Source organism: Amycolatopsis sp. NPDC043885 (assembly GCF_056435685.1).
On the sequence record NZ_JBWKEA010000012.1, the window covers coordinates 57,672 to 115,089 of the forward strand.

Genomic DNA, 57,418 nt, shown 5'->3' on the forward strand with positions numbered 1-57,418 from the left:
GTCGTCGAGGCGGGGAAGCCGGGACTCCAGCGGGTGTAGCGGCCTCGTGAGTGGTAAGGACGGTTCTAACCGTCCTTACCACTCACGAGTCAGGAAAGCAGGTCCACCAGCGCGTCACCGCGCGGCGTCCGGACCACGAGCACCACCTGACCCTCGCGATGCCGCTGGATCAACCCAGCCGAGACGAGCTGTTCGCAGTGGTAGGTCGCGGTGCTCGCGGCACAGGACAGCAGATTCGCGATCTCGCCCATCCGGGCGGGCTTTCCCAAGTGCCGCAACAGTTTCGCGCGGTGGGCGCCGACGACAAGGTCGAGTCCGTCGACACCGGGGGCCGGTTCGGGCTTGTCGCCGTCGAGCAGGCCGTCGAGTCCCGGCAGCGGGTAGCCGATCCAGATGGCGTCCTCTTCGTCGAGGTTGGACACCACCGAGCGGCTGCCCGCGAGCATCGGGACGAGGATCAGTTTGCGGCCACGGACGGTGTACTTCGCCGGCTCGGCGTCGGGCAGCAGCAGACAGCCGTTGCTGAACCGGAAATGGGGCCGCAGCAGGCCGAGCACCGCGTCGGTCCCGCCGCGGACCGAGGCGACGCCGATCCGTTCGATTTCGCGGTCGAGCAGGGGACGGGCCCTGCTCCAGAGGCTTTCGGTCGCCAGCCTGGTCGCGGTGAAGGCGTCCGCGAGCGAGGCGGCCCAGCGTCTCGGATGGTCGGCGGCCTGCCGCCACTGCGCGGGCACCCGATCGCCGAAGACCTCTTCCAGGCCTTTCAGGACGTCGGATTCCGTCAGCTCGCGCAGCATTTCCGCCTGGGCCGCGGCGGAACAGTCCTCGCCGGGACTGATCGGGACGATGAAGTCCGGCTGCACCGAGGTGCCGCGGCGGGCGAGTGAGCTCGCCGCACGGTATCCCTGCTCGGGGATCGCCGAACCCACCTGGCGGCGCCAGGCGGCGGGCAGGCCGCGGTCGTACCCGCCGACGACCTCGACGAGCATCGAAACCAGCGAGATGTGCGGGGAAACCGTCACACCGACCGGGATCGTGCTGGTGTCACCGAGTTCGAGCCGGGTATAAGAAGCCGGGGGCGGCGTCTCGCGCATCCGGTCGTCCCTCCTGGGAGTGGGCGTCGCAGCACGCGATGTTAGCGCCTCCGGTCAATACCCGGAATCCGGCCGGAAAACGACCGAAGGGCGCTTTCCCCAGGTCGGAAGCGGGGAAAGCGCCCTTCGGCCGGTGCGGCGACTCAGCGGGCGAGTTGCTCATTCATGATGAGGAACGCGCCGAGACCGTGGAAATCGTTGGTGTTGCGTTTACGCGCGTAGTAATACGCCGTGTCGCCGACGTTGGTGCCTTCGGAGATGTTCGAGATATCGGTCAATCCGTCGGATCCGGTCGAAACCTGGGACAAAACCCCGCGGTAGCCCTTCGCGGCCACGGGCCGGTACTCGGCGCCGATGTAGCCGCGTTCCACCGCGCGGGAGAGCAGGAAGGTGTACATCGCCGAAGCCGAGGTCTCCAGCCAGTTGTCCTTGTCGCCGCCCCGGTCGACGACCTGGAACCAGCGGCCCGAAGCCCGGTCCTGCCAGCGGGTGTACCCCGCGGCGAGGAATTTCACGACGTCGACGAGACGACGGCGCCGCGGATGGTCGCGGGGGAGGATTTCGAGGAGGTCGATCGCCGTCATGCCGAGCCAGCCGATCGCGCGGCCCCAGTGGAATTTCGAATGCCGTCCGGGGCCCGAAGACCACGGTTCCGAGCCGTCTTCGTCGTAGGCGTGGTACAGCAGGCCCTTCGCGGGCTCCTTGAGCCGGTCGAAGTAGACGCTGACGTTCTTGGCGGCTTCTTCGTAGCAGTAGGCGGCATCGCCGAAGGTCTTGCCGTACAGGGCGAGGAACGGCTGCGCCATGTACACGCCGTCCGCCCACAGCTGCCCGACCCTGCTCGTGGCGTGGAACATCCCGCCGTCGGAAGTCCGGGGATAGGACGGGAACCGGGCGCGCAACTGATCCGCCGCGGTCTTGTACTTCGCCTGCCCGGTTTCGGTGTACAGCAAGGGGAACATCTGCCCGGAGCGCATCGCGTCCAGATTGGTGAAAGTATTGGAGATCCCGCTCTCGGTGACGAACCGGTCGTACCAGGCGAGGATGTAGCCGAGGTAGGACCTCTCGCCGGTGCGCCGGTACACCATGTACTGGCCGTAGAGGTAGAGGCCGCGGGTGTAGCCCCAGCCGCCGAGGGTGGCCGGGGTGTGACGCTTCATGGTCGAGTCGACGACGGCGCGCGACCAATCCACCGGAGCCGCGGAGGCCACGCCAGGCAGGGCGAGCGCGCCGAGGGCGCCCGCGGTTCCCGCCAGCACCGTGCGCCGGGAAAGCCGTGCCACGCGAAGAGGATCTGGGGACATTCGAAGCCCTTCCTGCGCCGGGGCAACCGGGGGAGTGAGCGGCCGGGATGCCGATCCGCCGTCCGCCGGCATCCCGACCAGCCTTGGGGCGGAACTTCCTTGTGGGACAACGTGTACCCGGGTGTTCGATGGCGAGTCAAGAGAGATCCGATCTCTTACGTCATATATCAGATATGCCACTCGAATGGGCGCTCCCGGTCGCCGGGACGGTCCCGGTGGGCGGTACTCACCGGGCGGGCGTCCGCTCGCCTACGATCGGTGCGTGAACGAGCTGACCTTCCGCGGGCGCCGCGTCGCCCGGGACCGCGCCCTGGTCATGGCGATCGTCAACCGTACCCCCGACTCCTTCTACGACAAGGGGGCGACCTTCTCGGATCCGGACGCGCTCGCCGCCGTCGCCAGGGCGGTGGCCGACGGCGCGGACATCGTCGACATCGGCGGAGTCAAGGCCGGCCCCGGCGCGGAGGTCGGCGTCGAGGAAGAGATCCGACGGGTGGTCCCGTTCGTCGAGCGGATCCGCGAACTGCACCCCGGCCTGGTGATCAGCGTCGACACCTGGCGCCACGAAGTGGGCAGGCGCGCCGCCGAGGCGGGCGCGGACCTGATCAACGACACCTGGGCGGGAGCCGATCCGAAACTGGCCGAGGTCGCCGCCGAGTTCGGCACCGGCTACGTCTGCTCGCACACCGGGAACGCCGTCCCGCGGACCCGTCCGTTCCGGGTGCACTACCCGGACATCGTCGCGGACGTCGTCGCGGAGACCACGGCGCACGCCGAAGCCGTGGTCGCGCTCGGTGTCCCGCGTGAAGGGGTGCTGATCGATCCGACGCACGACTTCGGCAAGAACACGTGGCACAGCCTGGCGCTGCTGCGGCACGCGCGGGAACTGGCGGACACCGGCTGGCCGGTGCTGATGGCACTGTCCAATAAGGACTTCGTCGGCGAGACGCTCGGCGTGGAACTCGCGGAGCGGGTCGACGGCACGCTCGCCGCGACGGCCTGGGCGGTGGCTGAGGGAGCCAAGGTGTTCCGGGTCCATGAGGTACGGCGCACTCGTCAGGTGCTGGAGATGGTCGCGTCGATCCAGGGGACGCGCCCGCCCGCGCGCGCTATCCGAGGGCTGGCCTAGCCGTCCAAGGGGATGACGGCCGAAACCGTGGTGCCCGTGCCGGGTTCGCTCGCGACGGTCAGTTCGCCGCCGAGCGCGCGGACCCGGTCACGGAGGCCGTGCAGCCCGGAGCCGCCGCCGATGTCGGCCGTGCCGGTGCCGTCGTCGTGGACGTCCACCCGCAGGCCGTCGTCCTCGACGCGGATGCACACGCGGACTTTCCCCGCTCGCGCGTGTTTCAAGGCATTGGTGACGGCCTCCGAGACGACGAAATACGCCGTCGCCTCGACGGCACCGCTGAGCCGTGGCACGTCCGCGTCCGCGAGGTCGACGGCGAGCGGGACGCGGTCCAGCAGTGACCGGACCGCGGGGATCAGCCCGGCCTCGGTGAGGATCGCGGGGCGGAGCCCGCGCGCGAGTTCGCGCAGTTCGGTGACCGTGGCCTGCAGTTCGTCGATGGTGCTTCGCAGCAGTGTCGCGACGGCGGGGGTGAGCTCACTCCCGAGCCGGCGCTCCGCCATCCGCAGCAGCAGGACGACGCTGACCAGGCGTTGCTGCGCGCCGTCGTGCAGATCCCGCTCGACCCGTCTCCGCTCGTCGTCGGCGGCGGCCACGATGCGGGCACGGGAGGCCTGGACCTCGACGAGGCGTTCCTCCAGTTCCGCGGCGAGCCGCTGGTTGTCCAGCACCAGCCCGGCGGCCGCGTTGAGCGCGTCGATCGACCGGCTGTCCTTCCACACTTCGTCGTCCTGCACGAGCGCGGCCAGCCCGGTGCCGTCGCGTTCCAGCAGGAGCCGGATCATCTCCGCGTTGCCGACCCGCGCCCGCAGCACCCCGATCAGGAACGTCAGCGGCCACAGGCAGAACGAGATCCGGTAGACGTCCAGCAGCGGTTCGGAGAACGGGTGCCCGGAGCCGAGCGCGCTGCCGACCGTGGTGCTCAACGCGCCGACCACGGCGATCGCGAGGACAGGGGAGAGCAGTCGCCGCTGCGGAAGCCGTCCGGTGAGCCAGCGGTAGAGCAGCACCACCACGACCCCGCCGCCGATCAGCGCACCGACGAGCTCCAGCAGCCGTTTGACCAGCTGTTCGGCCTCCGGCGAAGCGGCGACCGCGGCGAGGTTCTTCGGATCGTCGTTGACCAGCAGACCGAGGACGGCCGACCCGAAGACCACGGCGTACGCGGAGAAGGCGAGCACTCGTTCGGAGTGTGACCGGAGCTTCCCGTGCGGGAAGGCGAGCACGAGATGCGCGATCACCGGGCTGGACGCCGCGGACAGCGCCAAACCCACCGTGTGCACCAGCGGTTGGTCGGCGAATTGCAGGTCCTCGGCGAACAACGCGAGCCCGGCCAGCGCGATGAGCAGGCCGATGGGGTTCGAGGCGCGGCGTACGTGCGCGATGGCGCCGGCGAGGAGGAAGAGGAACCCCGTCGTCGTGGACAGGGTGGTGTCGAGCACGGTGTGCGTACCGTCGGCGATCTTGAGCGTCGACGCGACGACTCCCATCCCGATCCCGGCGGTCAGTACGCCCGCCATCGCGACGGTACGAGGGTGCGTCACCACTAAGCGTGATTCGTCCGTTCGGCTCGAACCGTTACACCGTTCCTGAAACGTGGAACAGGAGTTCCGTCTGGTGTCAAGGATTCTCGGCATCTTTCCCGTCATTCGGATGGCGATGCAGGCACGTGGGTGAACATGCGACTCTCGCGCCACCACCCGAGCCAAGTCGTACCCTCCGAAAGGCGACCCTTCCGTGCGCACCCACCACAGAACCCGTTTGCTGGCCGCGGCCTTCGCCGCCTTGACCTTGGCCAGTGGGATCGCCGGGTGTTCGCGTGCCGATCGGGGCACCGAAGTGGAGCAGAAGAGCCAGGGGGCCGCGGCCGAGGTGCGCGTCGGGTACTTCCCGAACGTGACGCACGCGCCCGCGCTGATCGGGACCAAGAACGGCTTCTTCGCCAAGGAACTCGGCTCGACGAAACTCACCACCCAGACGTTCAACGCCGGCCCCGAAGAGGTCAACGCGCTGCTCGGCGACTCGCTCGACATCGCGTTCATCGGCTCCGGCCCGGCCATCAACGCCTTCACCAAGTCCAAGGGCGCCATCCAGCTGGTCTCCGGCGCGGTCACCGGCGGCGCCCAGTTGGTGGTGAAGCCGGAGATCACCGCGCCGGAGCAGCTCGCCGGAAAGAACATCGCGACGCCGTCGCTGGCGAACACCCAGGACGTCGCGCTCAAGAAGTTCGTCGCCGAGAAGAAGCTGCCCGACGTCAAGGTCACGAACCTCGACAACCCGAAGACGTTCGACGCCTTCAAGAAGGGCGAGCTCGACGGCGGCTGGCTGCCGGAGCCGTGGTCCTCGCGGCTCGTGCTCGACGCGGGCGCGAAGGTCCTGCTGGACGAGAAGACGCTGTGGCCGGAAGGCAAGTTCCCGACCACTGTCGTGATCGTCCGCAGGGAGTTCCTTCAGCAGCACCCGGAGACCGTCACCGCCATCCTCAAGGGTGAACTCGCCGCCATCGAGTGGGCGAAGACCAACCCCGCCGAGGCGAAGAAGGTCGTCAACGGCGAGCTCAAGGCGCTCGCGGGCAGCACCCTGAGCGAGACCGTTCTCGATCGCGCGTTCTCCGGCATCGAACTCGGGATCGATCCGGTGGCGTCGACCTTCAGCCAGCTCGCGCAGGACTCGGTGACCGCGGGTGTGGTGAAGTCCGCGGTGGACCTCAAGGGGTTCGCCGATTTCGGCCCGCTCAACGCCGTGCTCTCCGAGCAGGGCGAGCCCGGCGTGAACGCGCCCGGGCTGACGAAGTGACCGGAGGGGATCAGCGATGACGACCACCTTGGAGCCCGGCCTGTCCACCGGTGTCGCCGTGCGCCTCGACGGGGTGCGGAAGGCTTTCGGGCCGACCGGCCGCGCCGTCGTGGCCCTCGACGGGATGGACCTGACGGTCGCCCCCGGCGAGTTCGTCTGCCTCCTCGGCGCCTCCGGCTGCGGCAAGAGCACCCTGCTGAACCTGGTCGCCGGTCTCGACCGGCCGACGTCGGGCTCGATCACCCTGGAGACCTCCCGGCCCGCGGTCATGTTCCAGGAGGCCGCGCTGATGCCGTGGCTGACCGCGGCCCGCAACGTCGAACTGCCGCTGCGGCTCGCCGGTTTCGGCCGGGCCGAGCGCCGGGAAAAGGCGGCCGAACTGCTCGAACTCGTCCGCCTCGGTGGCGCGGGTGACAAGCGGCCGCACGAGCTGTCCGGCGGGATGCGGCAGCGCGTCGCGCTCGCCAGGGCGCTGGCCGCCACCCTGCGTGTCGGCGGTGACCCGGAGCAGTCGCTGCTGCTGATGGACGAGCCGTTCGCCGCGCTCGACGCCATCACCCGCGACGTCCTGCAGGGTGAACTGCTGCGCGTCTATCGCAGCACCGGCACCTCGGTGCTGTTCGTGACCCACGACGTCCGCGAGGCCGTCCGGCTCGGCCAGCGGGTCGTGCTGCTTTCGTCGCGGCCCGGCCGGGTCGTGCGGGAATGGCGCGACGTCCAGGCCTCCGACGCCGAGGAGCTGACGCTGGAGATCACCGGTCACCTCCGGGAGGTGATCAGTACCCATGCCGCGGCTTGACCGCCCCGAAACCGCGGCGGAAGACGCCGACGAGGCCGTCGGCGCGGGGCTCGACTCGCTCGACACCCCCACCGGGGAGCGCCGGGAAAGCCGGGGAAAGCGATTCCTGCGCGGTTTCGTGCCGCCGGTGGTCTTCCTGATCCTGGTGATCGCGCTGTGGCAGGCGCTGTGGGCCGCCGCGTTCTGGCCGGAGGCCATGCTGCCCGCGCCGCTCGCGGTGTGGGACGAACTCGTCGGCATCACCGTCGACGGAGAGATCTTCGAGTTCGTCTGGACGTCGGTGCACCGCGCCGCGCTGGGCTTCCTGATCGGCGTGGTCATCGGGACACCGCTCGGGCTGCTGGTGGCGAAGGTCCGGGTCGTCCGGGCCGCGGTCGGGCCGTTCCTGACCGGGCTGCAGAGCCTTCCGTCGGTGGCCTGGGTGCCCGCGGCGATCCTGTGGTTCGGGCTGAACGACGCGTCGATCTACTTCGTGGTCCTGCTGGGTTCGGTTCCTTCGATCGCCAACGGGCTGGTCGCAGGCATCGACCAGATCCCGCCGATCCTGCCGCGGGTGGGCCAGGTGATGGGCGCGAGCAGGCTGTCGTCCGCGCGGCACATCCTGCTGCCCGCCGCGCTGCCCGGATTCCTCGCCGGGCTCAAGCAGGGCTGGGCGTTCTCGTGGCGTTCGCTGATGGCCGCCGAGCTGATCGCGCTGTCCCCGGCGCTCGGCAAGGGACTCGGCGCGTACCTGCACGAAGGCTCGTCGTTCAACAGCATGGAGGCCGTGATGTCGGCCATCTTCCTGATCCTGCTGGTCGGGGTCGGTATCGAGCTGGTGGTGTTCCGTCCGCTGGAACGCTCGGTCCTGCGTGCGCGTGGTCTCACCGCGTCCCTTTAGGACTTTGGGCAGGCTAGCCTTACCCGCATGTCCGTTACCGGGGTGCGGGTCAAGGCGACCTTGACCGCGCTGATGATGTCGTTGCTGGTAGCCGGTTGTGGTTCTTCGCAATCGGTCGACGAGACCCTGGTGCCGCCGGAGGCCAGCGGCACCTTTCCGGTGACCGTCGAACACAAATACGGGTCGGCGACGGTCGGGAAACAGCCGTCGCGGATCGTCACGCTCGGCCTTTCCGACCACGACGCCGTGCTGGCGCTCGGGATCCGGCCGGTCGGCGCCGTCGACTGGTTCAAGGAGCGGCCGTACGGGAAGTGGCCGTGGACCCAGGCCCGCTGGGGCGACAAGCAGCCGGAGATCGTCGGAGAACGGGACGACTACAACTTCGAGAAGATCGCCGCGCTGAAGCCGGACCTGATCCTCGCCCAGTACAGCGGGATGAAGAAGGAGCAGTACGAGAAGCTCTCGCGGCTCGCTCCGGTCGTCGCGCAGCCGCCGAAGTTCGAGGACTACGCGGCGCCCTGGCAGGAGACGACCCGGATGGTGGGCCGCGCACTGGGCCTTGAGCGAAAGGCCGAGGACCTGATCGCCGGGATCGACCGGCGGTTCGCGCAGGCGCGGGCCCAGCATCCCGGGTTCGCGAAGCTGTCGATGGTCGTCGCCGACACCTTCGAGGCGGGCAAGTTCTCCGCGTTCACCACGACCGACCCGAAGATGATCTTCATGACCGAGCTGGGCTTCCGGCCCTTCGAACCGGTCAAGGCGCTGAGCAAGCCGGAGAACAACGTCGTCGAGGTCTCGTCGGAACGGTTCGATCTGTTCGACGCGGATCGCCTGGTGTGGCTGAACTCCGACGTCGGCGCGGAGGCCAGGATCCGGGCCGATCCGGTGTACCGGAAGCTGAAGGTGTCGGCGGACAAGCGGGATCTGTTCATCACCTACGAGAACCCGCCGGTCGGGGCCGCGATCTCGTTCAACACCGTGCTGAGCATCCCGTACGCGATCGAGCAGCTGGTGCCGAAGCTGGCAGCCGTCGCCGGCTCCTGACAGTTCAAGGTCGACCTCGCGTCTATGAAGGAATTGGGACATTCAACGTCCCAGTTCCTTCATGGACGGCCCCGGTGTGGCGCCTGGCCCGGCCACTCGCCAGACGTTGCGAAGGCCACAGTGATGCCTGACGTCCTGTGGCTTTCGCGACACCCCGTCGCCGGCTCCTGAGCGTTCACCTTCCGGAGGTGGCAAACCTACGACACCGTAAGTTACGGTGTCGTAGGTAGGCGTTTTCCGTACCCTGGAAGGACGAAACGCATGGCGGTCCCCGAAACCACCCGGCTGATGCTCGAACTCGAAGGGACGGTCGAGGAGAACCTCAACCGGCATCTCTCGGTCGCCAAGGAATGGATGCCGCACGAGTTCGTGCCGTGGGACGAGGGCCGCAACTTCGCCGACCTCGGCGGCGAAGCGTGGGATCCCGAGCAGTCGCGGGTGTCGCCGATCGCGCGGACGTCGTTGGAGGTCAACCTCCTCACCGAGGACAACCTGCCGAGCTATCACCGCGAGATCGAGCGCGCCTTCGGCCGCGACGGCGCGTGGGGTACGTGGGTGCATCGCTGGACCGCCGAAGAGGGCCGCCACGGGATCTGCATCCGCGACTACCTGCTGGTGACGCGCGCGGTGGACCCGGTCGAGCTGGAGCGGTCGCGGATGCAGACCATGCAGGCCGGGTACGACAGCGGCGACAAAGAGCTGCTGAACGTCTTCGCGTACGTATCCTTCCAGGAGCTCGCGACGCGGATTTCGCACCGCAATACCGGGAAGTACACGCAGGATCCCTTGTGCGAGAAGCTGCTCGCGCGGGTCGCGATGGACGAGAACCTGCACATGCTCTTCTACCGGAACCTGGTGCAGGCGTCGCTGGAGCTTTCACCCGACGCGATGATGCGCGCCATCACCGACGAGGTCGTCCAGTTCCAGATGCCGGGCGCGGTGATCCCGAGCTTCGTGCGGAAGGCCGCGCTGATCGCGAAGGCGGGGATCTACGACCTGCGCATCCACCACGACGAGGTGATCTGGCCGTTGCTGCGGCAGTGGAAGATCTTCGAGCTCGAAGGGCTCGGCGAGGTGGGGGAGAAGGCACGGGACGAACTCGACCAGTTCCTGAAGGCCCTCGACACGCAGGCTTCACGCTTCGAGGAGCGCCGCGCGGCCGCTGAAGCCCGCGCCGCCGCCCGACACGTGTGACCCGGTCCCAGTCACGTGAGTTCCGCCTCCAAGCACGCGAGATCCGGCGGCCGTCACGCGTGTCCCGCCGGACGACACGCGTGATCAGATGGCCAACTCGTGTGTCGTCCCTCTGATCACGTGAGCCGGCCGCCGGATCACGCATGATCGCGGGCGGAACTCGCGTGACGGAAGCCGGATCTCGCGTGTTTGAAGACGGAACTCGCGTGACGGCCGTCGGGGAGGACTAGCGCGAGCGGCGCGAGCCGGCGCGGGTCCCCGAGGAGAACGCGGCGGCACCACCGCGACGGGCCGGAGCGCCGCCGGACTGGTTCCGCGAGGACTGGGACTTCGTGGCACCGGAGCCGCGGCGCGGCTGCGACTCGGCGGCACCGTGACGCCCCTGACGACTCTGGCCGCCGCCCTTGGGCGCGCCTTCGCGACGTCCGGTGCTCTCGGCCGCGCGACGGCCTTGGCCGGCGGGAGCGCCGCGGCGGTCGCCCTCGGTACGGGGCTGACGCGAACGGCCGTCGGAAGAGCCGCCGCGACGGCCGCCACCGGAAGCTCCACGGCCACCGGCGGAAGGACCTCGGCCACGGCCACCGCGGCCGCCACGTCCACCGCTTGCCGGACGGTCTTCGTCGTCGCCCTTGCCCGGGATGGCTTCACCGCTGGCGCTGACGCGCTTCGGCCGCGTGTCCACGATCGGCCGTCGAGGCGAAGCGGTGAACGAACGCTCACCGGGCGCCAGTTCCGACAGCAGCGGGTGGCCGGGGCCGAGCTGCGTCGTGGTCGGCTTGATGCCTGCCTTGCGGGTGAGGTCGCGGACGTCGCCGACCTGCGCGTCGGTCATCAGCGTGACGACGGTGCCGGACGCGCCGGCCCGCGCCGTCCGGCCGGAGCGGTGCAGGTACGCCTTGTGCTCGACGGGCGGGTCCGCGTGGATGACCAGCGTGACATCGTCGACGTGGATCCCGCGCGCGGCGATGTCGGTCGCGACCAGCGTCTTCGCCGCGCCGGAGGCGAACGCCTCCAGGTTGCGGGTCCGCGCCGTCTGGCCGAGGTTGCCGTGCAGCTCGACCGCCGGCACGCCGGAGGCCATGAGCTTGCGCGTCAGCTGCTTGGCGCGGTGCTTCGTCCGGGTGAACACCAGCGTGCGGCCCGGGGCGGCGGTGAGGTCGATCAGCACCGGCAGCCGGTGGGTCTCCTCCAGGTGCAGCACGTGGTGTTGCATCGTCGAGACCGGCGACTGGGCCGAGTCGACGCTGTGCGTGACCGGGTCGTGCATGAAGCGCTTGACCAGCACGTCGACGCCCGCGTCGAGGGTCGCGGAGAACAGCAGGCGCTGCCCGCGCTCCGGGGTCTCGGCCATGATGCGCCGGACGTCGGGCAGGAAGCCGAGGTCGGCCATGTGGTCGGCCTCGTCCAGCACGGTGATCTCGACGTGGTCGAGCTTCGCCTCGCCGGAGCGCATGTGGTCGGCGAGCCTGCCGGGGCACGCGACGACGATGTCGACGCCGTCACGCAGCCTGGTGATCTGCGGGTTGGGGCTGACGCCGCCGAAGATCGTGGTGACCTTGAGGCCGAGCGGTTTGGCCAGCGGCAGGAACGAAGCCTCGATCTGGGTCGCCAGTTCGCGCGTCGGCGCCAGGACCAGGGCACGCGGGCGGCCGGGGCGGCGGCGGGTCGGGCCTTCGGCGAGCCGGGCGAGGACGGGCAGCACGAAGCCGTACGTCTTGCCGGAGCCGGTGCGGCCGCGGCCGAGGACGTCCCGGCCCGCCAGCGAATGCGGCAGCGTGGCGGCCTGGATCGGGAACGGGCTGGTGACGCCTTGTTCGGCGAGCGAGTCCACGAGGGTCTTGGGCAGGCCGAGTTCGGTGAAAGTAGGTGTGCTCATAAGCGTGTGGGCGCGAAGCGCGCCCTGGTATCTCCGTAAGGATAGAAACGGTTGTCCTGCCCGGCGCAGACCTCGGGGGCCGCGGCGCGTGGTCTTCGACAACGAAACGCGGCCCGAGGCAGAACTGAGCGGACCGCGTCGTCCAGTGTACTGGGTCGTGATCTCCCGGGCTACGTGATATCGCCCGCACCGGTCCGGTGATGTTCGTCGGTTCGGACGAGCCGGGCGCGGCGTCGCGGTGAAACGCTGACCTGACCGGACGAAAGGGGACACGGGTGTCGAACGTTCAGGATCTGCAAGGGGTGCTCGACGAGGAGGCGCGTCGCGCGAGCGTCCCCGGAGCGGTGGTGGGGGTGACGCACCGCGGTGAGGAGTCGGTGTTCGCCACCGGAGTGTCCAGTGTGGACACCGGGCTTCCGGTCGATCCCGGCACGTTGTTCATGATCGGCTCCACCAGCAAGACCTTCGCCGCGGCCGCCGTGCTGGCCCTGGTCGAAGACGGTGTGCTGGACCTGGACAGGCCGGTCGTCGAGTACCTTCCCGATCTCCCCTTGGCGGATCCGGTGGCGCGGAAGACGGTGACCTCGCGTCATCTGCTCACGCATTCGGCCGGTTTCCTCGGCGACGTCGACTTCACCACCGGGTGGGGTGACGACGCGCTGGCCCTCGCGATCGCGAAGTTCGGCGACCTGCCGCAGAACTTCCCGCCCGGCGAGGTCTTCTCCTACTGCAACGCCGGATTCCAGCTGGCCGGCCGGGTCGTCGAGGTGGTGGCGGGCGAACCCTTCGAGGACGTGGTCCGCGCCCGGCTGCTCGACCCACTCGGTATGACCGAGTCGTATTACCTGCCGTGGGAGGTGCTCACCCGCCGTCACGCCGTCGGACACGTGCTGCGCGACGGTGAAGCGGCGGTCGAGCACACCGTGGGCCTCACCCGTGCGGACAGCGCGAGCGGCGGGCTGTGGTCGACCGCGGGCGACCAGCTGAAATGGGCCCGGTTCTTCCTGACCGGTGAGGCCGAGGGCGAGCCTCCGATCAGCGAAGCCACCCGCGACCTCATGCGCGCGCCGCAGCGCAGGGCCGCGCTGCGGTTCGAAGAGGTCGGGCTCAGCTGGCTGCACACGACCCACGGCGCTGCCCGGCTGGTCCGGCACGGCGGCAACGTGAGCAACCTGCAGCTGTCGGAGTTCGTGACCGTGCCGGAGGAGGAATTCGCCGTCACGGTGCTGACCAATAGCGCGGGCGGGTCCGCACTGGGCGCGAAGGTCGTCGACTGGTGCCTGGAGCACGTGGTCGGGCTGCCTCCGCTCACGAGCCCGCCGCCGGTGCCGCAGCCGGACATCGCCGAGTACCTGGGCCGCTATCAGACCGGTGACCTGGCGTTCGTGGTCAAGGACCGGGACGGCGCCCTCTGGGCCCAGCTGGTCGCCGACGTCGAGGGCTTTCCCTCGCCACCGCCGTTCGAGGCCGTTTTCGTGGGCGGCGACGCGATCGCCCCGGCTGCGGACACCCGCAAGCCCACCGCCCGGTTCCTGCGCGACGAGCGTGGACGGGTGACTTCGGTCGAGTTCGGTGGCCGGACGGCGAAGCGAGGCGCTACGGTTACCGGGTAGTAACTTCGGCTGACCAGGAGTGACCATGAGCGAAAAGGCGACCGCGTTGTTGCTGAACCCGGGTGGGTACGACCCACGGCAGTTCGACCCGGAGACGCGTCGCCTGCTGCGTGCCACCATCGAGTGGTTCGAACAGCGTGGCAAGCGCAAGCTCGTCGAGGACTACCACGACCGGACCTTCTACGCGGACTTCATCGAGTTCGCGGGCAAGGAAGGCCTGTTCTCCACGTTCCTCACTCCTGGCGCCAACGCCGAGGGGAATCCCGACAAACGGTGGGACACCGCGCGGGTCGCGGCCCTGTCGGAAATCCTCGGCTTTTATGGCTTGAACTACTGGTATCCGTGGCAGGTCACCATCCTCGGCCTGGGCCCGGTGTGGCAGAGCGCGAACGAGGCCGCCCGCAAACGCGCGGCGGACTCGCTCGCGGCCGGCGGCGTCGCCGCGTTCGGACTGTCCGAAAAGGAGCATGGGGCCGACATCTACTCGTCGGACCTCGTGCTCACCCCGGACGGCAAGGGCGGCTACCGCGCGAACGGGTCGAAGTACTACATCGGCAACGGCAACTGCGCGCGGACCGTGTCCGTGTTCGGCCGCATCGACGGCGTCGAGGGCCCGGACCAGTACGTGTTCTTCTACGCGGACTCGGAACACCCGAACTACCGCGTGGTGAAGAACGTCGTGCCGTCGCAGATGTACGTCGCCGAGTTCGAGCTGAACGACTACCCGGTGTCCGAAGAGGACATTCTGCACGTCGGCGCCGACGCGTTCTCCGCGGCGCTGAACACGGTCAACATCGGCAAGTTCAACCTGTGCTTCGGTGGCATCGGGATGTCGACGCATTCGCTGTACGAGGCGATCACGCACGCGCACAACCGGGTGCTCTACGGCAAGAAGGTCACCGAATTCCCGCACGTGCGCCGGGAATTCGTCGAGGCGTACGCGCGGCTCGTCGCGATGAAGCTGTTCTCCGACCGTGCCGTGGATTACTTCCGCAGCGCGAACGCGGACGACCGCCGGTACCTGCTGTTCAACCCGATCACCAAGATGAAGGTGACCACCGAGGCGCAGAAGGTCATCGGCCTGGTCGCGGATGTGGTGGCGGCCAAGGGATTCGAGGCCGACACCTACCTCGCGATGGCCAAGAACGACATCGACGGCCTGCCGAAGCTGGAAGGCACGGTGGCGGTGAACCTCGCGCTGATCGCGAAGTTCGTGCCCGCGTACCTGTTCGCGCCGCAGGCCTACGAGCCGGTGCCGACCCGTTCCGACGCGGCCGACGACGAGTTCCTGTTCCGCCAAGGCCCCGCGCGCGGCCTGTCGAAGGTGCGGTTCCACGACTGGCGTGAGGCGTACGCCAAGGCGTCCGCGATCCCGAACGTCGCGCGGTTCACCGAGCAGGCCGAGGCGCTGGTGAAGCTGTTCACCGAAGCCGCGCCGGACGAGGCGCAGCAGCAGGACATCGACTTCGGTCTCGCGCTGACCGAGCTGTTCACGCTGGTCGTCTACGGGCAGCTGGTGCTGGAGCAGGCCGAGATCACCGGGATCGAGACCGAGGTCGTCGACCAGATCTTCGCCATCCTGGTACAGGACTTCAGCCTCACCGCGATCGATCTGCACGGGAAATCGTCCTCGACCGACGCGCAGCAGGCCCTCGCGCTGGCCTCGATCCGGAAGCCGGTCGTCGACGCGGCGCGCTTCGATCACGTGTGGTCGCTGGTGCGGGACCTCTCCGGTGCTTACGCCATGAACCCGTAAAGATCCGTGAAGGCCTCCTTCCCTACTCTCAGGGTAGGGAAGGAGGCCTTCACGGACTTCTGAGCCCTACTTGCCGAAGCCGGCCTTCCGGAGCGCGTCCGCCATGGCGCCGCCGCCACCGGAGTTGCCGCCGCGGTCCCGGCCGCCACCGCGTCCGCCCTGACCGCCACGCTGACCGCCGCCTTGGCGCTGACCGCCGCCCTGGCCGCGGTCACGACCACCGCCACCGCCCTGCTCACGAGCAGGCTTGCCGGGCTCGTCGTCCAGCCGCAGGGTCAGCGAGATCCGCTTGCGCGGCACGTCGACCTCCAGGACCTTCACCTTGACGATGTCGCCGGGCTTGACGACCTCACGCGGGTCCTTGACGAAGTTCTTCGACAGCGCGGAGACGTGCGCGAGCCCGTCCTGGTGCACGCCGACGTCGATGAACGCGCCGAACGCGGCCACGTTCGTCACGACGCCTTCCAGCCGCATGCCCGGCTTGAGGTCGCCGATCTTCTCGACGCCGTCGGCGAAGGTCGCGGTCTTGAACGCCGGTCGCGGGTCGCGGCCCGGCTTTTCGAGTTCGGCGAGGATGTCGGTCACCGTCGGCAGACCGAAGGTGTCGTCGACGAACTCCGTGGGCTTCAGCGCCTGCAGTGTCCGCGAGTTGCCGATGAGCGAGCGGATGTCCGTGCCGGTCGAGGACAGGATCCGCCGCACCACCGGGTAGGCCTCCGGGTGCACCGAGGACGAGTCGAGCGGGTCGTCGCCGTCCGGGATCCGGAGGAAGCCCGCGCACTGCTCGAAGGCCTTGGGGCCGAGCCGTGCGACCTCCTTGAGCCCGCTCCGCGTCTTGAACGGACCGTTCTCGTCGCGGTGCGCGACGATGTTCTCCGCCAGGGTCGTCGTGATGCCCGAGACGCGGGTCAGCAGCGGGGCGGACGCGGTGTTGACGTCGACACCGACGGCGTTCACACAGTCTTCGACCACCGCGTCGAGTGAACGCGACAGCGAGATCTCCGACAGGTCGTGCTGGTACTGCCCGACGCCGATCGACTTCGGGTCGATCTTCACCAGTTCCGCCAGCGGGTCCTGCAGGCGCCGCGCGATGGAGACCGCGCCGCGCAGCGAGACGTCCATGCCCGGCAGTTCCTGTGAAGCGAACGCGGACGCCGAGTAGACCGACGCGCCCGCCTCGGAGACGACGGCCTTCGTCAGCTTCAGTTCCGGGTGCTTCTTGATCAGCTCGCCCGCCAGTTTGTCGGTCTCGCGCGACGCGGTGCCGTTGCCGATCGAGATCAGGTCCACCTTGTGCCGGGCGCACAGCGCGGCGAGTTCGGCGATCGACTGGTCCCATTTGTTCGCGGGCTGGTGCGGGTAGATCACGTGGGTGCCGACGACCTTGCCGGTCGCGTCGACGACGGCGACCTTGACGCCGGTGCGGAAGCCCGGGTCGAGGCCCATCGTGGCGCGCGTGCCCGCCGGGGCGGCGAGCAGCAGGTCCCGCAGGTTCGCGGCGAACACGCGGACGGCGTCGTCCTCGGCCGACTGGCGCAGCCGCATCCGCAGGTCGATGCCCAGGTGCAGCAGGATCTTCGTCCGCCACGCCCAGCGGACGGTGTCGCCGAGCCACTTGTCGGCCGGCCGCCCTTCGTTCGCGATGCCGAACTTGTGGGCGATGCGGTTCTCGTACTCGGTCGGCCCGGTACGCGGTTCCTCGGAGGGCTCCTCCGACTCCATGGTGAGGTCGAGGATCTCCTCCTTCTCACCGCGGAACATCGCGAGGATCCGGTGCGAGGGAAGCTTGGTGTAGGGCTCCGAGAAGTCGAAGTAGTCGGAGAACTTCGCGCCCTCTTCGGCCTTGCCGTCGCGGACCTTCGAGGCCAGACGGCCTTCCGCCCACATCTTCTCCCGCAGTTCGCCGATCAAATCGGCGTCCTCGGCGAAGCGTTCGACGAGGATCGCGCGGGCGCCGTCCAGTGCGGCCTGCGCGTCCGCGACACCCTTGTCGGCGTCGACGAACACCGCGGCGGCGGCCTGCGGATCGGTGTTCGGGTCGCTCAGCAGCCCGTCGGCGAGCGGCTCCAGGCCGGCCTCGCGGGCGATCATCGCCTTCGTCCGCCGCTTGGGCTTGTACGGCAGGTAGATGTCCTCGAGGCGGGACTTGGTGTCCGCCGCCATGATCGACGCTTCCAGCGCCTCGTCCAGCTTGCCCTGGCTGCGGATCGACTCCAGCACCGCGACCTTGCGCTCGCCGAGTTCCCGCAGGTAGCGGAGGCGTTCTTCGAGGGTGCGGAGCTGGGTGTCGTCCAGCATCCCGGTGACCTCTTTGCGGTACCGGGCGATGAACGGCACGGTCGATCCGCCGTCCAGCAGGTCGACGGCCGCCTTGACCTGCCCCTCGCGCACGCCGAGTTCTTCGGCGATCTTCTGCTCGACTGTCTGCAGGCCCTGCACGCTCACTCCCACGCTCCTGATTCCGCCCTCGGGTGCTCTCGGACCCTGCATTCTGCCGCTCGTGCCGAGCCGACTTTCGTATGGCCTCCTCTAACCGAACCCTTGACAGTTGTATTGGTCTGTACCATTTTGATGTGGCCGACATCACCCGTTCGTGGAGGCCAGTCGTGAAAGTGAAGCCGAAACACGCGTTCCTCGCCCTGCTGTCGTCACTGGCCGTGTGCCTGGGGGTGACTTTCGCGGTCTCGGGCAGCGCCTCGGCCGCCAACATCCTGACCAATCCGGGCTTCGAACTAGGCACCACGAGCGGCTGGACCTGCACCGGCGCGAACGCGGTGGTCACCACGCCGGTCCACTCGGGCACTCGCGCGCTCAGCGCCACCCCGGCGGGGCAGGACAACGCCCGCTGCTCGCAGAGCGTGGCGGTGAAGGCCAACACCGCGTACACGCTTTCGGCGTGGGTGCAGGGCAGCTACACCTACCTGGGTGTCACCGGCACCGGGACGGGTGACAAGAACACCTGGACCCCGGGTGGCGGCAGCTGGTCGCAGCTCTCGCTGAGCTTCACCACCGGCGCGTCCACCACGAGCGTCGAGATCTACCTGCACGGCTGGTACGGCCAGCCCGCGTACTTCGCCGACGACGTGAACCTCGACGGCCCCGGCGGCTCGCCGACGACGACCCCCACCACGCCGACCACGCCCACGACCCCGACGACCACCACGTCGAACCCGCCGACGACCACGACGAGCACCCCGCCGACCGGGAACCTGCCGAAGCACGTGATCACCGGCTACTGGCAGAACTTCTACAACGGCGCGAAGGCGCTCAAGCTCGCCGACGTCCCGACGAAGTACAACATCATCGCGGTGTCCTTCGCCGACGCGACGGCCACGCCGGGCGCGGTCAGCTTCACCCTCGACTCCGGGCTGTCGAGCCAGCTGGGTGGCTACACCGACGCGCAGTTCAAGGCCGACATCAAGACGGCGCAGGCACGCGGGCAGAAGGTCATCCTGTCCGTCGGCGGCGAGAAGGGCACGATTCGCGTCGATTCCGCGGCCGCGGCCACGAACTTCTCCAACAGCATGAAGTCGCTCATCGCGACCTACGGCTTCGACGGCGTCGACATCGACCTGGAGAACGGCGTCAACGCGACCTACATGGCGCAGGCGCTGCGCAGCATCCACGCGGCGGGCGGCTCGATCATCACCATGGCGCCGCAGACGATCGACATGCAGAGCCCGGCGGCGGAGTACTTCAAGCTGGCGCTGAACGTCAAGGACATCCTGACGATCGTCAACATGCAGTACTACAACAGCGGCACGATGCTCGGCTGCGACCAGAAGGTCTACTCGCAGGGCACGGTCGACTTCCTCACCGCGCTGGCCTGCATCCAGCTGCAGAGCGGTCTGCGCGCCGACCAGGTCGGGCTCGGCCTGCCCGCCTCCGGCTCGGCCGCGGGCGGCGGCTACCAGGCGCCCGGCAACACGGTCAACGCGCTGAACTGCCTGGCGAAGGGCACGAACTGCGGTTCGTTCAAGCCTTCGACGACGTACCCGGCGATCCGGGGCGCGATGACCTGGTCGATCAACTGGGACGCCTCGCAGGGCTATGCGTGGTCGAACACGGTGAGCGCGGGCCTGGCAGGCCTCCCGTGACGATCCGCTAGACCGGGGCGGGTGCCGACGTCGCGCGGGCGGCGGCACCCGCCCTTTCCACTTCTTCCCCCCTTACGCGTTTAGTCCTCTGGATGCGGTAGTTCGCAGGGCGAACTACCGCATCCAGAGGACTAAACGCGTAAGGTCAGAGCGGGGTGAGGGGGAGCCGGAGGGCGGCAGGGGCCTCCGGAGGGACGACGGGCTTCAGCGGGGCGACAGGGGACAGGCGCCGGTAGGGGGAGCCGAGCGGCGGCCGCGGGTCGGCCTCGCCTTTGTTGGGCCACAACGACATCGCGCGCTCCGCCTGCGCGGTGATGGTGAGCGACGGGTTCACCCCGAGATTCGCCGAGATCGCCGAACCGTCCGCGATATGCAGCCCGGGATGACCGTGCACGCGCTGGTACGGGTCGACGACGCCGGTCTCGGCGCTGTCGCCGATCGCGCAGCCGCCGATGAAATGCCCCGTGATCGGGATGTTCGCCAGATCCGTCCACGCGCCCTGCGCCAGCCCGCCGATCTTGTCCGCCACCCGTCGCGTGACCTCGTGCCCGGCCGGGATCCACTCCGGGTTCGGCTCGCCGATGCCCTGTTTCGTGGTCATCCGGCGGCCGAAGAGCCCGCTTTTCGTATACGTGGTAACGGAATTGTTCAGCGTCTGCATCACCAGCAGCCCGACCATCCGCTCCGACCACCGTCGCGGGTTGTGCAGCCGCACCAGCTGCCGCCGGTTCCGCCACAGTTCCCGCGCGCCCAGCACCCACCTGCGTTTTCCCGGCTCGGCGTCGACGAGCACCGTCGTCAGCAGGCCCATGAAGTTGCTGCCCTTGCCGTAGCGCACCGGCTCGACGTGCGTGACGGCGTCGGGATGGATCGACGACGTGATCGCGACGCCGCGGGTGAAATCGGTGTCCTTTCGCAGGGACCGTGCGGCGAGGACGGCCTCGGAGTTCGTCCTGGCGAGCAAGCCGAGACGCGGTGACAGGTTCGGCAGCGTGCCCGAGTCCTTCAGCGAGTGCAGAAGTCGTTGCGTGCCCAGGGAAGCGGCGGCGAACACGACTTCGGAGGCGGTGAAGGTCCGCTTGCGCTTGCGTACCCAACGTCCTGTCCGGACGGTGTCGACCGCGTATCCGCCATCGATCGGCCGGACCGACACGGCGGTGGTCAGCGGATGGACCTCCGCGCCCGCCTTCTCCGCCAGGTACAGGTAGTTCTTGACGGTCGTGTTCTTCGCGCCCACCCGGCAGCCGGTCATGCACTCGCCGCAGTGCGTGCACGGCTTTCGCGGCGGGCCCTCACCGCCGAAGAACGGGTCGACGTCGCGCTTGCCGAAATGGACGCCGACCGGCGTCGGCCGGTAGGTGTCCGCGATGCCCATGTCCTCGGCGACCTCGCGCAGTACGCGGTCGGCCGGCGTGACCAGCGGGTTCTCCACCACGCCCAGCATCCGTTTCGCCTGGTCGTAATGCGGGGCGAGCTCGGCCTTCCAGTCGGTGATGTGCGCCCACTGCGGGTCTTCGTAGAAGGTGTCCGGGGGTTCGTAGAGCGTGTTCGCGTAGACGAGCGACCCACCGCCGACGCCCGCGCCGCTCAGTACGAAGGTGTTCTTCAGCAGTGTGAGCCGCTGGATGCCGTAGCAGCCCAGTTTCGGGGCCCACAGGTACTTCCGCAGCCGCCACGAGGTTTTCGCGAACTCGTCGTCGGCGAACCGGCGGCCGGTTTCCAGCACGCCGACGCGGTATCCCTTCTCGGTGAGCCGCAACGCGGTCACGCTGCCGCCGAAACCGGAGCCGATCACCAGCACGTCGTAGTTCATCGCGCGCCCGCCGTCCGGTAGTCGCCGAGGTCGAGCTTCCTCGTCCGCCGGTCGTACTCGGTCACCAGACCCGGCCAGTTCGTGCTCACGCGGCCGTTCTCCTGGCGGTACCAGCTGGCGCAGGCCGTCCAGACACTGCGCCCGAGGCGTCGCTGGATCTCCTCGTCGTACTTCCGCTCGACCTCCGGTATGACGTCCATATAGGACACTTCCGGTTTGGCGAGGTGCTCGACGGCTTGCCGGATGTAGCGGGCCTGCCGTTCGATCATGTAGATGATGGAGCCCGCGCCGAGGTTCGTGTTGGGCCCGTAGACGCAGAACAGGTTCGGGAACCCGGGCACGGTCATGCCGAGGTACGCCCGCGCCCCGCCTTTCCACGCGTCGGACAGCGCCCGTCCGCCGAGGCCCTCCACCTTCAGTTCGCCGAGGAAGTCGGTCGCCGCGAAACCGGTCCCGTAGACGATGACGTCGGCTTCGTGTTCGACTCCGTCTTCCGTGAGCACGCCGGACGGTGTGATCGCGCTGATCCGCCGTGTCTCGACGGCGACGTTGTGCCGCGCCAGCGCGGGCAGGTACTCGTTGGTGAACAGGATCCGCTTGCAGCCCAGGGGATAGTCCGGGGTGAGTTTCTCGCGCAGCGCCCTGTCCTTGATGTGACGGCGCCGCAGCTGGGCCGTCCGGAGTTCGAAGACCTTGGCCAGCAACGGATATTTGGTCATCGCATAGGTCGCGTACTCGGCGAGGAGGAAGATCCGGAGCCTGCCGAGCAGCTGGGTGGCAGGCAGATGCCGGAACAGCCGCTGCTGCCAGCGCCGGTAGCGGGTGTCCCGTTTGGCCATGATGTAGGGCGCGGTCCGCTGGAACACCGTCAGCTCGCCCGCCTGGCGCTGGACTTCGGGCACGAACTGGATGGCGCTCGCGCCGGTGCCGATCACCGCGACCTTCTTGCCGCGCAGGTCGACGTCGTGATCCCAGTGCGCGGAGTGGAAGCTGGCGCCCTCGAAGGTTCCTTGGCCGGGGATGTCCGGTCGGACGGGCCGCGAGAGCTGGCCGACGGCGGGGACGAAGACGTTCGCTTCGAACGTCTCGCCGCCCGCGGTCTCGACCCGCCAGAGCCCGCGCTCCTCGTCGAAGGCCGCGGCGGTGACGCGAGTGCCGAACCGGATGTGCGGTTCGAGCCCGTAGCGGCGCACCACGCGCTTGAGGTATTCGTGGATGTCCGGTTGCAGCGAGAACCGTTTCGGCCAGTCGGGGTTGGGCTCGTAGGAGAACGAATACAGCGGCGACGGGATGTCACAGCCGGCGCCGGGGTACGTGTTCTCCCGCCAGACGCCGCCGGGTTCGCCGGCGCTTTCCAGGATGGTGAAGTCGTCGAATCCGGCGCGTTTGAGCTCGATCGCCGTCCCGACCCCGCCGAAGCCCGTCCCTACGATCAGCACGCTCGTATCGCCCATGCCGATCGAAGTTACCCAGCGGTCACCCCGCTAGGAAGTACACGACCGGCCACTCAATCGAGATTTCCGGCCACCCCCTGCCCGCGTTTCGTCCTCTGAATGCGGTAGTTGGTAGTGCGAACTAGCGCATTCAGAGGACGAAACGCACCGAGTGGGACTCGGCCTTCGGGTGCGCCCAAGCCAGGAGGCGGTGGGCGGAGCTTTCGAGGGCGTCCAGATCGCGCTTCGGGACTCGCTCGAAGGGGGTGATCACCACCGAAGCCGCCTTCTTCACCGTCTTGATCTCCCAGAAGCCCTTCACGAGCCCGCCGACCAGAATGGTGCCCTTGACCAGGCCGTTCTGCGAGATGACGACCTTGCGGTACTCGTCGCTGATCACCCGCGTGCGGTCGGCGTAGGAGAGGACGGTCTGGTCGAACGGCCCCAGCAGCCGGGCGGGCGCGGGGGTGTCCGGGTCCGGGCGGGGTGCGTCTTCGAGGTCGAAGAGTTCGCGGCCGTTCTCGTCGCGGAACGTCCGCAGTTCCGTCCGCAGCCGCTCGGCGACGTCGCCGAGCTTCGTGATCCCGGCCCACGCCTGCGCGTCCTGCACACTGGCCGGCCCGAACGCGGCCAGATAACGCCGGAACATCGCTTCCGGGGACGGCGCCGAGTCCGGCTCGGCGCCCAGCCAGTCCCCGGTGGTCTGATACGTCGGCTGCCCGGACTTGCCCCAGACGCCGCGCGGCGGGATCTGCACCAGCGGCAGCAACGCCCGCGCGACGTGCACCAGCGACGACGGCGCCACGCCCTCCCAATGCTTCGCCAGTTCCGCGCCGAGGCCTGCCGACGAAAGCGGCCGCTCGCCGAGCAGTTTGCGGGCGGTGCGGGCGATCTCCTGGTGGTCGAGGTCCTTGATGTCAGGGCCGAACTGGGTGTTGCCGGTCACCGAACGGTCGTAGAGGGGCTGCACGATCGGCCGCCAGGCCAGCGCGTCCGCCGGTTTCACCAGGTGCACCGTGCCGCGCATGAGCGCGATCCGCACGACGCTCTTGGCCAGCAAGAGGTTCGCCAGCTCTTCCTGGCGGAACCCGTGCAGCCGGGTCCACAGCGCGAAGTACGGCGGGTTCGGGGCCTGCGCCTGCAACCCGGCCAGATGCTCGACCGCTTCGAGCGCGGTCATCTTCGAACGCCGGAGCAGCAGCTGCCGGTCCAGCATGGCGCGGTTCAGCGCGCGCCTGCTCAACGTGTCGGACATGCCGCTCACCCTAATCGGGATCAAGGACAGTTACGGTCCTCAATGCGCCGAGCGTTGCCGGGATCCATAATCCCGGCCATGGAACTACCGCCGCCGGTGATCCGGGACTGGGACTACCCGCGCGGCACGGCGAGCATCGTGCTCATGGCCCGCTTCGCCGCCGAGAACGGTGTCACGGGGCTGGAGTCCTACGAGCAGGCCCCCGTGGACGGCCAGGTCGACGCGCGACAGGAGCTCGCGGTGGTCCGGGCCCTGGTCCGCGGGCTCGGCGCCGGGGACGACGTCGCGCTGCGGCTGAGCAGGCGGTACCGCGTCAGCGCGTTCGGCATCTTCGGCTTCGCGTGCATCAGCAGCCCGACGCTGGGGGACGCGATGCGCTTCGCCCTGCGCTACCTCGACCTGAGTTTCACCTTCTGCATCCCGCATGTGACCGTCGAGGCCGGACGGCTCGCGCTGGCCATGGACGACAGCCGCGTGCCGGGCGACGTCGCCCGGTTCCTGGTGCTGCGCGACCTCGGCGCCATCCACACCGTCATGCGCGACATCCTGCCGGACATCTCCCTGCGCTCCTTGGCCTTCCGGCACGAGCGTCCCTCCACAGTGGACGAATATGTGTGCACGTTCGGCCTGGCGCCGTCGTTCTCCGCCCCGGCACATCTCGCCACCCTGGATCCGCTCTTCCTCGACAAGCCGTTGCCGCAGGCCAACGACCAGACGGTCGCGGTCTGCGCCGCGCAATGCGATCTGCTGGTCTCCCGGAGACGGGAACGCTCCGGGATCGCGCAACAGGTCCGGGAACGGCTGGTGCGACTCGGCGGCGTCGACGCGGGGATGGACGAGGTCGCGCGGCAGCTCGCGCTCAGCCCGCGCACGCTGCGACGGCGGCTGTTCGAAGCCGGGACCGGCTACCGCACGCTGCTCGACGAGGTCCGTCAGGCCTTGGCGGAGGAAATGCTCGACACCGGCGCGCTCAGCGTGGAGGACGTCGCGCTGCGGCTGGGCTACGCCGAAGCGTCGAGTTTCATCTACGCCTTCAAACGCTGGAAGGGGATGACGCCGGCGGCTTATGCCCGGCGGAACGCGTTGCGAGCACGGCCGGGTAGGTGACCCGAAGCAGGTGCAGGATCGAGTCGGTGAGGAAGACCCGCAGCTCGTCGCGGCCGAGCGTGCCACGGATCAGCCATTCGCGTGACGCCGCGCGCAACATCCCGCCGTACGAACGGATCATCGCGCGGAGTTCTTCGCGACCTTCGGTGACGTCGCTCATCAACGCGGCCGCGAGCACACGATCGGCGGCGATCTCGTCGGCCTCCAGCATGATCCGCTCGATCTCCGGGTCGCGGCCCACCGCCTCCGGGCCGATCGCCGTCAGCCACGCCTGCTCGTTGCGCTCGACGACCTCGATCCAGTGCTGGACGCTGATCGCGAGCCGGTCTTCGGCGGTCGTGTCGGGCAGGTTCTCGATCACCGGCGCCGGGACGATCATCATCTGCCGGACGACTTCCAGGTACAGCTCCCGTTTGCCGCCGAAATAGTGGTTGATCAGCGGCCGGGCCACCCCGGCGGCCTTCGCGATGTCCGAGGTCGAAACCGAGGCGTACGTGCCCGCGCCGAACAGCCGCCGGGCCGCGGTCAGGATCTCGGCGCGCCGGGCGGCCGGCTCGAGGCGGCGCCGCCGGATCTCCGGATCGGTGCTCATGGGCCGAGCGTAACCCGTTTCACGCGACCGCCTGTCGTTACTCATTCGGAACAACCCGCCGGTAACCCCCGGGGCCTTCGAGGCGACGTTCGGGGCGGGGGGACCGGGCGTCATGAGTAGGGACGAATGGCCAGTGCCGAACGCGAGCCGGTTCGCCGTACCGGACGGTGGGTCAGTGTGCGGCTGCAGCATCGTGACGTCCGGATCCAAGGTGACATCGGGGAGGAATCCGTCTCCTACGCGGGGATCGTGATCACCAGTTTCGAGAACGGTGCCGAGGTCGGCGAACGCTGGATCCCGCTCGGGGTCGATCCGTCGGAGGCCGACGACGAACAGCTCATCCAGCAGTTGCGCGACGCGCTGATCTGGCAGGCGCGCCGGCCGCCCAAGGCCGCGGGGGAGTAGCCGAAGGCGGAACACGCGAGTTACGCCTACTGGGTCCGGAGGCCGTCGAAGGCGATCTTGCACACCGCGTCCGCCAGTTCGGTCCCGGCCGAACCCCGTCGCGGCCGGTACCACTCGATCAACGAGTTCACCATGCCGTACAGCAGCCGCGCGGTGACCGCGGGATCGATGTCGGGCCGCACGTCGCCCTCGGTCTCGGCCTGTTTCACCAGTTCCGTGACGAGCCGGTCGAATTCCCGCCGCCGCGCCAGCGCCGCCCGTTCGATCTTGGTGTTCCCGCGCACCCGCAGCAGCAGCGTCACGAACGGCAGCTGCTCGACCAGCACGAGGACACTGCCCCGCACGAGGTGCTCCAGCTTCTCGATCGCCTTGCCCTCGAAGGATTCCGTCTCGGCGGCGACGGCGAACAGGCCGTTCAGCGCGCGGTCGACGGCGAGCCGCAGCAGCTCCTCCTTGCTCGGCACGTGGTGGTAGATCGCGGATTTCGTGATGCCGAGTTTGCGGGAGAGGTCCTCCATGCTGGTGCCGTCGTAGCCGCGTTCGTTGAACAATTTGACCGCGACCTGCAGCAGCGACTCGAGGTCGTAGCCGGGACGTCCCCGGCGGGCGGGGGTGCTCAACCGCGGTCCCGTTCGTCGAGGACGCGGCGCATCTTGCCCAGCGACCGTTCCAGCGTGTCCGGGTCGACGACCTCGACGCCGACGCTCACGCCGACCCCGTCCTTGACGCCGGCGATCAGCCGGGCGGCGGCGTCGGCGCGCTGCTCGGCCGTCGCGTCCGGGCGCGCTTCGACGCGCACCGTCAGGTGGTCCATCCGGCCCTTCGTCGATCGGACCAGCTGGAAATGCGGCGCGAGCGCGGGGGTCACCAGCACGACTTCCTCGATCTGCGTGGGGAAGACGTTGACGCCACGCAGGATGATCATGTCATCGCTGCGCCCGGTCACCTTCTCCATCCGCCGGTACGCCGGCCGCGCGGTGCCCGGCAGCAGCCTGGTCAGGTCGCGCGTGCGGTACCGGATGATCGGCAATGCCTGCTTGGTGAGCGAGGTGAACAGCAGTTCGCCCTCGGCGTCGGTCGGTTTCTCGGTGAACGGGTCGATCACCTCGGGGAAGAAGTGATCCTCCCAGATGTGCAGTCCGTCCTTGGTTTCGACGCATTCCTGCGCGACACCGGGGCCCATCACCTCGGACAGGCCGTAGATGTCGACCGCGTCGATGCCGACGCGGTCCTCGATCTCTGTGCGCATCTGCTCGGTCCACGGCTCGGCGCCGAAGATGCCGACCTTGAGCGAACTCGTCTGCGGGTCGATGCCCTGCCGCTCGAACTCGTCGAGCAGCGTCAGCATGTACGACGGGGTGACCATGATGATCTCGGGTTTGAAGTCGGTGATGATCTGCACCTGCCGCGCGGTCATGCCGCCCGACGCCGGGATCACCGTGCAGCCGAGCTTTTCGGCGCCGTAGTGCGCGCCGAGGCCGCCGGTGAACAGGCCGTATCCGTAGGCCACGTGGACCTTGTCGCCCGGACGCCCGCCCGCCGCGCGGATCGAGCGTGCCATCACCGTCGCCCAGGTGTCGATGTCTTCGGCGGTGTAGCCGACGACGGTCGGTTTCCCGGTGGTCCCGCTGGACGCGTGGATGCGGCTGACCTGCGCTTCCGGCACGGCGAACATGCCGAACGGATAGTTGTCGCGCAGATCCTGTTTGGTGGTGAAGGGGAACTTCGCCAGGTCTTCCAGCGCCTTGCAGTCGTCCGGGTGAACGCCCGCCTCGTCGAACTTCCTGGTGTAGAACGGCACGTTGTCGTAGGCGTGCCGCAGCGTCCACCGGAGACGCTTCAGTTGCAGCGCCTGGAGTTCGTCGATGGTCAGGTTCTCGGCGTCGTCGCTGAAAGTCATCGTTGGGGTGCCTTCTCGATGGTGCGGCTGCGGCCGCGGAATTCGGCGACGACCTCCGGCCCGTCGGGGGTCTCCCGGTGCACGGTGACGTCGTAGATGCCGTTGCGGCCGTAGCGGGTCCGCTCCGTGGCGGTGGCGATGAGGTGGTCGCCGAGTTTGCCGGCGGCGACGAAGGAGATCTCCGCGCCGGAAGCGACGGTCACCGGGCCGTGGCTGTTGCAGGCGCAGGCGAAGGTCGTGTCGGCCAGCAGGAAGACGTAGCCGCCGTGGGCGATGTCGTGGCCGTTGACCATCGCTTCGGTGATCCGCATGGTGGCGACGGCGTGCCCTTCGGCGGCCTCGACCAGCTCGATGCCCAGCGCGTTCGACGCCTGGTCGTCGGCGAACATCGTGTGCGCGGCGTTGCCAGTCATGCGAGACCACCTGGTTACTGACCGAATGGACGGTTGTTAAAGGGTGCCGCAAGTAAAGGCGCGCCTTCCCGCGGATGTCAAGGGTCCACCGCCATCGGGGGGTTTGCAAGACCCCGGTCACGAGCTAGAGTGAATTACTGAACGGACGGTCTGTAAATCCCACCATGGTGAAGGGTCGACTCATGGCATTGCTGCGCAGCTACGTCTCCGGCGGGTGGCACACGGCGGAAGGTGACGGAGTACCGCTGCACGACGCCTCGACCGGCGAAGAGGTCGCCCGGGTTTCGTCCGAGGGCATCGACTTCGCCGCCGCACTGGAGTACGGACGCCGCGTCGGCGGCCCCGCGCTGCGCGAGCTGACCTTCCACCAGCGTGCCGCGCTGCTGAAGGCACTGGCCTCTCATCTGCGCGAACACCGCGAGGAGCTGTACGCGCTCTCGGCGCGGACGGGCGCGACCAAGGGCGACTCGATGGTCGACATCGACGGCGGCATCGGCGTGCTGTTCGCCTACTCCAGCAAGGGCAAGCGCGAACTGCCGAACGACACCGTCCACGTCGACGGCAACGTCGAGCCGTTGAGCAAGGGCGGCACCTTCGTCGCCCAGCACATCGCCGTCCCGCTGCGCGGTGTCGCCGTCCAGATCAACGCGTTCAACTTCCCCGTCTGGGGCCCGCTGGAGAAGTTCGCGCCCGCGTTCCTCGCCGGGGTGCCGAGCCTGATCAAGCCCGCCAGCCAGACCGCGTACCTCACCGCGCGGCTGGTCGAGATCATCATCGAGTCCGGCATCCTGCCCGAGGGCACGCTGCAGTTCGTCGCGGGCAGCGTCGGCGACCTGCTCGACCACGTCACCGCGCAGGACCTCGTCTCCTTCACCGGCTCCGCGTCGACGGCGCAGAAGCTGCGCGCGCATCCGGCGATCGTGCGCAACTCCGTCCGCTTCAACGCCGAGGCCGACTCGCTGAACCTGTCGATCCTCGGCCCGGACGCCAAACCCGGCACCACCGAGTTCGATCTCTTCGTCAAGCAGCTGACCACCGAGATGACGGTCAAGGCGGGCCAGAAGTGCACCGCCATCCGCCGCGCGTTCGTTCCCGCGGACCTGGTGGACGACGTCGCCGAGGCCGCGAGCGCGCGGCTGGCGAAGGTCACCATCGGCAACCCCGCCACCGAAGGTGTGCGGATGGGTGCCCTGGCCAGTCTGGAGCAGCGCGAGGAGGTCCGGCGGTCGCTCAAGGCGCTGCTGGACGTCGGCACGGTCGTCTTCGGTGACCCGGAGCAGGTCGAGGTCGTCGGCGCGGACGCCGAACGCGGCGCGTTCATCTCGCCGGTGCTGCTGAAGGCCGACCCGGAGCGCTCCGAGCCGCACGAGGTCGAGGCGTTCGGCCCGGTGTCGACGCTGCTGCCCTACACGTCCACCGAACAGGTCATCGAGCTCGCCGCACGCGGTGGCGGCAGCCTCGTGGGTTCCGTCGTCTCCGCGGACCAGGAGTTCGTGCGCGAGGTCGTCCTCGGTGTCGCGCCGTACCACGGCCGTCTGCTGGTGCTCGACGCCGAAGACGCCAAGGAGTCCACCGGCCACGGCTCGCCGATGCCGCAGCTGGTGCACGGCGGCCCCGGCCGCGCCGGCGGCGGCGAGGAGATGGGCGGCGTCCGCGGCGTGCTGCACCACATGCAGCGCACGGCGGTCCAGGGTTCGCCCGCCGTCCTGAGCACGGTCACCGGCCGCTGGGTGACGGGCGCACCGAGGACAGAGGGCGACGTCCACCCCTTCCGGAAGTCGTTGGCGGAACTGAAGATCGGTGACTCCGTCGTCGCCGGCCCGCGCACCGTCACCCAGGAAGACGTCGACCACTTCGCCGAGTTCACCGGCGACACCTTCTACGCCCACACCGATCCCGAGGCCGCCGCGGCGAACCCGCTGTTCGGCGGGATCGTGGCGCACGGGTACCTCGTGGTCTCGTTCGCGGCCGGCCTGTTCGTCTCGCCGGAGCCCGGCCCGGTGCTGGCCAACTACGGCCTGGAGAACCTGCGGTTCCTCACCCCGGTCAAGGTCGGCGACTCGTTGACCGTGACCTTGACCGCGAAGCAGATCACCCCGCGGATCGACCAGGAGTACGGCGAGGTCCGCTGGGACGCCGACGTGACCAACGCCGACGGCGACTCGGTCGCCAAGTACGACGTGCTGACGCTCGTCGCCAAGGAGCAGTCATGACGGCCACGCTGCCTGAGGAAGATCTCGAACGGCACTTCGAGGCGACCATCGAGCGCGATCAGCGCATCGAGCCGCGTGACTGGGTGCCCGAGGGCTACCGCAAGACGATGATCCGGCAGATCGCGCAGCACGCGCATTCGGAGATCATCGGCATGCAGCCCGAAGGCAACTGGATCACCCGCGCGCCTTCGTTGCGGCGCAAGGCGATCCTGCTCGCGAAGGTGCAGGACGAGGCCGGGCACGGGTTGTATCTGTACTCGGCGGCGGCCACGCTCGGTGCCGACCGCGCGGATCTGACCGACAAGCTGATCAACGGCAAGCAGAAGTATTCGTCGATCTTCAACTACCCGACGCTGACCTTCGCCGACGTCGGCGTGATCGGCTGGCTGGTCGACGGCGCGGCGATCTGCAACCAGGTTCCCCTGTGCCGCAGCTCATACGGGCCGTACGCGCGCGCCATGATCCGCATCTGCAAGGAAGAGTCCTTCCATCAGCGGCAGGGTTTCGAGCTGCTGATGACGATGATGCGCGGCACGGAGAAGCAACGGGAGATGGTGCAGGAGGCGGTGAACCGCTGGTGGTGGCCGTCGCTGATGATGTTCGGCCCGCCGGACGCGGATTCGCCGAACACCGCGCAGTCGATGGCGTGGAAGGTCAAACGGCACACCAACGACGAGCTGCGCCAGCGCTTTGTCGACATGTCCATTCCGCAGGCCGAGGCGCTGGGCGTCACCTTCCCGGACCCGGACCTGAAGTGGAACCCCGAACGCGGGCACTACGACTTCGGCGCCGTCGACTGGGACGAGTTCAAGAACGTGTTGAAGGGCAACGGCCCCTGCAACGCCCAGCGCATCGCGCATCGGCGGCGGGCCCAGGAAGACGGCGCGTGGGTGCGGGAAGCCGCCTCGGCGCACGCAGCGAAGAAGGGTTCGTGATGAAGCACGACTGGCCGTTGTACGAGGTGTTCGTCCGGGGCAAGCGCGGCCTGAACCACGTGCACGTGGGATCGCTGCACGCTGCGGACGACGACATGGCGTTGCACCACGCGCGGGATCTCTACACCCGCCGCAACGAGGGCGTGTCGATCTGGGTCGTGCGCGCGTCGGACATCACGGCGTCCTCGCCGGACGAGAAGGATCCGTTCTTCGCGCCCAGCGGCGACAAGGTGTACCGGCACCCGACGTTCTACAACATCCCCGACAACGTTCCGCATATCTGACATGAGCTTCGACAACGCCTACGAGGCGATCACCGAGGAGAACGACTCCCGCTGGGCCTTCGGCACCGGGTTCGAGGATCCGCTGTCCGGTGTGGACACGACGATCCCGTCCGGTGTGGACGGTGACCGGCTCGCGGCCTACTGCCTGATGCTCGGCGACGACGCGCTGATCTTCTCGCACCGGCTGCAGGAGTGGTGCACGAACGCGCCCGAACTCGAGGACGAGGTCGCGATCGCGAACATCGCGCTCGACCTGCTGGGGCAGGCGCGGCTGCTGCTCGCCCGTGCGGGCAAGGCCGACGGCAGCGACCGCACGGAGGACTCGTACGCCTTCTTCCGGAGCGAGCAGGAATACCGCAACGTCCGCCTGGCCGAACTCGACGGTGGGCACTTCGGGCATCTGATCGCGCGGCTGCTGGTGTTCTCGATCTGGCGGCTCGCCTTGTTGCAGCGGTTGCAGACCAGTGTCGATCCGGTCCTGGCGGCCATCGCGGACAAGGGTGTCAAGGAAGTCGCGTACCACCGCGACTACGCCGCCCAGTGGGCCGTGCGGCTCGGGGACGGCACCGAGCTGTCGCATGAGCGGATGCAGGAGGGCCTGGACGCGGTCTGGCCGTACGTCGACGAGTTGTTCGTGGCGCACGAGGCCGAGTTCGTCGAGTCTCCGTCGCTGCGGTCCGAGTTCGACGCGATCCTGGACCAGGTGCTGGCCGTCGCGAAGCTGACGCGGCCCGAAATCGGCGCCCTCGCCGGGGTTTCCGGCCGGATGGGCCGCGACGGCGTGCACACCGAGCGGATGGGTTACCTGCTGGCGACCCTGCAGAGTGTCGCCAGGGAACATCCGGACGCGACATGGTGACCGCGTACGCCGTGGCGGCCACGGTCACCGATCCGGAACTGCCGATGCTCACCCTCGCCGACCTCGGCGTCCTGCGTGAAGTGTCCGAAGAGGACGGACGGGTGGTCGTAGCGATCACCCCGACCTACACCGGCTGCCCGGCGATGGACACCATGCGCGACGACCTCGTGCACGCGCTGACCGGCGCGGGGTACGGCGAGGTCGAGGTCCGGACGGTGCTGCAGCCCGCATGGTCCACCGACTGGATCACCGAGGACGGCAAACGGAAACTGGCCGAAGCGGGCATCGCTCCGCCGGGGGCCGCGCCGCGGCGGACCGGACCGATCCCGCTCACGCTGAGCCCGCCGGTGTCGTCCGTGCGCTGCCCGCACTGCGGTTCCGCGGACACCGAGGAGCAGTCCCGGTTCAGCGCGACGGCGTGCAAGGCCCTGCGCCGCTGCCGGTTCTGCCTCGAACCGTTCGAACACGTCAAGGAGATCTAGTGACAGCGACCCTGCGCCGCACGGGTTTCCACACCCTCAAGGTGTCCGACGTCCAGCGCCTGTGCGACGACGCCGTCGCGGTGACCTTCGACGTTCCCGAAGATCTCGCGGACACCTTTCGCTTCAAGCCGGGCCAGTCGTTGACCCTGCGCCGTGAGATCGACGGCCGCGACGAGCGCCGTTCGTACTCGATCTGCGCGCCCGCCGGCGCGGCGCCGCGGGTCGGCGTCCGGGAGGTGCCGGGTGGGCTGTTCTCGTCGTGGCTCGTGCGCGACGTGAAGCCCGGCGACGAGATCGAGGTCGCGCCGCCGACCGGCGGCTTCACCCCGGACCTGAACGTTCCTGGGCATCACGTGCTGATCGCGGCCGGATCCGGGATCACGCCGGTGTTGTCGATCGCGTCTTCGCTGCTCAGCGACTCCGACGCGACGGTGACCGTGCTCTACGGCAACCGCCGCACGGACACCGTCATGTTCGCCGACGACCTCGCGGATCTGAAGGACCGCTATCCAGCGCGGCTCGAACTCGTCCACGTGCTCTCCCGCGAGCCGCGCGAGGCGGAACTGTTCACCGGGCGGCTCGACGCGGAGAAGCTGCGGCGCCTGTGCACCGTGCTGATCCCGGTCGAGGACGTCGCGCACTGGTGGCTGTGCGGGCCGTTCGAGATGGTGACCGGCGCGCAGGAACTGCTGCGCTCGCTGGACGTCGCCGACGATCGCGTCCATCAGGAGCTGTTCTATGTGGACACTCCGCCGGAGCCGGTGCACCACATCGATCCGGCCGTCGTCGGGGCGTCCAGCGAGGTCACGCTGGTCCTCGACGGCCGGTCGACGACGATGACGCTGCCGCGCAGCTCCTCGCTGCTCGACGGCGCGCAGAAGTTCCGTCCGGATCTGCCGTTCGCCTGCAAGGGCGGGGTGTGCGGCACCTGCCGGGCGAAGATCTGCGACGGCAAGGTGGACATGCGGCGCAACTTCGCGCTGGAGAAGGCCGAAGTCGACGCCGGTTTCGTGCTCACCTGCCAGTCGGTGCCGATCTCCGACGCCGTCACCGTGGACTTCGACGCCTGACCCACCCCCGCATTTAGTCCTCTGAATGCGGTAGTTGCACACGCAAGTACCGCATTCAGAGGACTAATCGCGGAGAGGTAGGCCAGTAGCGCCTCGGTGAGCCGTCGCACGCTCGCCAGGTCGAGCCCCGCCGGACAGCGACGCCACCTCGCGGTCGGCCGCCTTGCCCCGGAACAGGAACCGGGCGAGCCTCGCGCGGATCTCGTTGTCCGTGAGCGACGGCGCGACCAGCCGCACGTTATCCACAATGGACAGCGGCTCGTCGAGGACGTCGAGCCGCTGAGGGAGCAGCTTGGCGGGCACGAACAGCCCCACCTCGCCCGACTCCGGGGTGCCGTCGGGCCAGGTGAAGGTGACGTCGGAAAGCGTCAAGGAAGAAGACATGAGACTCCCTGCGAAGGAGGTGGAAGGACGGGCGCAGGTTCGTCTCAGAAGATCATCGCGACAGGCTAGCCGACCGTCGGCTTCGGTGCGACCGATTTCTCCGGGGCGCGAACACGGTCCGCGCGGTTTCGTGCCGGTCGCCGTTTCGCGGCAACGGAGCGGTCAGGAATGGTGGCCCGGCGCGGCTTCACCGCCGCCGCGCAAGGAAAGCTGTCCCGTTGCTCACCTGAACAAGGCGCCGCCGTTTCGCGGCAACAGGGTCAGAACGGTGGTTCCTCGGTACGGGGTGTGTGCAGAGGCGGCGGTGTGCTGTCGTAGGTCTGGCCGGTCGGTGTGGTGATCGTCAGGGTTCCTTCCGGTGCCAGCCGGTAGATCCACCCGGGTTCGTCCTTGAGCCGATGGTCGCGGCGGCAGAAGTCGATAAGGTCGCCGGCGTCGGTGTTCCCCTGGAACTGCCACGGGGTGGAATGGTCGAGATCGCAGGCCTGAGCGGGCCGGTGGCACCCTGGTCTGCGACATTCGCGGTCGCGGACCCGGACGAACTCGTCAAGACCGGCCGTCGGGCGATACCGGTCCCGGCCGAGATCCGCGACCTGACCTGACAGCGGGTCGGTGATGATCCGCCGCAGCACCGTGCTGGGTCCGCTCGCGATATGCCGCGCCAGCGACGCCGGGATGTGGCCGTGTCCGGCCATTTCCGCCGGGTCTTCGTTGAGGTCGAGGTAGGTGAAGAGGTCCATATAAAGGAATACTTCGGCGCGTTCACTTTTGCCGCCGCTTCCGCCCAACAGGAGGTCGAGAGCGACGTCGGCGCGAAGCTGGTCCAGAGTGCGGGTCTCGTCGCCGGTCTTGAGCGCGCGGGCCTCCCGGTTGATCCGGTTGTAGGCGGCGGTGACCTTCTCCACCGGGCCATCCTCGATCCCCAGCGAGGCCACGCCCGCCTCACCCTGGCTTACCACGAGCCGGCGGCCTTCGCGGGCCTGCTCGCAGCGCTTGTCCGCGCCCTCACGATCGACAGTCGCCGCCGCGTGGTTCGCCGCCTTGCGGATCTGTTCGGCGTTCTTACCCGGGCAATCGGTCTTCCAGCAAGGCGTCGGCGGCGAGCGCGTGCTCGTCGTGACAGCCACGCTGTGGCCGTCACGACTTTCATCGCGCCGAACCCGTCCACCTGGCCCTTGTCCATCAGACCAAGAGTGCGGGGCAGCCTGGTGGTCAACGCGTCGGCGGCGGCGACCAGCCCGGCCGCGTACTTGTCGCCGACCGACAGGGCGAACGCGACTTCCTGAGTGACGCTACGCGCCTTCGCGATGCCGGTTCAGCTGGGACAGGGCACGGTAACGGATCGCTTCCAGCCGGGCGATCCCCGCTGACGCCGCTTTCGCGAGGGCGACGGATTCGTTGTCTTCCAACGAATCCACGGCGGTGTTGATGGCCTTCAGGTTGTCGAGGCCGGTGATTTCCTCGAGGAGTGCCACAGCGGTGGCTCGGTAAGTGTCCACCCAACGAACCTGCAACCCCCCACCGACAGTTCCGGATCAATGCGACTGCCGCACCGTCGTCGATATTCGGTAATGCTGGTCGTGGCAAGGGAAATCTGGGATGTGCGCGCTTGGCGATGTTCGCCCGGTAGTGGTAATCAGTGCGCAGGTAGGATTTCTTGAGCGCTGTCCTTGGTATGAGGGCGTCTCGTATTGCCGGATTTCGGTAATGGCTCCGGTGTGCCGACTTCGATCACCGGAGGCCCGGATCCCACGCCCAGCCGTTGCCGAATTCCGGCAACGGCGGACCTGGCACAAGCCCCACCGCCCCGAGACACGGTCTGTCGCCTCAGCGACCCGCGACCGGCCGGGGCATACTGGCGGCGTGACCGAACGCCCCCATGTCCTGCTGTCCGCCGCGGTCTCGCTCGACGGCTACCTCGACGACGCGAGCGACACCCGGCTGGTGCTGTCCAACGAGGAGGACTGGGCCAGGGTGGACGGTCTGCGCGCCGCGTCGGACGCGATCCTCGTCGGCGCGAACACGGTCCGCGCGGACGATCCCCGGTTGCTGGTCCGCTCACCGGAGCTGGTCGCCGGGCGGGTCGCGGAGGGACGTCCGGCACAGCCGGTCAAGGTCACCCTCACGCGGAGCGGGTCACTCGATCCGGCGGCTCAGTTCTTCACCGTCGGCGACACCGAGAAGCTCGTCTACGCGCCACCCGGCGTCGTCACGGGCGTGAAGGCGACCGTCGTCGAGCTGGTGGATCTGCGCGCGATGCTGGCCGATCTCCACGCGCGCGGCGTCCGGCGGCTGATGGTCGAAGGTGGCGGCGCGATCCACGCCCAGTTCCTCACCGAAGGCCTGGTCGACGAACTGCACCTGGCCGTCGCGCCGTTCTTCGTCGGCGACACGCGCGCGCCGCGGTTCGTCGGCCCAGGGGCCTTCCCGCGTGGGCTGACCCTGACCGGAACGACGAGGCTGGGCGACATCGCCGTACTGGAGTACCACGCGACTCCGGAACCATCCGAAGTGGACATTCTGCGGCTGCGCGAGGCCATCGCCCTGGCCGAGAACTGCCCGCCGCGCACGTTCCGCGTCGGCGCGGTGATCGCCGCGGCAGACGGTGAAGTGATCTCCACCGGTTATTCGGGCGACGGGGATCCCGCCAACCACGCGGAAGAAGCCGCCCTCGCCAAACTCGAACCGGGAGATCCGAGGCTGGCGGAGGCGACTATGTACACATCGCTGGAGCCATGCAGCTCGCGGACGTCTCATCCGCGAAGCTGCACCCAGCTCATCCTCGACGCCGGCATCCCGCGCGTCGTCTTCGCCTGGCGCGAGCCGTCGGTGTTCGTCGACTGCGTCGGCGCCGAAACGCTGGAGGAGGCCGGACGCCGGGTGATCGAGGTACCCGCCCTCGCCGCCGACGTCCGCCGCGCGAACACCCACATCCCGGGTGTCCGCCCCTGAACTCCTACTTGCAGGCGTCGCAGCAGCCGCAGCCCAGACCGGTGCACGCCGAGCAGCAACCGTGGCGAAGCACGACCTTCAACAGACGCTTGATCATCGCTGTCCTCCCGATCCTTGACGTCCCACCGCACTTGTCACGCTAAGTTCTGCGCATACGACAGTGGTACCGCCGGGAGTGCCATGGCGCTGCTCCGGCGGGTGAAGTCAGGATTCGAGGTCGCCCTCCAAAGAGAGGTAGACCTCGCGCAGCTGAGCCAGAAGGTCGGCGTCCGGTTCCGCCCAGAGCCCCCGATCGGCCGCCTCGTTCAGCCGCTCGATGATGCCGCGCAGCGCCCACGGGTTGGCCTGGCGCAGGAACTCCTGGTTGACCTCGTCGAGCACGTAGGACTCGGTGAGCTTTTCGTACATCCAGTCGCCGACCACCCCGGCGGTGGCGTCGAAACCGAAGAGGTAGTCGACGGTCGCCGCCAGCTCGAAAGCTCCCTTGTAGCCGTGCTTGCGCATCGCCGCCAGCCAGCGCGGGTTGACCACGCGGGCCCGGAAGACACGGGCGGTCTCCTCGCCGAGGGTGCGCGTGCGGACCGCGTCCGGGGTGGTGCTGTCGCCGACGTAGGACGCGGGCGCGGTCCCGGTCAGCGCGCGGACCGTCGCGATCATCCCGCCGTGGTACTGGAAATAGTCGTCGGAATCGGCGATGTCATGCTCACGGGTGTCGGTGTTCTTGGCCGCGACCACGATCCGCTTGTACGAGTTCTCCATGTCCTCGCGCGCGGGCCTGCCGTCGAGGTCGCGGCCGTAGGCGAAGCCGCCCCAGACCGCGTAGACCTCGGCGAGATCCTTGTCGTCGCGCCAGTTCCCGGAATCCATCAGCGGCAGCAGGCCCGCGCCGTACGCGCCGGGCTTGGAGCCGAAGATCCTCGTGGTGGCCCGGCGTTCGTCCCCGTGCGCGGCCAGATCCGCGCGGGTGTGGGCGCGCACGAAGTTCTCCTCGTCCGGCTCGTCGAGATTGGCCACCAGGCGGACGGCGTCGTCCAGCAGGGTGATCACGTGCGGGAAGGCGTCGCGGAAGAACCCGCTGATCCGCACCGTGACGTCGATACGCGGGCGGCCGAGTTCGGCGAGCGGGATGGCCTCGATGCCGGTGACCCGTCGCGACGCCTCGTCCCAGATCGGCTGGACACCCAGCAGCGCAAGGACTTCCGCCGCGTCGTCCCCCGACGTGCGCATGGCCGACGTGCCCCACACCGAGAGACCGACCGAACGCGGCCAGTCGCCCGTGTCCTCCTTGTAGCGGCGGAGAAGCGAGTCCGCGAGCGCCTGCCCGGTCTCCCAGGCGAGACGGCTCGGGATGGCCTTCGGGTCCACGGTGTAGAAGTTGCGGCCGGTCGGCAGGACGTTGATCAGGCCGCGCAGGGGAGAACCGCTGGGCCCGGCCGGGATGTAGCCGCCGTCGAGCGCGTGGAGCACGGCGTCGATCTCGGCGCCGGTGCCCGCCAGCCGCGGCACGATCTCGGTGGCGGCGAAGGTCAGCACGTGGGCGACCTCCTGGTGTTCCGGCACGTCGGCGACGACCTCGGCGACCGCGTCGGGGGACCAGTCCCTGGCCTCCATCGCCTCGACGAGCGACCGCGCCTTCTGCTCGATGGCGTCCACTTCGGACAGCGGGGCGTCGCTGTTCTCCTTGAGCCCCAAGGCGGAACGCAGACCGGGGACCGCGCCCTGTTTGCCGCCCCACATCTGCTGGGCGCGCAGCATCGCGAGCACGAGGTTGATCCGTGCCTCGCCTTCCGGTGCGGCGCCGAGGATGTGCAGGCCGTCGCGGATCTGCGCGTCCTTGACCTCGCACAGCCAGCCGTCGATGTGCAGCAGGAAGTCGTCGAACTCCGCGTCATGTGGGCGTTCCTCGACACCGAGGTCGTGGTCGAGTTTCGCCGCCTGGATCAGCGTCCAGATCTGCGCGCGGACCGCGGGCAGCTTGGCCGGGTCCATCGCGGCGATGTTGGCGTGCTCGTCGAGAAGCTGCTCCAGGCGGGCCATGTCGCCGTAGCTCTCGGCGCGGGCCATCGGCGGGATCAGGTGGTCGACGATCGTGGCGTGCGCACGCCGTTTCGCCTGCGCGCCCTCACCCGGGTCGTTGATCAGGAACGGGTAGATCAGCGGCAGGTTGCCCAGGACGGCGTCCGGCGCGCAGGAGTCGGAGAGACCGGCGGTCTTGCCGGGAAGCCATTCCAGCGAACCGTGTTTGCCGAGGTGGACGACTGCGTGCGCGCCGAACTCCTCCTCCAGCCAGCGGTACGCGGCCAGGTAGTGATGGCTCGGCGGGAGGTCCGGGTTGTGGTAGATCGCCACCGGGTTCTCGCCGAATCCGCGCGGCGGCTGGATCATCAGGATGACGTTGCCGGACTGCAGCGACGCCAGGACGATGTCCCCGTTGTCCACATAGAGCTCGCCGGGAGCGGGGCCCCAGTGCTCCTCCATGCCCTCGCGCAGTTCCGCGGGCAGCTCGGCGAACCACTCGCGGTACTTGTCGGCCGGGACGCGGATCGGGTTGCCGGACAGTTGTTCCTCGGTGAGCCACTCCGGATCCTGGCCGCCCGCGGCGATGAGCGCGTGGATCAGCGCGTCCCCGTCCGGCTGGTCGGTGCCGGTGGGCTCGACACCGGGGAACGGGTTCTCGCCGAGGTCGTAGCCCTGATCGCGCATGCGGCGCAGCAGTTCGATCGCGGACGCGGGCGTGTCGAGACCGACGGCGTTGCCGACGCGGGAATGCTTCGTCGGGTACGCGGACAGCATCAGCGCGATACGGCGTTCCGGCGGGGGAGTGTGGCGCAACCGGGCGTGGGCCAGCGCGATCTTCGCGACCCGCGACGCGCGTTCGGCGTCCGGCACGTACTTGGGCAGGCCGTCGTCGTCGATCTCCTTGAACGAGAACGGGACGGTGATGAGACGGCCGTCGAACTCGGGGACGGCCATCTGGTTGCCGGCGTCGAGCGGGGAGAGGCCGTCGTCGTTCGCGGACCAGGTCTCGCGGTCGCTGGTCAGGCACAGGGCCTGGAGGATCGGGATGTCGAGCGCGGCCATCTCGGCGACGTCCCACGCCTCGTCGTCGCCGCCCGCGCCGACCTCGGACGGCCGGGTGCCACCGGCGGCCAGCACGGTGACCAGGAGCGCGTCGGCCTTGGCCAGCTCGGCCATCATCTCCGGCTCGCGGGTGCGCAGGGACGCGCAGTGGATCGGGAGCGCGCGGCCCCCGGCGTCCTCGACGGCGTCGGAGAGGGCATGGACGAACTCGGTGTTGCCGGACAGGTGATGCGCCCGGTAGTAGAGGATCGCGATGACCGGACCCTCGGTGGTCTTGGGCGCGCGCTCGAGGACACCCCAGAGCGGCTGCACCGCGGGCGGCTCGAAGCCGTCACCTGTCAGAAGGAGCGTGTCGCTCAGGAAGCGGTGCAGCTGGGTGAGGTTTTCCGGCCCGCCCTGCGCGAGGTACGCGTGTGCCTCCGCCGCCGTACCCGCCGGGACCGTGGACAGCTTCATGAGCTGCGCGTCCGGCGTCTGCTCACCACCGAGGACCACCACGTGCGCGCCGCTCGCGCGGACCGTGTCGAGCCCTTCCTGCCAGCTGCGTTCGGAGCCGAGGATCCGGACGACGACGATCGGGGCGCCGTCGAGCAGGGCGGGCAGCTCGGCCAGATCGAGCCGGGCGGGGTTCGCCAGCCGGTACTCGGCCTCGCTGGACCGGGCGCTGAGCAGGTCGGTGTCCGAAGTGGACAGAAGCAGGATCACAGCATTCCTCACTCGGGGTGTCCGCGCCCCGGGTCGTGCGGTCGCGCCGGCCGGAGTTCCTGGCTTCCCCTCCTCGCCGAGGAGGGGTGACAGTGGCGGGACCGCCCCGGACTCTCACCGGGTTCCTCCACCTGCCGACGCGTGGGTTCTTCGGTTCACTCTCCGGTGCGGTCCGGCGGGAGTCAAGGTGATGTGCGGCCGGGGGCGGAGTCGTAACCCCGCACGTGGGTGAGCACCTGGCCCTGGTGGCGGCTGACCAGCTCCACGCCGGTGCCTTCGACGTCCGCGTGCGGCACGGCCAGGACGTCGACCGCCGCCAGGCCGTTGGCGGGGCACTGGGTGGATTTTGGGACGTTGGATGACCCGAAATCCACACAGTCGCGCGTGATCGGTCCGGTCACCCTGACAAGGTGCCCGGGGCAAGACTCACGCCGACCGCTCCGACGAAGTGTCACCTATCCGCGGGAAAGGGGCGGTGGAGAAGATGATCTCCACCGCCACCTCGAAGAACTCCGCGATCCGCAGGGCGAGGTAGAGGCTCGGGCTGTACTCGCCGCGCTCGAGGTAGCCGATGGTCTGGTAGTGCACGCCCAGCGCATCGGCGAGTTCGCGGCGGGAAATGCCCCGTTCCGCCCGCAACATCGCGATCCGGTTGTAAACGACCTCGCTCATGAGCTAGCCAATTCGCTGCATCGCCTTTTCCCGTCGTGCCGCCACCGAGGACCCGGACTCGCGCCGCGCCATGCGCCGCAGGACGACCGGAGCCAGCGTCAATCCGATCACGGACCACACCGACAGCACGCCGAGGGTCTCCCAAGGCCGCCACGACTGTCCGATCTCGACCATCACCGTCGAGTCCGGCAGCAGCGCCGACCGCATGCCGAGGCCGAGCCAGTACATCGGGAACACCTGCCCGAGGTACTGCAGCCATTCCGGCAGCGCGGTGATCGGGTAGAAGATCCCGGAGATCGCGCCGATCCCCAGTGTCGGCAGCATGATCAGCCCGATGCTGCGCGCGTTCGAGGTCAGCGAGCCGAAGATCGCGCCGATCGGCATGGTGGCCAGCAGGCCGAGCACCAGCACCCACAGCAGGCCCAGCCACGACGTCAGCCCGCCTGGCGCGATGCCGTCGAACAGGATCAGGCTGGGGATCAGCACGAGCAGCATTCCGATGACGGTGTTCAACGACACCGTGACGACCTTGCCGACGAGGTAGCCGATCATGCCGTTCGGGGTGGCCTTGGCGCGCAGGAGCGTGCCGTCTTCACGTTCGACGGCGAGGACTCCCGCCATCCCGAGCATGCCGCTGAACACGATCGACGCGCCCAGCACGCTCGGCACGGTGGCGGCGCCGAGCGAGAACTCCGTGCCCGGCAGTTTCGCGCCGCGCATGAAGAACATGACGATCACGAAGATCGCCGGGAAGAGGAAGGTGTTGAAGAGGTCTTCCCGGTTGGTCATCATCTGGCGGGCTTCGAGCCAGCCGCGCCGGATGCCCAGCCGGACACTGTGCTGAATCGTGTTCATCGCGCGCCCACCGCCTCCAGGGACTCGGCCTTGCGGACCAGGGTCATGTACGTGTCTTCGAGCGACGCCCGCCGGACCTCCAGGTCACCGATGGCGTCGCCGTGCTGCTTGAACAGTTCGTGCACGTACTTCGTCGATTCCGTGGTCGAGTGCACGAACCGCTGACCGTCCAGCGTCCAGCGCACCTCGGCCTCGCCGGCGATCTGCCTGCTCAGCGCGTCGGCCGAACCGTCGGCCACGATGCGGCCGTGGTTCAGGATCAGGATCCGGTCGGCCAGCTTCTCGGCCTCGTCGAGGTCGTGCGTGGTCAGCAGGATCGTCGTGTCGTCGTCATCGGTCAGCCGGTGCACGAGTTCGTGGAACTCGCGCCGCGCCTCCGGGTCCAGTCCGGCGGTCGGCTCGTCGAGGAACAGCAGTTCCGGACGGCCGACGATGCCGATCGCGACGTCGAGCCGTCGCCGCTGCCCGCCCGAGAGCATCCGGACCTTCTTGTCCGCGTGCTCGGTCAGGCCGACCGCGGCGACCAGCTCGTCCGGATCCCACGGCCGCTTGATGCGGTCCGTGGAGTACGGCGCGTAATAGCCGCCCAGGTGCTCCAATAGCTCGCGCACCCGCCATTTCGCGTGGTCGCGCCAGGCCTGGAGGACGACCCCCAGCCGCGCCCTCCAGTTCTCGTCCGCGTGCGCCGGGTCGGTGCCCAGCACGCTGACCTCGCCCTCCGACCGCATCCGGAAGCCTTCGAGGATCTCGATCGTCGTGGTCTTGCCCGCGCCGTTCGGACCCAGCAGGCAGATCACCTCGCCGCGATGCGCGGTGAAGTCGACGCCGTGGAGGACGTCGTTCGTCCCGTACCGCATCCGGAGATCTTTGACGGAGATCATCACGTCGTGTGGATCTCTCATTTGGTCACCCCCATCTCAGTGCTGCGACCGAATGTAGCACACCTACTACATTCGGTCTGAGGGATACTCTCGCAGACGGTGCATATTCAAAAGATGGGCCATCTACAGTGAGCGCATGTCCACGAGCGCACGTGTCCGAGCCGACGCGTGCCCTGGTGTTTTCGCCACGCACGACGCCGCCGACGGTCCGCTCGCCCGGATCCGGCTGCCCGGTGGCGCCATCACCTCGGCCCAGCTCGGCGCGCTCGCGGATGCCGCCGACGACCTCGGGGACGGCGCCCTCCACCTGACCTCCCGCGGCAACGTGCAGCTGCGCGGCGTCACCCGGCCCGGTCTCGCAGGCAGGCTCACCGCGGCCGGGCTGCTGCCTTCGCCGTCGCACGAACGCGTCCGCAACATCCTCGCGTCGCCGTTGAGCGATACCGCGCAAAAGCTGGCCTCGGCCCTCGACAAGGCGCTGTGCGCCGTTCCTGAGCTCGCCGAACTCCCGGGACGCTTCCTCTTCGCCCTCGACGGCGGCCAAGGCGACGTCGCGGGCGAAGGCGCCGACGTCTGCTGGCGCGACGGAGCCGTGCTGCTCGCCGGTGAGGACACCGGCCTGCGGGTCGCCGCGGAGCGCGCCGTCGAGACGCTGCTCGCTGTCGCGCGCGCGTTCCTTCGCGCGAGGGGAACGGCCTGGCGGATCAGCGAACTCGCCGATACTGAGCCGCTGCTCAAGGGCATATCGGGGGAAACGACGGAACCGCGAAAGTTCGAGGTGGACCCGGGCCTCCCGATCGGGCCGATCGGCGACGCGATCGGGGTCGCCCCGGTCTTCGGCAGGCTCACCTCGGCCCAGGCGCGTGAGATCGCGAAGGCCGGAAACGCCGTGGTCACCCCGTGGCGATCGATCCTGGTCCTCGGCCGCTTGGCGGCGAACACGGGGCTGATCACCGATCCGGACGCGCCGTCGCTCGGGATCAGTGCCTGCATCGGGCATCCGGGCTGTGCCAAGTCGCTCGCCGACGTGCGGGCCGACGCGGCGCGGGTCGGGCGGACCCCGAGAGCCCATTTCGCCGGTTGTGAACGGCGCTGCGGCAAACCCGCGCGCGAGCACGTCGACGTGCTCGCGACGGAAGACGGTTATCTGGTCGACGGGGCCTTCGTCCCGGTCGGCGAGCTGGCGAAGGCGTTGGCGGAGAAGGACAGTGCCGAATTGAAGGGGCAGCAGTGATCGACTACATCCGGGACGGGGCCGAGATCTACCGGCATTCGTTCGCCACCATCCGTGAGGAGGCGGATCTCGCGATCCTGCCCGACGACGTCGCGGTGCTGGCCGTGCGGATGATCCACGCCTGCGGGATGGTCGACCTGGTCGACGATCTCCGCTACAGCCTGGACGTGGTGGAATCCGGCCGCGCCGCGCTCGAAGCGGGCGCGCCGATCCTGTGCGACGCGAACATGATCGCCTCCGGGGTGACCCGCAAACGTTTGCCTGCCGCCAACGAGGTGTTGTGCACGCTGTCCGATCCGAAGGTGCCCGGCCTCGCCGAGCGGATGGGCACCACCCGGTCCGCGGCCGCGCTGGAGCTGTGGCGCGACAAGCTGCCCGGTTCGGTGGTGGCGATCGGCAACGCGCCCACCGCGTTGTTCCGCCTGCTGGAACTGCTCGAAGAGGGCGTCGGCGCCCCGGCGGCGATCATCGGCGTCCCGGTGGGCTTCATCGGCGCAGCCGAGTCCAAAGTGGAGCTCGCGAAGCGGGCACCCGCCCCGTACCTGGTGGTGCACGGACGCCGTGGCGGCAGCGCGATGGCCGTCGCCGCGATCAACGCGATGGCGAGTGAGGTCGAATGAGCGGGCTCGGAAAACTCTGGGGTGTCGGGCTCGGACCCGGTGACCCCGAGCTGATGACGGTCAAGGCCGCCCGGTTGATCGGCGAGGCCGACGTCATCGCCTATCACAGCGCGCGGCACGGCCGGAGCATCGCGCGTTCGGTCGCCGAGCCGTATCTGCGGGACGGCCAGATCGAGGAGAAGCTGGTCTACCCGGTCACCACCGAGACCACCGACCATCCCGGCGGCTACGAAGGCGCCATCGCCGATTTCTACGAGCTGAGCGCGAAACGGCTCGCCGAGCACCTCGACGCCGGACGTGACGTGGTCGTGCTCTGCGAAGGCGACCCGTTCTTCTACGGCTCCTACATGTACATGCACGAACGCCTCGCCGACCGCTATGAGGCGACCGTGGTGCCGGGCGTGACGTCGGTCAGCGCGGCGTCCTCGGTGCTGGGCCGCCCGCTGGTGCAGCGCGACGAGGTCCTCACCATCCTGCCCGGCACGCTGCCCGCGCCGGAGCTCGCGCGACGCCTGGCCGACACGCAGGCCGCGGCGGTGCTCAAACTCGGGCGCACGTTCGGCAACGTCCGCGAGGCGCTGGCCGAAGCCGGGAAGCTGGACGACGCCTTCTACGTCGAACGCGCGACCTGGCAGGCGCAGCGCGTCGAGCCGTTCGCGGACGTCGATCCGGATTCGGTGCCGTACTTCTCGCTGGCGCTGCTGCCCAGCCCGGCCTACGCCTCCCGGCTCGCCGACGAACCCGAAGCCGCCAGGAAGCAGGAAACGCACACCGGTGGGGAAGTCGTGGTCGTCGGCCTCGGGCCGGCCGGTCCCGGCTGGCTGACCCCCGAAGCGACCGAGGAACTGGCCGCGGCGGAGCACGTCGTCGGCTACGGCCCGTACGTCGCGCGAGTGCCGCAGCGCGCGGGCCAGCAGCGGCACGCGTCGGGCAACCGCGTCGAGGCCGAACGCGCCGTCGAAGCACTCGAACTGGCCGCGAACGGCGCCAAGGTCGCCGTCGTCTCTTCAGGTGATCCCGGCGTGTTCGCGATGGCGTCGGCGGTGCTGGAGCAGGTCGCCGCCGGTCACGGCGCGGGAGCCCGCGTGCGGATCGTGCCCGGCGTGACCGCCGCGCAGGCGGCCGCGTCCAGGGTCGGCGCGCCGCTGGGCCACGACTACTGCGTGCTTTCGCTGTCCGATCGGCTCAAACCATGGGAGATCATCGAACGACGGCTGGACGCGGCGGGCGCGGCGGATCTCGTGCTCGCGCTGTACAACCCGGCGTCCCGCACGCGGACCACGCAACTCGCGCAGGCCCGCGACGTCCTGCTCCGGCACCGCGCGCCGGAGACACCGGTGGTCGTCGCCCGCGACGTCGGCGGCCCCGAGGAGGACGTCCGCGTGGTCACCCTCGGCACGCTGGAGCCGTCGGAAGTGGACATGCGCTGCCTGCTGATCATCGGCTCGTCGAAGACCAGGGCCGAGAACGGTGTGGTCTGGACGCCGCGCGCCTACGAGTGATCGCGCGTCTTCGCCGCATTTGACCACTCGGCGTGGTTGGTGGGACGGGTGAGTGTCACCGCGGGTGAGGGGTGTCCGTCGTGACCGGACCGGTCAGGCGGGCACTGTGTGGATTTCTGGTCATCCAACGCCCCAAAATCCACACAGTCGCGTCCTTGGGCGGACGCCGCGCACCTACGAGTGATGCCCGAGGCCCGCGTTGCGGGCTTGGGCGAGCAGCACCTCCCGGTCGTCCGTACCGGCCTTGGCGTGGATCGACGAGACGACGTTGCGCACGGTCTTGGGCGCGAGCCCAGCCGGGATCTCCAGCCCGCCCGCCAGGAGGTCGAGCACCTCGTGCTCGCGTGAGGTCAGCCGCGGGAACGCCCGCATCGGCTGCGAAGCGGCCAGCAAGCCGTAAAGCCGGTCCGCGGCGCGCTCGCCGAACACGATGGCGCCCGCCGCCACCCCCCGGATGAACCGGACCAGGTCGTCGTGACCCGCGCTCCGGGACAGGACGCCGCGGGCGCCCGCGAGCATCGCGGCGACCACGAGTTCGCCGTCGCCCGGTGGGGTCAGGACCAGGATGGCGGTTTCCAGTACGCGGGAAGCCACTTCGCGTGTCACCGCGAGCCCGTCGTGCCCGGGCGGGTGAACCGGCAGGACGAGGACGTCCGGACGAAGGAGATCTGCCGTCTGGCGACGCCGAGGATCACGAGGGAAGAGTGGGAGAGGTATTTCCCGGGGCTCGCGCTCCACGCCTCCGCTGACGTTGCTGTGGCTTTCGCAACCCGCCACCTTTTGCCTTACGGCTCGATAGAACGCCAACGACCCTGGGCATGAGGTGACCTGTGGACAAAGGGCCCGACGGGCCGAGAAGTGAACGAAGGTAACTCCCTCCGTAATAAACATATAGCGCATGGGGGGACTTGCCACAAGACCCCGGTCATGCCTCAAACTCACTCGCCGTAGCCGAAACCTGGTGAAATGGGAGTCTGTGTCAACTCAGGGTCATGAAGAAGAGTTGCGGTCCGAACGCGAATACGTCGCCGGGCTCTACACGCGCCTGGACGCCGAACGTGCGCGGGTGAAGGGGGAGTTCCAGGCGGCGCTGGGCGGAACCGGCGGGACGGCCATGGAACGCGACGTCGAGGTGCGGGCGCTGGCCAGGGAGTCGCGGCGGCTGGACGTCGTCGACAACGGGCTGTGCTTCGGCAGGCTGGACAGTCTCGCGGGGGAGACCTCGTACATCGGCCGTATCGGGCTCTTCGACGAGGAGAACGACTACGAGCCGGTGCTGCTCGACTGGCGGGCACCCGCCGCCCGCCCGTTCTACACCGCGACCGCGGCGACGCCGGAGAAGATGCGCCGTCGCCGCCAGTTCCACACGCACGGACGTGAGCTGCTCGGGTTCACCGACGAGGTGTTCGGCCGTCCCGGCGGCGACGCGGAGGGTGACGCGGCGCTGCTCGCGGCCGTCAACGCGCCGCGCGGCGAGGGGATGCGTGACATCGTCGCGACGATCCAGGCCGAACAGGACGAGATCATCCGGCACGAGCACCCCGGGGTGCTGGTGATCGAAGGCGGGCCGGGCACCGGGAAGACCGTGGTGGCGCTGCACCGCGTCGCGTACCTGCTCTACACCCAGCGCGAGCGGATGGAACGCCACGGCGTGCTCGTGGTCGGGCCGAATCCGGCGTTCCTGCACCATATCGGCCGGGTCCTGCCGTCCTTGGGCGAGACCGATGTGGTGTTCATGACCACCGGCGATTTCGTCCCCGGCAAGCACGTCACCGCTGAGGACGGCCCGGAAGCCACCCGGCTCAAGGGTTCGCTGAAGATGCTGGACGTCCTCAAGGCCGCCGTCGCCGATCGCCAGCGGCTGCCGGAGGAGCCGGTGCTGATCGACCTCGCCGACGTCACCGTGCGGATCGACGCCGAGACCGCGGAATGGGCCAGGGACGAGGCGCGCAAGAGCGGTCTGCCGCACAACGAGGCGCGGGGGACGTTCACCGACATCGTCACGTACGTCCTGACGGAGCGGGCGATCGCGCGGATCGGCCGCGGTTGGCTCAGCCGGGACGACCGCGACGAATGGGAGCGGCTGCGGAAGGATTTGCTGAAGGAACTGGCGGAGAGCGAGACGTTCACCACCGCGCTCGACGCGCTCTGGCCGATACTGACGCCCGAAAGTCTGCTGGGCTCGCTTCTCTCGTCCCCGGAGCGGCTTCGCGCCGCGGGCGCCGACCAGGCGTTGCTGCGTGCCGACGGCGAAGCCTGGACGGTGTCGGACATGCCGCTGCTCGACGAACTCGTCGACCTGCTCGGTCGCGACAAGGCGGCGGACGAGGCGGCGGAAAAGGCGCTCGCTCGGGAGAAGAAGGCCGAGGCCGAGTACGCCGAAGGTGTGCTCGACACGATGAAGCTCGACCGCGAGGAGATGGACGAGGACGTCATGCTGTCGGCGGAGAACCTGCTCTTCGCCGACGAACTCGCCGACCGGTTCGTGGAGCACGACACGCGCAGCCTCGTCGAACGCGCCTCCGCCGATCGGGACTGGACGTACCGGCACGTCGTGGTCGACGAGGCGCAGGAACTGTCCGAAATGGACTGGCGGGTGCTGATGCGGCGCTCTCCCAACCGGTCGTTCACCGTCGTCGGCGATCTGGCGCAGCGCCGGTCCGAGGCCGGGGCGCGATCGTGGGACGCGATGCTGAAGCCGTACGTGCCGGGCCGCTGGGTCTACCGGTCGCTGACGGTGAACTACCGCACCCCGGCGGAGATCATGGCCGTCGCCGCGTCGGTGCTCGCCGAGTTCGCGCCCGACGTCCGGGCGCCGGAATCGGTGCGATCCAACGGGGTCCGTCCGTGGGCGCGGCAGGTCGACGCGGATTCGCTGGCGGGCGCCATCGAGGAGTTCGTCAAGGACGAAGCCGGACGTGAAGGCACCAGCGTCGTGATCGGCCCGCCCGGGGTGCCGGGCACAGTGCCCGCCTCGGAGACGAAGGGGCTCGAGTTCGACGCCGTCCTCGTCGTGGACCCGAAGCGGATCCTCGCCGACGGCCCGCGCGGTGCCGCTGAGCTCTATGTGGCGCTTACGCGCGCTACGCAGCGGCTCGGCGTCCTGCACGAAGGCCCCCTGCCGCCCGCGTTGGCGGGCCTGAACCCGTAACTCGCGTGATCAGAGACCGCACTCGCGTGCTTGGAGCCGGAACTCACGAGTTCCGCCTCCAAGCACGCGAGTCACGGGTTCAAGCACGCGAGTGACGCCTAGCGTGTCGGGTCCTTGCCGTTCGGCTGCCGCGGCCCCGGACCCGGCGACCACCAGCCGGGGACGACCTTCTCGCCGTGGACGATGGTCGGCGCGATCCCCTCGGTGAACGGCTCCACCTGCAGCAGCTGGCCCCAGGACTGGCTCGGCTGGCCGATCAGGTAGCTGGGCACCTCGGGTTCGGCCGCGACCTCTTCGAGCCAGCCGATCGGGCCGCCGTTGGTGCTGGACGCCCAGTTCGCCTCGTCGGCGACGGCGCCGGCGGTGATCCGGTAGTCGGGCATCTTCGAGATGCCGTCGTGCGAGGTCACCGGCTGCACGCACGGGTAGACGAACGACGCCGGCCAGTCGACGTACACCTGCTTGCCAGCGATCTTCTCGGTCAGCGTGGTGAACGTCGGCACGCGCGGCGCGGACGCGGCGATCCAGCCGTCCTCGGTGAGGTCGTTGTCGACGATGTTGATCCGCACGGACGTCGTCTCGGCCGGGAGGTCGCGCAGGTTGATCCGGGTGTCGTTCCAGCCGTTGGTCCCGGCGCCCGGCGGTAGCACGAACTGGCTGCGGACGACCTTCACCCCTTCGCTGGTGTTGACGCCGTAGTCGAGGCTCACCGACGTCGGCCGCCGGGCCGCGCCCGCGGTGGCGACCACGATCTGGCCGTCGGCTGGCTTCTCGGAAAGGGCGTACCAGTCGCTGCGCAGTCGTCCGGCCCGCGTTTCCGGGTCGAGGAAGCTGCTCCACATCGGGACTTCGTCGGGTTTGAAACCGTGCGGCGGTTCGGCCAGCGGATCCTTGTCGTCGATCGCGCGGGTGTGGAACCCGGTCTGCACGCGGCCGTTGTCCTGCTCGGGATCGGGCAGCGGCGGCGGGGTCTGCCCGGCGGGCGGCTCCTCCTTCTTCACCGGGACCGTCCGCTGTTCGGACTGGGCCCGCAGGATGCTGGTCGCGGCGTCGCGTTCCACCATCACGTGGTCGGAGAGGTTGCAGCTCTTGCCGAACAGGTGCCCGAAGTTCGCGGCGCCGAGGCTGTAGGAACCCTGCTGGTTGTGGATCGCCCACGCCATGCTGACGAACTCGCCCGTGGCCATCAGGCCGCAGACGACCACCAGCGAGAGCGAACCGAGCCGCAGCGACCGGCTCCGCCCTTCCTGCGGTCCCGCCTGAAGACCCGGCCGGTGCGCGCGGACGTTCTCCACGAACGCGTACACCCCGGAGATCGCGGCCGCGACCAGCAGGATCGTCGACAGCGGGATCCCGCCGATCGACGGCGCCACGGCGGTCCACTGCACGCCGAGTTTCGAGACGAACCAGTACGAGTTGGGCCCGGTCGCGGCCAGCGCGCCGACGACGAGCAGCCCGGCGAGGAACGCGGCGCGGTTGCGCCTGGACCTCAGCACCGTCGAACTGGTCGCCAGCGCGGTCAACGCCGCCATCGCCGCGCCGACCGCCGCGAACGCGCCGAAGTGGTGCGTCCACTTGGTCGGCGTCAGCGCCAGCAGCAGGAAGAACAACGCGACCGTGCCGATCAGGCGGCGGCTGGGGCCGAGCGCGGCGCCGGGGATGCGGCCGCGGCGCAGCAGCACCACCAGGCAGGTCCCGGTGCACAGCAGCACCAGCAGTACGGGGAACCGGCGTGGCACGGAGCCGTCCGGCAGGCTTTCGAACAGCAGCTGGTAGCGCGCGAGTTCCTGGAACCACGACAGGTTCGGGCCGACCAGGGTGCGGATCCGGGTCGCCTCCTGCACGGTGGCGAAGGTCTGGTCGGCGAACACCACGACCAGCACCAGCAGCCCGGCGGCCAGCACCGGCGCGAGCACCGGCAGCCAGCCGTTCTCGGCACGCTGGCGGACCAGTTTGTACAGCGGGCGCGCGGCGACCAGGAACGGCGCGACCGCGATCAGCCCGGTCGGCGTCGCGGCCAGGGTGAACCCGGCCGCGGTCAGCCCGAGGCACAGCGGAAGCAGACGGCGGGTCACCAGCGCGCGCTCGACGGCGCAGATCGCCAGCAACGAGCCCAGCGCGGCGACCGGTTCCGGCCGGACACCGTTGTTGAACGGCATCCACCAGACCAGGAAGACCGCGGCGGCGGCCCAGCCCGCGGCGCGGCTCGTGCGGACCTGCGTGCCCAGGCGCGGCATGACCTCGCGGCTGATCAGCAGCCAGCTCAGCACGCCGAGCAGGAACGACGGGAGCCGGATCCACGGCGGCACCGTGCTGACGTGCGCCATCAGCTGGTACACGTGGTAGAACCAGCCGAACGGCGCCTCGGCGACACCGAACCACCGGTGGTAGTTCGTCAGGTAGCCGGTCTCTTCGGCCACTCTCGACATCGTGAGGATGTAGCCGTCGTCCGAGGTGACCGGCCCGATGAACACCCACGCGCCGAGCGCGACGATCACCGTCGCGTCTCGGGCGGTCAGCCGCCACCAGCCGACCGGCGCCCAGCGGGGCGCGCGGCGGGCGAACCCGGAGTCCATCCGCCACACCGCGATCAGGCAGCCGATGAACGACAGCGCCGCGATGACGCCGATGATCCACTTCCACACGGTCGGCGAAGTCTGGTAGCGGGTGTCCGGGACGACCGAGACGTGCAGGCCGGCGATCGGGTCCTTGGCCGCGTTGATCGACGAGTAGATCCCGACCAGTCGCGGCCGGACGTCGCCCTCGGCGTGGAACACGACGGTTTCGGCGACGGTCAGCGTCATCTGGTTCGCGTCCGCCGAGAGCTTGACATCGCAGTTCTTCTCCGGGAGGGGCTGCTGGACGATCTGCTGGCCCTGGCTGGAGGCGAGCAGCACGCCGTTGTCGATCCGCAGCTGCAGCCCGACGCCCTTGCCCGCGCGCGGGTCGGTGCGGCCGTCGGGCACGGTGGAGAACAACAGCGCCTGGCCCTGCGAGCGCGCGTCCAGCGACCGGACGGTCGTGCACGGCAGATCGACGCGCAGGTCCTGCGCCCAGTACCCGGTCAAGGGCGCGTTGACGGAGCGGGTGTCGCCGCCCGTTGGCCAGACGACCTCCGCTGTGTCCTGCACCACCGGCAGGAAGGGGAAAGCCAACGCGCACAAGGCGGACAGCAACCCCAGCGTGACAGCGATCAGACGCATCGGCGCAACGCTAACGGGTCTGGTCCGAACGGCTTACGCAGGGCTGCCCTTCGCCGTGCCGCTCAACCAGGTTATAGCGCCCTGAACTGTCGTTACGCTGGCCGTTTCCGGTCGCCGCGGCCGCTGGACGACGACCACCGGGAGGCCGAGCGCACGGGCCGCCGTGAGCTTCGCCGCGGTCATCTCGCCACCGCTGTCCTTGGTGACGAGGACCTCGACGCCGTGCCGCTGCATGAGCGCGCGCTCCTTCTCCACCGTGTACGGCCCGCGGTCCAGCAGGATTTCGTGACGGCGGGGGAGTGGCGCCTCGGGCGGATCGACGCAGCGGATCAGGAACCAGAGATCCAGCCCGGCGAAGGCGGCGAGCCCTTGACGTCCGCTGGTGAGGAACACGCGTTCGCCGAGCGCCGGGAGCAGCCGCGCGGCGTGGTGGAGGTCGTCGGCCCAGTGCCAGGTGTCGCCGGGCTGTTCGGTCCAGCCGGGCCTGGCGAGCCTGAGCAGCGGTGTTCCCGTTTCCCGCGTCGCGATGGCCGCGTTCGAGCCGATGCGTTCGGCGAAGGGATGCGTGGCGTCGATCACCGCGTCGACGTCGTTCTCGGTCAGCCAGCGCGCGAGACCCGCCGGACCGCCGAAGCCGCCGACGCGGACTTCGCCCTCCGGCAGCTTCGGTCGCGCGACGCGGCCCGCGAGTGAGGACACGACGTGCTCGCCGCGTGCCACCAGTTCCTTCGCGAGCTCGCGCGCCTCGCCGGTTCCGCCCAGGATCAGCAGCTTCATCGCGTCACGGCCGCGCGCCACCGTTCCAGCGTGCGCAGGTTGGCGAGCGTTTCCGCCCAGGTGAGTTCAGGCGCCTGGCGGTCTTCGAGGTGCGCGGCGACGTGGTCGGCTTCGCGAGCGAAGAGGCCTTGAGTCGCTTCGACTTCGATCGCCTCGGGTTCGCCGCCTTCTGGCGTGAGGACGATCTGCGACGTCTTCGGCTTGCGCATTTCGTGGATCCACGCCGGTTTCGGCACGTACAGCTGCCCTTCCGAGCCGTACACGCGGATGTGGTCGTCCTGCGTCAGCTGGAAGCCGCAGGCCAGCTGCGCGAGGATCCCGCCGGGCAGCCGCAGGAGCCCAAACGCGACTTCGTCGACGCCGTTCTCGTCGAGCCTCGCCATCCCGAGCACCTCTTCGGGCTCGACGACGTCCTGCCCGGTCGCCGCCTGCGAGACCAGCCGCGCGAGTGACGTGCAGTAACAGCCGACGTCGAAGATCCCGCCACCGCCCAGCGCGGGATCGGTGAGCCGGGGTACGGCGAAGTGGTAGCTGAAGGTGACGTCCACGGCGCGGACCTCGCCGATGGCACCGCAGGAGATCAGCTCGGCCAGCCGCCGGATCTGCGGATGCAGCCGGTACATGAACGCCTCCATGAGGAAGACGTCGTTCGCGCGGGCGGCTTCGATGACCTTCTCGGCTTCGGCGACGGACATCGTCAGCGGCTTCTCGCACAGGATGTGCTTGCCCGCTTCGGCCGCGCGGATCGCCCATTCGCCGTGCAGCGGATGCGGCGTCGAGATGTAGATCGCGTCGACGTCCGGATCGGCGAGCAGGTCTTCGTAGGCGCCATAGCATTTCGGGATCTCGAAGCGGCTCGCGAACTCGGCCGCCCGGTCACCGGATCGCGCGGCGACGGCTTCGAGGACACCGTGTTCGCTCTCTTCGACGCCCGCCGCGAACTCGGCGGCGATGGTCCCGGCGGCCAGCAGGCCCCAGCGCAGGTTCTTCACAGCGACTCCGGTTGGTTGGCGCGATCGCGGGTGGCCGAGTACAGGAAACTGTCGGGAAACCCTTCGGCGGCAAGGACTTCCCCGACGAAGATCATCGCCGCGCGGCTGATCCCGGCCTCGCGGGACTGCGCCGCGATGGTGCCGAGCGTGCCGCGCAGCACCTGCTCACCGGGCTGGCTCGCCAGCGCCACCACCGCCGCCGGGCAGTCGTCGGTGTAGAACGGCCGCAATTCGTCGACTACTTGCTCGACGCGGTTGATCGCCAGATGCAGCGCGAGGGTGGTGCCGGTGCGCGCGAAGTTCGCCAGCGTTTCCCCCGGTGGCATGGCGGTGGACCGGGCCTGGGCCCGCGTGACGACCAGGCTCTGGCCGACCTCGGGCACGGTCAGTTCACGCTTGAGCAGCGCGGCCGCGGCGGCGAACGCGGGGACGCCCGGCGTGACGTCGTAGGGAACGCCGGCCGCGTCGAGGCGGCGCATCTGCTCGGCGACGGCGCTGTAGATCGACGGATCGCCCGAGCACAGCCGCGCGATCTCGTGGCCCTTCTCGTGGGCCTCGACCATGCGCTCGACGATCGCGGGCAGGTCGAGGTTCGCGGTGTCGATGAGCACCGCGTCGTCCGGGCAGTACTCCAAGAGCGCTGTCGGTGTCATGCTCCCGGGGTACAGGCAGGTCTCGCAGCGGCCGAGCAGGTCACGGCCCCGCACGGTGATGAGGTCGGCCGCGCCGGGACCCGCGCCGATGAAGTGCACTGTCAAGGTTTGCTCCGAAAACTCCATTGTGTGACGACCCGCGCCGGGGTCCAGCCGGTGAATCCACCCAGCGGCGCCGCCTGTTCGACGGCGACGCGGATCAACTCCCCGCCGTGCTCGCCGTACGCGCGGGCCAGGGCCTGTTCGGATTCGAGGGTCACGCCGTGCGCCACGATCCGCGCGCCGGTCGCCAGGCAGGCGTCCAGCACACCGGGCACGGTCAACCCGCCACCGAGGAAGATGGCATGCGGCCTGCTCAGCCCTTCGAGGGCTTCCGGTGCCGCTCCGATCACCACGTCGAGTTCCGGTACGCCGAGCGCGTGCGCGTTCCGGGTGATCCTGGCGGCCCGTTCCGGCGACCGCTCGATCGCGATCGCCCGGTTCAGGGGATGCACGCGGGACCACTCGATACCGACGCTGCCCGCACCCGCGCCGACGTCCCACAGCAGTTCGCCGGGTGTCGGCGCGAGCCTGGCCAGCGCGGACGCGCGGAGGTCGCGTTTGGTGAGCTGCCCGTCGTGCTCGAAGGCGTCGTCAGGGAGGCCGGTCATCGGCAGCGCGGGTCCGTCGGCCTCGATGGCGAACACGGTCAGCGTGCCGGGGCCGACACGCTCGTCCGGACCGCCGAGGTCGGAGAGCGCGGTGACGCGACTTTTGCCGTAACCGCGGGCTTTGAGCAGGTCAAGGAGGTCTTCGGCGTTCGCGCCGAGGACGAGGATCTTCCGGCCGGGGGTGAGTACGCGGTTCACCCTGCCGATCGCGCGGCCGACGACGGTGACCACTTCGGTCTCCTCCGTCGGCCAGCCGAGTTTCGCGCGGGCGAGCGTGACCGAGGAGAGCGCGGGCAGGACCTCGACGTCGTAGCCGCGCTGGATCAGCGTCGTGCCGATGCCGGACAGCAGGGGATCGCCGCTGGCCAGCACGCAGACACGGCCTTCCCGCTCGGCGAGGAAGGCGTCCAGGCCGGGAAGGAGCGGGCTGGGCCAGGGTTCGCTTTTCATCCCGGCGGGCAGGTACGCGAGCTGACGCGGCGAGCCCACGACCACGTCGGCGCCGAGCAGTGCTTCCTTGGCCCGCTCGGACAGGCCGGGCCAGCCGTCGGCCCCGATCCCGACGACCGTCATGGGTGATTTTTCGCGCACCTCGGTCACGGTAGATGACGGATTTCCTATGCGATGATCGGCCAGAGGTCGTCGACGACAGGAGAGCTGTGAAGCCGTACCCGTTCACCGCCGTTGTGGGGATGCCGGATCTGCGCCTGGCGCTGGTGCTTTCCTCGATCTCGCCCGCGGTCGGCGGAGTCCTGGTGCGCGGGGA

At 69.2% G+C, this 57,418-nt stretch carries 48 protein-coding genes, 1 pseudogene and 1 riboswitch (2 of these 50 only partly in view); of the genes and pseudogenes, 24 read left to right on the forward strand and 25 right to left on the reverse strand.

Going from position 1 to position 57,418, the window contains the following annotated elements:
- A protein-coding gene (locus tag AC069I_RS29090) for an alkaline phosphatase D family protein (RefSeq protein ID WP_478226657.1) crosses the window boundary here: on the forward strand, positions 1-39 show its final stretch. It extends 1,533 nt beyond the left edge of the window; only the last 39 of its 1,572 coding nucleotides appear in the window; its start codon lies beyond the left edge, outside the window; its stop codon occupies positions 37-39.
- A gap of 50 nt (positions 40-89) precedes the next feature.
- Here the strand turns inward: AC069I_RS29090 and AC069I_RS29095 are convergent, their stop codons facing one another.
- A complete protein-coding gene (locus AC069I_RS29095) occupies positions 90-1,094 on the reverse strand; it encodes a winged helix-turn-helix domain-containing protein (protein WP_478266840.1) in 1,005 nt (334 codons plus the stop codon).
- Between the two features lie 143 nt (positions 1,095-1,237).
- Positions 1,238-2,398: a glycoside hydrolase family 88/105 protein gene (locus AC069I_RS29100; RefSeq protein WP_478266841.1), complete on the reverse strand. Its 1,161-nt coding sequence runs from the start codon at positions 2,396-2,398 to the stop codon at positions 1,238-1,240.
- Between the two features lie 262 nt (positions 2,399-2,660).
- Here AC069I_RS29100 and folP point away from each other — a divergent pair, with 262 nt between their 5' ends.
- Positions 2,661-3,527 (forward strand): dihydropteroate synthase, encoded by an 867-nt coding sequence (gene folP, locus AC069I_RS29105; RefSeq protein WP_478266842.1) that lies wholly within the window; start codon positions 2,661-2,663, stop codon positions 3,525-3,527.
- On the opposite strand, the gene AC069I_RS29110 is transcribed toward folP, so the two are convergent.
- On the reverse strand, positions 3,524-5,044 hold the full coding sequence (locus tag AC069I_RS29110; protein ID WP_478226674.1) for a sensor histidine kinase: 1,521 nt from the start codon (positions 5,042-5,044) through the stop codon (positions 3,524-3,526). The genes folP and AC069I_RS29110 overlap by 4 nt on opposite strands.
- A 217-nt stretch (positions 5,045-5,261) precedes the next feature.
- Between AC069I_RS29110 and AC069I_RS29115 the strand changes: the two genes are divergently transcribed.
- From AC069I_RS29115 to AC069I_RS29135, 5 genes are all read left to right on the forward strand, one after another.
- Entirely contained in the window at positions 5,262-6,320 is a 1,059-nt protein-coding gene (locus AC069I_RS29115; protein ID WP_478226568.1) for an ABC transporter substrate-binding protein, read from the forward strand.
- A gap of 16 nt (positions 6,321-6,336) precedes the next feature.
- On the forward strand, positions 6,337-7,119 hold the full coding sequence (locus AC069I_RS29120; RefSeq protein ID WP_340685061.1) for an ABC transporter ATP-binding protein: 783 nt from the start codon (positions 6,337-6,339) through the stop codon (positions 7,117-7,119).
- Positions 7,106-7,999 carry an ABC transporter permease gene (locus tag AC069I_RS29125; protein WP_478226567.1) on the forward strand — a complete coding sequence of 298 codons (894 nt, stop codon included), beginning with the start codon at positions 7,106-7,108 and terminating at the stop codon, positions 7,997-7,999. The genes AC069I_RS29120 and AC069I_RS29125 overlap by 14 nt, the downstream gene beginning before the upstream one ends.
- 27 nt (positions 8,000-8,026) lie before the next feature.
- Complete coding sequence (locus AC069I_RS29130; RefSeq protein WP_478266843.1) at positions 8,027-9,043, forward strand: iron-siderophore ABC transporter substrate-binding protein; 1,017 nt, start codon at positions 8,027-8,029, stop codon at positions 9,041-9,043.
- Positions 9,044-9,304: 261 nt separating this feature from the next.
- Positions 9,305-10,237 carry an acyl-ACP desaturase gene (locus tag AC069I_RS29135; RefSeq protein ID WP_478266844.1) on the forward strand — a complete coding sequence of 311 codons (933 nt, stop codon included), beginning with the start codon at positions 9,305-9,307 and terminating at the stop codon, positions 10,235-10,237.
- Between the two features lie 226 nt (positions 10,238-10,463).
- Here AC069I_RS29135 and AC069I_RS29140 read toward each other — a convergent pair whose 3' ends face one another.
- On the reverse strand, positions 10,464-12,113 hold the full coding sequence (locus AC069I_RS29140; protein WP_478266845.1) for a DEAD/DEAH box helicase: 1,650 nt from the start codon (positions 12,111-12,113) through the stop codon (positions 10,464-10,466).
- Between the two features lie 275 nt (positions 12,114-12,388).
- On the opposite strand from AC069I_RS29140, the gene AC069I_RS29145 reads away from it, so the two are divergent.
- Positions 12,389-13,726, forward strand: a complete 1,338-nt coding sequence (locus AC069I_RS29145) for a serine hydrolase domain-containing protein (RefSeq protein ID WP_478235096.1) — start codon at positions 12,389-12,391, stop codon at positions 13,724-13,726.
- A gap of 25 nt (positions 13,727-13,751) precedes the next feature.
- A complete protein-coding gene (locus AC069I_RS29150; RefSeq protein ID WP_478226563.1) occupies positions 13,752-15,482 on the forward strand; it encodes an acyl-CoA dehydrogenase in 1,731 nt (576 codons plus the stop codon).
- Between the two features lie 66 nt (positions 15,483-15,548).
- Here AC069I_RS29150 and AC069I_RS29155 read toward each other — a convergent pair whose 3' ends face one another.
- Complete coding sequence (locus tag AC069I_RS29155; protein ID WP_478266846.1) at positions 15,549-17,927, reverse strand: Tex family protein; 2,379 nt, start codon at positions 17,925-17,927, stop codon at positions 15,549-15,551.
- Between the two features lie 161 nt (positions 17,928-18,088).
- On the opposite strand from AC069I_RS29155, the gene AC069I_RS29160 reads away from it, so the two are divergent.
- Positions 18,089-19,579 (forward strand): chitinase, encoded by a 1,491-nt coding sequence (locus AC069I_RS29160; protein WP_478226561.1) that lies wholly within the window; start codon positions 18,089-18,091, stop codon positions 19,577-19,579.
- Positions 19,580-19,724: 145 nt separating this feature from the next.
- On the opposite strand, the gene AC069I_RS29165 is transcribed toward AC069I_RS29160, so the two are convergent.
- The 3 genes from AC069I_RS29165 to AC069I_RS29175 form a co-directional block, all read right to left on the reverse strand.
- Positions 19,725-21,392 carry a GMC oxidoreductase gene (locus AC069I_RS29165; protein WP_478226560.1) on the reverse strand — a complete coding sequence of 556 codons (1,668 nt, stop codon included), beginning with the start codon at positions 21,390-21,392 and terminating at the stop codon, positions 19,725-19,727.
- Entirely contained in the window at positions 21,389-22,846 is a 1,458-nt protein-coding gene (locus AC069I_RS29170; protein WP_478266847.1) for a flavin-containing monooxygenase, read from the reverse strand. Before AC069I_RS29170 ends, AC069I_RS29165 begins: the two co-directional genes overlap by 4 nt.
- Positions 22,847-22,976: 130 nt before the next feature.
- Positions 22,977-24,080 (reverse strand): winged helix DNA-binding domain-containing protein, encoded by a 1,104-nt coding sequence (locus AC069I_RS29175; protein WP_478226558.1) that lies wholly within the window; start codon positions 24,078-24,080, stop codon positions 22,977-22,979.
- Between the two features lie 78 nt (positions 24,081-24,158).
- Here AC069I_RS29175 and AC069I_RS29180 point away from each other — a divergent pair, with 78 nt between their 5' ends.
- Complete coding sequence (locus tag AC069I_RS29180; protein WP_478266848.1) at positions 24,159-25,187, forward strand: AraC family transcriptional regulator; 1,029 nt, start codon at positions 24,159-24,161, stop codon at positions 25,185-25,187.
- On the opposite strand, the gene AC069I_RS29185 is transcribed toward AC069I_RS29180, so the two are convergent.
- On the reverse strand, positions 25,114-25,779 hold the full coding sequence (locus AC069I_RS29185; RefSeq protein ID WP_340685073.1) for a TetR/AcrR family transcriptional regulator: 666 nt from the start codon (positions 25,777-25,779) through the stop codon (positions 25,114-25,116). The two genes, AC069I_RS29180 and AC069I_RS29185, sit on opposite strands and share 74 nt — an antisense overlap.
- Before the next feature lie 126 nt (positions 25,780-25,905).
- Between AC069I_RS29185 and AC069I_RS29190 the strand changes: the two genes are divergently transcribed.
- Positions 25,906-26,184: a hypothetical protein gene (locus AC069I_RS29190; protein WP_340685074.1), complete on the forward strand. Its 279-nt coding sequence runs from the start codon at positions 25,906-25,908 to the stop codon at positions 26,182-26,184.
- 26 nt (positions 26,185-26,210) lie between these two features.
- Here AC069I_RS29190 and AC069I_RS29195 read toward each other — a convergent pair whose 3' ends face one another.
- From AC069I_RS29195 to paaI, 3 genes are read right to left on the reverse strand one after another with little or no spacing between them, the layout of a single operon-like run.
- Entirely contained in the window at positions 26,211-26,804 is a 594-nt protein-coding gene (locus AC069I_RS29195; RefSeq protein WP_126737382.1) for a TetR/AcrR family transcriptional regulator, read from the reverse strand.
- A complete protein-coding gene (gene paaK / locus AC069I_RS29200; RefSeq protein WP_478235088.1) occupies positions 26,801-28,084 on the reverse strand; it encodes a phenylacetate--CoA ligase PaaK in 1,284 nt (427 codons plus the stop codon). Before paaK ends, AC069I_RS29195 begins: the two co-directional genes overlap by 4 nt.
- On the reverse strand, positions 28,081-28,473 hold the full coding sequence (paaI, locus tag AC069I_RS29205) for a hydroxyphenylacetyl-CoA thioesterase PaaI (protein WP_478226672.1): 393 nt from the start codon (positions 28,471-28,473) through the stop codon (positions 28,081-28,083). Before paaI ends, paaK begins: the two co-directional genes overlap by 4 nt.
- Before the next feature lie 206 nt (positions 28,474-28,679).
- Here paaI and paaZ point away from each other — a divergent pair, with 206 nt between their 5' ends.
- Genes paaZ through paaE form a run of 6 tightly spaced genes read left to right on the forward strand, consistent with a single transcriptional unit; the run spans position 28,680 to position 34,340 of the window.
- Positions 28,680-30,710 carry a phenylacetic acid degradation bifunctional protein PaaZ gene (gene paaZ / locus AC069I_RS29210; RefSeq protein ID WP_478266849.1) on the forward strand — a complete coding sequence of 677 codons (2,031 nt, stop codon included), beginning with the start codon at positions 28,680-28,682 and terminating at the stop codon, positions 30,708-30,710.
- Positions 30,707-31,645 (forward strand): 1,2-phenylacetyl-CoA epoxidase subunit PaaA, encoded by a 939-nt coding sequence (paaA, locus tag AC069I_RS29215; protein WP_478266850.1) that lies wholly within the window; start codon positions 30,707-30,709, stop codon positions 31,643-31,645. The genes paaZ and paaA overlap by 4 nt, the downstream gene beginning before the upstream one ends.
- Positions 31,645-31,929 (forward strand): 1,2-phenylacetyl-CoA epoxidase subunit PaaB, encoded by a 285-nt coding sequence (gene paaB, locus AC069I_RS29220; RefSeq protein ID WP_478266923.1) that lies wholly within the window; start codon positions 31,645-31,647, stop codon positions 31,927-31,929. The genes paaA and paaB overlap by 1 nt, the downstream gene beginning before the upstream one ends.
- Position 31,930: 1 nt before the next feature.
- Positions 31,931-32,788, forward strand: coding sequence for a 1,2-phenylacetyl-CoA epoxidase subunit PaaC (gene paaC / locus AC069I_RS29225; RefSeq protein ID WP_478226553.1), 858 nt, complete (start codon positions 31,931-31,933; stop codon positions 32,786-32,788).
- Positions 32,782-33,270, forward strand: coding sequence for a 1,2-phenylacetyl-CoA epoxidase subunit PaaD (paaD, locus tag AC069I_RS29230; protein ID WP_034323161.1), 489 nt, complete (start codon positions 32,782-32,784; stop codon positions 33,268-33,270). The genes paaC and paaD overlap by 7 nt, the downstream gene beginning before the upstream one ends.
- A complete protein-coding gene (paaE, locus tag AC069I_RS29235) occupies positions 33,270-34,340 on the forward strand; it encodes a 1,2-phenylacetyl-CoA epoxidase subunit PaaE (RefSeq protein ID WP_478266851.1) in 1,071 nt (356 codons plus the stop codon). Before paaD ends, paaE begins: the two co-directional genes overlap by 1 nt.
- 63 nt (positions 34,341-34,403) lie before the next feature.
- On the opposite strand, the gene AC069I_RS29240 is transcribed toward paaE, so the two are convergent.
- Both AC069I_RS29240 and AC069I_RS29245 read right to left on the reverse strand, forming a co-directional pair.
- Positions 34,404-34,724, reverse strand: coding sequence for a hypothetical protein (locus tag AC069I_RS29240; RefSeq protein WP_478266852.1), 321 nt, complete (start codon positions 34,722-34,724; stop codon positions 34,404-34,406).
- A 260-nt stretch (positions 34,725-34,984) separates the two neighbouring features.
- Positions 34,985-36,163, reverse strand: a pseudogene (locus tag AC069I_RS29245) (HNH endonuclease signature motif containing protein).
- A 424-nt stretch (positions 36,164-36,587) separates the two neighbouring features.
- Between AC069I_RS29245 and AC069I_RS29250 the strand changes: the two are divergent.
- A complete protein-coding gene (locus tag AC069I_RS29250; protein WP_478266853.1) occupies positions 36,588-37,676 on the forward strand; it encodes a dihydrofolate reductase family protein in 1,089 nt (362 codons plus the stop codon).
- Positions 37,677-37,880: 204 nt separating this feature from the next.
- On the opposite strand, the gene cobN is transcribed toward AC069I_RS29250, so the two are convergent.
- From cobN to AC069I_RS29275, 5 genes are all read right to left on the reverse strand, one after another.
- A complete protein-coding gene (gene cobN / locus AC069I_RS29255) occupies positions 37,881-41,462 on the reverse strand; it encodes a cobaltochelatase subunit CobN (RefSeq protein ID WP_478266854.1) in 3,582 nt (1,193 codons plus the stop codon).
- Positions 41,463-41,515: 53 nt separating this feature from the next.
- Positions 41,516-41,590: riboswitch (cobalamin riboswitch) on the reverse strand.
- A gap of 54 nt (positions 41,591-41,644) precedes the next feature.
- Positions 41,645-41,863, reverse strand: a complete 219-nt coding sequence (locus AC069I_RS29260) for a hypothetical protein (RefSeq protein ID WP_478266855.1) — start codon at positions 41,861-41,863, stop codon at positions 41,645-41,647.
- A gap of 25 nt (positions 41,864-41,888) precedes the next feature.
- Entirely contained in the window at positions 41,889-42,134 is a 246-nt protein-coding gene (locus tag AC069I_RS29265; protein ID WP_478226547.1) for a helix-turn-helix transcriptional regulator, read from the reverse strand.
- 3 nt (positions 42,135-42,137) lie between these two features.
- Positions 42,138-42,989: an ABC transporter permease gene (locus AC069I_RS29270; protein WP_478266856.1), complete on the reverse strand. Its 852-nt coding sequence runs from the start codon at positions 42,987-42,989 to the stop codon at positions 42,138-42,140.
- A complete protein-coding gene (locus AC069I_RS29275; protein ID WP_340685086.1) occupies positions 42,986-43,891 on the reverse strand; it encodes an ABC transporter ATP-binding protein in 906 nt (301 codons plus the stop codon). The genes AC069I_RS29270 and AC069I_RS29275 overlap by 4 nt, the downstream gene beginning before the upstream one ends.
- 115 nt (positions 43,892-44,006) lie before the next feature.
- On the opposite strand from AC069I_RS29275, the gene AC069I_RS29280 reads away from it, so the two are divergent.
- From AC069I_RS29280 to AC069I_RS29290, 3 genes are read left to right on the forward strand one after another with little or no spacing between them, the layout of a single operon-like run.
- On the forward strand, positions 44,007-45,104 hold the full coding sequence (locus AC069I_RS29280) for a precorrin-3B synthase (RefSeq protein ID WP_478266857.1): 1,098 nt from the start codon (positions 44,007-44,009) through the stop codon (positions 45,102-45,104).
- The gene (locus tag AC069I_RS29285) at positions 45,101-45,724 is read left to right on the forward strand and encodes a precorrin-8X methylmutase (protein ID WP_016332061.1); all 624 of its coding nucleotides are present in this window, start codon (positions 45,101-45,103) and stop codon (positions 45,722-45,724) included. Before AC069I_RS29280 ends, AC069I_RS29285 begins: the two co-directional genes overlap by 4 nt.
- A complete protein-coding gene (locus tag AC069I_RS29290; protein ID WP_478266858.1) occupies positions 45,721-47,226 on the forward strand; it encodes a precorrin-2 C(20)-methyltransferase in 1,506 nt (501 codons plus the stop codon). Before AC069I_RS29285 ends, AC069I_RS29290 begins: the two co-directional genes overlap by 4 nt.
- A gap of 174 nt (positions 47,227-47,400) precedes the next feature.
- Here the strand turns inward: AC069I_RS29290 and AC069I_RS29295 are convergent, their stop codons facing one another.
- A complete protein-coding gene (locus AC069I_RS29295; protein ID WP_478266859.1) occupies positions 47,401-47,832 on the reverse strand; it encodes a DNA-binding response regulator in 432 nt (143 codons plus the stop codon).
- A 370-nt stretch (positions 47,833-48,202) separates the two neighbouring features.
- Between AC069I_RS29295 and helR the strand changes: the two genes are divergently transcribed.
- Positions 48,203-50,377 (forward strand): RNA polymerase recycling motor ATPase HelR, encoded by a 2,175-nt coding sequence (helR, locus tag AC069I_RS29300; RefSeq protein ID WP_478266860.1) that lies wholly within the window; start codon positions 48,203-48,205, stop codon positions 50,375-50,377.
- A 98-nt stretch (positions 50,378-50,475) separates the two neighbouring features.
- Here the strand turns inward: helR and AC069I_RS29305 are convergent, their stop codons facing one another.
- The 5 genes from AC069I_RS29305 to cbiE are packed head-to-tail and all read right to left on the reverse strand — an operon-like array spanning position 50,476 to position 57,252.
- Positions 50,476-53,580: an arabinosyltransferase domain-containing protein gene (locus tag AC069I_RS29305; protein ID WP_478266861.1), complete on the reverse strand. Its 3,105-nt coding sequence runs from the start codon at positions 53,578-53,580 to the stop codon at positions 50,476-50,478.
- Between the two features lie 33 nt (positions 53,581-53,613).
- Positions 53,614-54,357, reverse strand: coding sequence for a cobalt-precorrin-6A reductase (locus AC069I_RS29310; protein WP_478266924.1), 744 nt, complete (start codon positions 54,355-54,357; stop codon positions 53,614-53,616).
- Positions 54,354-55,349 (reverse strand): Gfo/Idh/MocA family protein, encoded by a 996-nt coding sequence (locus AC069I_RS29315; RefSeq protein ID WP_478235074.1) that lies wholly within the window; start codon positions 55,347-55,349, stop codon positions 54,354-54,356. The genes AC069I_RS29310 and AC069I_RS29315 overlap by 4 nt, the downstream gene beginning before the upstream one ends.
- Positions 55,346-56,107, reverse strand: a complete 762-nt coding sequence (gene cobM, locus AC069I_RS29320) for a precorrin-4 C(11)-methyltransferase (RefSeq protein WP_478226538.1) — start codon at positions 56,105-56,107, stop codon at positions 55,346-55,348. Before cobM ends, AC069I_RS29315 begins: the two co-directional genes overlap by 4 nt.
- The gene (cbiE, locus tag AC069I_RS29325) at positions 56,104-57,252 is read right to left on the reverse strand and encodes a precorrin-6y C5,15-methyltransferase (decarboxylating) subunit CbiE (RefSeq protein ID WP_478266862.1); all 1,149 of its coding nucleotides are present in this window, start codon (positions 57,250-57,252) and stop codon (positions 56,104-56,106) included. Before cbiE ends, cobM begins: the two co-directional genes overlap by 4 nt.
- 59 nt (positions 57,253-57,311) lie before the next feature.
- On the opposite strand from cbiE, the gene AC069I_RS29330 reads away from it, so the two are divergent.
- Positions 57,312-57,418, forward strand: partial view of a putative cobaltochelatase gene (locus AC069I_RS29330; RefSeq protein WP_478226536.1) — the 5' portion only. The gene runs 1,852 nt beyond the window's last position; only the first 107 of its 1,959 coding nucleotides appear in the window; its start codon is at positions 57,312-57,314; its stop codon lies off the right edge, out of view.

Bases quoted from the DNA above. Each gene is read 5' to 3' on its own strand.
- AC069I_RS29305 (WP_478266861.1), bottom strand. From the start codon at position 53,580: ATGCGTCTGATCGCTGTCACGCTGGGGTTGCTGTCCGCCTTGTGCGCG.
- AC069I_RS29310 (WP_478266924.1), bottom strand. From the start codon at position 54,357: ATGAAGCTGCTGATCCTGGGCGGAACCGGCGAGGCGCGCGAGCTCGCG.
- AC069I_RS29095 (WP_478266840.1), bottom strand. From the start codon at position 1,094: ATGCGCGAGACGCCGCCCCCGGCTTCTTATACCCGGCTCGAACTCGGT.
- AC069I_RS29290 (WP_478266858.1), top strand. From the start codon at position 45,721: ATGAGCGGGCTCGGAAAACTCTGGGGTGTCGGGCTCGGACCCGGTGAC.
- AC069I_RS29140 (WP_478266845.1), bottom strand. From the start codon at position 12,113: ATGAGCACACCTACTTTCACCGAACTCGGCCTGCCCAAGACCCTCGTG.
- paaB (WP_478266923.1), top strand. From the start codon at position 31,645: ATGAAGCACGACTGGCCGTTGTACGAGGTGTTCGTCCGGGGCAAGCGC.
- paaD (WP_034323161.1), top strand. From the start codon at position 32,782: ATGGTGACCGCGTACGCCGTGGCGGCCACGGTCACCGATCCGGAACTG.
- AC069I_RS29165 (WP_478226560.1), bottom strand. From the start codon at position 21,392: ATGAACTACGACGTGCTGGTGATCGGCTCCGGTTTCGGCGGCAGCGTG.
- AC069I_RS29240 (WP_478266852.1), bottom strand. From the start codon at position 34,724: ATGTCTTCTTCCTTGACGCTTTCCGACGTCACCTTCACCTGGCCCGAC.
- AC069I_RS29125 (WP_478226567.1), top strand. From the start codon at position 7,106: ATGCCGCGGCTTGACCGCCCCGAAACCGCGGCGGAAGACGCCGACGAG.
- paaZ (WP_478266849.1), top strand. From the start codon at position 28,680: ATGGCATTGCTGCGCAGCTACGTCTCCGGCGGGTGGCACACGGCGGAA.
- AC069I_RS29130 (WP_478266843.1), top strand. From the start codon at position 8,027: ATGTCCGTTACCGGGGTGCGGGTCAAGGCGACCTTGACCGCGCTGATG.
- AC069I_RS29265 (WP_478226547.1), bottom strand. From the start codon at position 42,134: ATGAGCGAGGTCGTTTACAACCGGATCGCGATGTTGCGGGCGGAACGG.
- AC069I_RS29185 (WP_340685073.1), bottom strand. From the start codon at position 25,779: ATGAGCACCGATCCGGAGATCCGGCGGCGCCGCCTCGAGCCGGCCGCC.
- AC069I_RS29170 (WP_478266847.1), bottom strand. From the start codon at position 22,846: ATGGGCGATACGAGCGTGCTGATCGTAGGGACGGGCTTCGGCGGGGTC.
- AC069I_RS29110 (WP_478226674.1), bottom strand. From the start codon at position 5,044: ATGGCGGGCGTACTGACCGCCGGGATCGGGATGGGAGTCGTCGCGTCG.
- AC069I_RS29270 (WP_478266856.1), bottom strand. From the start codon at position 42,989: ATGAACACGATTCAGCACAGTGTCCGGCTGGGCATCCGGCGCGGCTGG.
- paaC (WP_478226553.1), top strand. From the start codon at position 31,931: ATGAGCTTCGACAACGCCTACGAGGCGATCACCGAGGAGAACGACTCC.
- AC069I_RS29280 (WP_478266857.1), top strand. From the start codon at position 44,007: ATGTCCACGAGCGCACGTGTCCGAGCCGACGCGTGCCCTGGTGTTTTC.
- AC069I_RS29175 (WP_478226558.1), bottom strand. From the start codon at position 24,080: ATGTCCGACACGTTGAGCAGGCGCGCGCTGAACCGCGCCATGCTGGAC.
- AC069I_RS29120 (WP_340685061.1), top strand. From the start codon at position 6,337: ATGACGACCACCTTGGAGCCCGGCCTGTCCACCGGTGTCGCCGTGCGC.
- paaI (WP_478226672.1), bottom strand. From the start codon at position 28,473: ATGTTCGCCGACGACCAGGCGTCGAACGCGCTGGGCATCGAGCTGGTC.
- paaA (WP_478266850.1), top strand. From the start codon at position 30,707: ATGACGGCCACGCTGCCTGAGGAAGATCTCGAACGGCACTTCGAGGCG.
- AC069I_RS29100 (WP_478266841.1), bottom strand. From the start codon at position 2,398: ATGTCCCCAGATCCTCTTCGCGTGGCACGGCTTTCCCGGCGCACGGTG.
- AC069I_RS29135 (WP_478266844.1), top strand. From the start codon at position 9,305: ATGGCGGTCCCCGAAACCACCCGGCTGATGCTCGAACTCGAAGGGACG.
- AC069I_RS29190 (WP_340685074.1), top strand. From the start codon at position 25,906: ATGGCCAGTGCCGAACGCGAGCCGGTTCGCCGTACCGGACGGTGGGTC.
- AC069I_RS29275 (WP_340685086.1), bottom strand. From the start codon at position 43,891: ATGAGAGATCCACACGACGTGATGATCTCCGTCAAAGATCTCCGGATG.
- AC069I_RS29150 (WP_478226563.1), top strand. From the start codon at position 13,752: ATGAGCGAAAAGGCGACCGCGTTGTTGCTGAACCCGGGTGGGTACGAC.
- AC069I_RS29180 (WP_478266848.1), top strand. From the start codon at position 24,159: ATGGAACTACCGCCGCCGGTGATCCGGGACTGGGACTACCCGCGCGGC.
- paaK (WP_478235088.1), bottom strand. From the start codon at position 28,084: ATGACTTTCAGCGACGACGCCGAGAACCTGACCATCGACGAACTCCAG.